General features: G+C 67.7%; 46 protein-coding genes and 1 pseudogene (1 of these 47 running past the window's edge). 6 read left to right on the forward strand and 41 right to left on the reverse strand.

Annotation, left to right across the window (positions count from 1 at the left end; all coding sequences use genetic code 11):
- Positions 1-43: 43 nt before the first annotated feature.
- The 4 genes and pseudogenes from LQD00_RS14570 to LQD00_RS14585 form a co-directional block, all read right to left on the reverse strand.
- Positions 44-334 (reverse strand): annotated as a pseudogene (locus LQD00_RS14570) (molybdenum cofactor biosynthesis protein); the annotation flags it as partial.
- A 91-nt stretch (positions 335-425) separates the two neighbouring features.
- Complete coding sequence (locus LQD00_RS14575) at positions 426-1,877, reverse strand: S1C family serine protease (protein WP_232717908.1); 1,452 nt, start codon at positions 1,875-1,877, stop codon at positions 426-428.
- A 171-nt stretch (positions 1,878-2,048) separates the two neighbouring features.
- Positions 2,049-3,545 (reverse strand): HAMP domain-containing sensor histidine kinase, encoded by a 1,497-nt coding sequence (locus LQD00_RS14580; RefSeq protein ID WP_119031644.1) that lies wholly within the window; start codon positions 3,543-3,545, stop codon positions 2,049-2,051.
- Positions 3,545-4,231 (reverse strand): response regulator transcription factor, encoded by a 687-nt coding sequence (locus LQD00_RS14585; RefSeq protein ID WP_006867746.1) that lies wholly within the window; start codon positions 4,229-4,231, stop codon positions 3,545-3,547. Before LQD00_RS14585 ends, LQD00_RS14580 begins: the two co-directional genes overlap by 1 nt.
- A gap of 255 nt (positions 4,232-4,486) precedes the next feature.
- Between LQD00_RS14585 and LQD00_RS14590 the strand changes: the two genes are divergently transcribed.
- The gene (locus LQD00_RS14590) at positions 4,487-8,590 is read left to right on the forward strand and encodes a bifunctional nitrate reductase/sulfite reductase flavoprotein subunit alpha (RefSeq protein ID WP_232717995.1); all 4,104 of its coding nucleotides are present in this window, start codon (positions 4,487-4,489) and stop codon (positions 8,588-8,590) included.
- Between the two features lie 286 nt (positions 8,591-8,876).
- Positions 8,877-9,236 carry a GIY-YIG nuclease family protein gene (locus tag LQD00_RS14595; protein ID WP_232717909.1) on the forward strand — a complete coding sequence of 120 codons (360 nt, stop codon included), beginning with the start codon at positions 8,877-8,879 and terminating at the stop codon, positions 9,234-9,236.
- A gap of 113 nt (positions 9,237-9,349) precedes the next feature.
- Here LQD00_RS14595 and LQD00_RS14600 read toward each other — a convergent pair whose 3' ends face one another.
- The 6 genes from LQD00_RS14600 to LQD00_RS14625 all read right to left on the reverse strand — a co-directional run bounded on the left by LQD00_RS14600 (position 9,350) and on the right by LQD00_RS14625 (position 15,518).
- The gene (locus tag LQD00_RS14600) at positions 9,350-9,670 is read right to left on the reverse strand and encodes a Rieske (2Fe-2S) protein (protein WP_232717910.1); all 321 of its coding nucleotides are present in this window, start codon (positions 9,668-9,670) and stop codon (positions 9,350-9,352) included.
- Positions 9,667-12,165, reverse strand: coding sequence for a nitrite reductase large subunit NirB (gene nirB, locus LQD00_RS14605; protein WP_232717911.1), 2,499 nt, complete (start codon positions 12,163-12,165; stop codon positions 9,667-9,669). The genes LQD00_RS14600 and nirB overlap by 4 nt, the downstream gene beginning before the upstream one ends.
- Entirely contained in the window at positions 12,165-12,512 is a 348-nt protein-coding gene (locus LQD00_RS14610) for a molybdopterin oxidoreductase (protein ID WP_232717912.1), read from the reverse strand. The genes nirB and LQD00_RS14610 overlap by 1 nt, the downstream gene beginning before the upstream one ends.
- A 110-nt stretch (positions 12,513-12,622) precedes the next feature.
- Complete coding sequence (locus tag LQD00_RS14615; RefSeq protein ID WP_232717913.1) at positions 12,623-12,973, reverse strand: DUF2834 domain-containing protein; 351 nt, start codon at positions 12,971-12,973, stop codon at positions 12,623-12,625.
- A gap of 5 nt (positions 12,974-12,978) precedes the next feature.
- Positions 12,979-14,595, reverse strand: a complete 1,617-nt coding sequence (locus tag LQD00_RS14620; RefSeq protein WP_232717914.1) for an FAD-dependent oxidoreductase — start codon at positions 14,593-14,595, stop codon at positions 12,979-12,981.
- Positions 14,595-15,518, reverse strand: coding sequence for an AurF N-oxygenase family protein (locus LQD00_RS14625; RefSeq protein ID WP_154883103.1), 924 nt, complete (start codon positions 15,516-15,518; stop codon positions 14,595-14,597). Before LQD00_RS14625 ends, LQD00_RS14620 begins: the two co-directional genes overlap by 1 nt.
- A gap of 192 nt (positions 15,519-15,710) precedes the next feature.
- On the opposite strand from LQD00_RS14625, the gene LQD00_RS14630 reads away from it, so the two are divergent.
- A complete protein-coding gene (locus LQD00_RS14630) occupies positions 15,711-16,481 on the forward strand; it encodes an SDR family oxidoreductase (protein WP_006867755.1) in 771 nt (256 codons plus the stop codon).
- Positions 16,482-16,566: 85 nt separating this feature from the next.
- Here LQD00_RS14630 and LQD00_RS14635 read toward each other — a convergent pair whose 3' ends face one another.
- The 5 genes from LQD00_RS14635 to LQD00_RS14655 all read right to left on the reverse strand — a co-directional run bounded on the left by LQD00_RS14635 (position 16,567) and on the right by LQD00_RS14655 (position 20,598).
- On the reverse strand, positions 16,567-17,490 hold the full coding sequence (locus LQD00_RS14635; protein ID WP_232717915.1) for a hypothetical protein: 924 nt from the start codon (positions 17,488-17,490) through the stop codon (positions 16,567-16,569).
- Between the two features lie 122 nt (positions 17,491-17,612).
- Positions 17,613-18,221, reverse strand: coding sequence for a trimeric intracellular cation channel family protein (locus LQD00_RS14640; RefSeq protein ID WP_006867757.1), 609 nt, complete (start codon positions 18,219-18,221; stop codon positions 17,613-17,615).
- Positions 18,222-18,345: 124 nt separating this feature from the next.
- A complete protein-coding gene (rpmF, locus tag LQD00_RS14645) occupies positions 18,346-18,519 on the reverse strand; it encodes a 50S ribosomal protein L32 (RefSeq protein ID WP_005193867.1) in 174 nt (57 codons plus the stop codon).
- 177 nt (positions 18,520-18,696) lie between these two features.
- Positions 18,697-19,698 (reverse strand): DUF4190 domain-containing protein, encoded by a 1,002-nt coding sequence (locus LQD00_RS14650; RefSeq protein WP_232717916.1) that lies wholly within the window; start codon positions 19,696-19,698, stop codon positions 18,697-18,699.
- A gap of 147 nt (positions 19,699-19,845) precedes the next feature.
- Positions 19,846-20,598, reverse strand: coding sequence for a DUF4190 domain-containing protein (locus tag LQD00_RS14655; protein ID WP_232717917.1), 753 nt, complete (start codon positions 20,596-20,598; stop codon positions 19,846-19,848).
- A 62-nt stretch (positions 20,599-20,660) separates the two neighbouring features.
- Between LQD00_RS14655 and LQD00_RS14660 the strand changes: the two genes are divergently transcribed.
- On the forward strand, positions 20,661-21,596 hold the full coding sequence (locus LQD00_RS14660; RefSeq protein WP_232717918.1) for an AEC family transporter: 936 nt from the start codon (positions 20,661-20,663) through the stop codon (positions 21,594-21,596).
- A gap of 25 nt (positions 21,597-21,621) precedes the next feature.
- Here LQD00_RS14660 and LQD00_RS14665 read toward each other — a convergent pair whose 3' ends face one another.
- The 19 genes from LQD00_RS14665 to LQD00_RS14755 form a co-directional block, all read right to left on the reverse strand.
- The gene (locus LQD00_RS14665) at positions 21,622-22,260 is read right to left on the reverse strand and encodes a DUF1707 SHOCT-like domain-containing protein (RefSeq protein WP_232717919.1); all 639 of its coding nucleotides are present in this window, start codon (positions 22,258-22,260) and stop codon (positions 21,622-21,624) included.
- A gap of 69 nt (positions 22,261-22,329) precedes the next feature.
- On the reverse strand, positions 22,330-24,333 hold the full coding sequence (locus tag LQD00_RS14670; RefSeq protein ID WP_232717920.1) for a vWA domain-containing protein: 2,004 nt from the start codon (positions 24,331-24,333) through the stop codon (positions 22,330-22,332).
- 11 nt (positions 24,334-24,344) lie between these two features.
- Positions 24,345-25,790, reverse strand: coding sequence for a sigma 54-interacting transcriptional regulator (locus tag LQD00_RS14675; RefSeq protein ID WP_232717921.1), 1,446 nt, complete (start codon positions 25,788-25,790; stop codon positions 24,345-24,347).
- A 96-nt stretch (positions 25,791-25,886) separates the two neighbouring features.
- A complete protein-coding gene (locus tag LQD00_RS14680; protein WP_232717922.1) occupies positions 25,887-26,474 on the reverse strand; it encodes a maleylpyruvate isomerase N-terminal domain-containing protein in 588 nt (195 codons plus the stop codon).
- 3 nt (positions 26,475-26,477) lie between these two features.
- Positions 26,478-26,972, reverse strand: a complete 495-nt coding sequence (locus tag LQD00_RS14685) for an SRPBCC domain-containing protein (RefSeq protein ID WP_232717923.1) — start codon at positions 26,970-26,972, stop codon at positions 26,478-26,480.
- Positions 26,969-27,352: an ArsR/SmtB family transcription factor gene (locus tag LQD00_RS14690; protein ID WP_232717924.1), complete on the reverse strand. Its 384-nt coding sequence runs from the start codon at positions 27,350-27,352 to the stop codon at positions 26,969-26,971. The genes LQD00_RS14685 and LQD00_RS14690 overlap by 4 nt, the downstream gene beginning before the upstream one ends.
- 165 nt (positions 27,353-27,517) lie before the next feature.
- The gene (locus tag LQD00_RS14695; RefSeq protein WP_232717925.1) at positions 27,518-28,456 is read right to left on the reverse strand and encodes a TauD/TfdA dioxygenase family protein; all 939 of its coding nucleotides are present in this window, start codon (positions 28,454-28,456) and stop codon (positions 27,518-27,520) included.
- Positions 28,457-28,735: 279 nt separating this feature from the next.
- Positions 28,736-29,479, reverse strand: a complete 744-nt coding sequence (locus tag LQD00_RS14700; protein WP_232717996.1) for a sulfite exporter TauE/SafE family protein — start codon at positions 29,477-29,479, stop codon at positions 28,736-28,738.
- A complete protein-coding gene (gene purH, locus LQD00_RS14705) occupies positions 29,466-31,040 on the reverse strand; it encodes a bifunctional phosphoribosylaminoimidazolecarboxamide formyltransferase/IMP cyclohydrolase (protein ID WP_232717926.1) in 1,575 nt (524 codons plus the stop codon). Before purH ends, LQD00_RS14700 begins: the two co-directional genes overlap by 14 nt.
- Positions 31,037-31,660: a phosphoribosylglycinamide formyltransferase gene (purN, locus tag LQD00_RS14710; RefSeq protein WP_232717927.1), complete on the reverse strand. Its 624-nt coding sequence runs from the start codon at positions 31,658-31,660 to the stop codon at positions 31,037-31,039. The genes purH and purN overlap by 4 nt, the downstream gene beginning before the upstream one ends.
- Positions 31,661-31,705: 45 nt before the next feature.
- Entirely contained in the window at positions 31,706-33,283 is a 1,578-nt protein-coding gene (locus LQD00_RS14715) for a cell division protein PerM (protein WP_406567029.1), read from the reverse strand.
- Between the two features lie 161 nt (positions 33,284-33,444).
- Positions 33,445-34,515 carry a DUF5336 domain-containing protein gene (locus LQD00_RS14720; RefSeq protein ID WP_232717929.1) on the reverse strand — a complete coding sequence of 357 codons (1,071 nt, stop codon included), beginning with the start codon at positions 34,513-34,515 and terminating at the stop codon, positions 33,445-33,447.
- Positions 34,516-34,728: 213 nt separating this feature from the next.
- On the reverse strand, positions 34,729-36,696 hold the full coding sequence (locus LQD00_RS14725) for an acetoacetate--CoA ligase (protein ID WP_232717930.1): 1,968 nt from the start codon (positions 36,694-36,696) through the stop codon (positions 34,729-34,731).
- Entirely contained in the window at positions 36,693-38,348 is a 1,656-nt protein-coding gene (locus LQD00_RS14730; RefSeq protein ID WP_232717931.1) for an AMP-binding protein, read from the reverse strand. Before LQD00_RS14730 ends, LQD00_RS14725 begins: the two co-directional genes overlap by 4 nt.
- Before the next feature lie 70 nt (positions 38,349-38,418).
- Complete coding sequence (locus LQD00_RS14735) at positions 38,419-39,336, reverse strand: HpcH/HpaI aldolase/citrate lyase family protein (RefSeq protein WP_232717932.1); 918 nt, start codon at positions 39,334-39,336, stop codon at positions 38,419-38,421.
- A gap of 5 nt (positions 39,337-39,341) precedes the next feature.
- Positions 39,342-39,842 carry a MaoC family dehydratase gene (locus LQD00_RS14740; RefSeq protein ID WP_232717933.1) on the reverse strand — a complete coding sequence of 167 codons (501 nt, stop codon included), beginning with the start codon at positions 39,840-39,842 and terminating at the stop codon, positions 39,342-39,344.
- Positions 39,839-40,984, reverse strand: a complete 1,146-nt coding sequence (locus LQD00_RS14745) for an acyl-CoA dehydrogenase family protein (protein ID WP_232717934.1) — start codon at positions 40,982-40,984, stop codon at positions 39,839-39,841. The genes LQD00_RS14740 and LQD00_RS14745 overlap by 4 nt, the downstream gene beginning before the upstream one ends.
- 99 nt (positions 40,985-41,083) lie before the next feature.
- Entirely contained in the window at positions 41,084-43,141 is a 2,058-nt protein-coding gene (locus tag LQD00_RS14750) for an acetyl/propionyl/methylcrotonyl-CoA carboxylase subunit alpha (protein WP_232717935.1), read from the reverse strand.
- Positions 43,142-43,197: 56 nt separating this feature from the next.
- On the reverse strand, positions 43,198-44,775 hold the full coding sequence (locus tag LQD00_RS14755) for a carboxyl transferase domain-containing protein (protein WP_308195977.1): 1,578 nt from the start codon (positions 44,773-44,775) through the stop codon (positions 43,198-43,200).
- 216 nt (positions 44,776-44,991) lie between these two features.
- On the opposite strand from LQD00_RS14755, the gene LQD00_RS14760 reads away from it, so the two are divergent.
- Complete coding sequence (locus tag LQD00_RS14760; protein ID WP_232717936.1) at positions 44,992-48,555, forward strand: indolepyruvate ferredoxin oxidoreductase family protein; 3,564 nt, start codon at positions 44,992-44,994, stop codon at positions 48,553-48,555.
- 19 nt (positions 48,556-48,574) lie between these two features.
- Here the strand turns inward: LQD00_RS14760 and LQD00_RS14765 are convergent, their stop codons facing one another.
- The 7 genes from LQD00_RS14765 to LQD00_RS14795 all read right to left on the reverse strand — a co-directional run bounded on the left by LQD00_RS14765 (position 48,575) and on the right by LQD00_RS14795 (position 57,572).
- Complete coding sequence (locus LQD00_RS14765; protein ID WP_232717937.1) at positions 48,575-49,429, reverse strand: VOC family protein; 855 nt, start codon at positions 49,427-49,429, stop codon at positions 48,575-48,577.
- Between the two features lie 29 nt (positions 49,430-49,458).
- Positions 49,459-51,423: an oxidoreductase gene (locus LQD00_RS14770; protein WP_232717938.1), complete on the reverse strand. Its 1,965-nt coding sequence runs from the start codon at positions 51,421-51,423 to the stop codon at positions 49,459-49,461.
- Positions 51,424-51,597: 174 nt separating this feature from the next.
- A complete protein-coding gene (locus tag LQD00_RS14775) occupies positions 51,598-52,395 on the reverse strand; it encodes a N5-glutamine methyltransferase family protein (protein WP_232717998.1) in 798 nt (265 codons plus the stop codon).
- 140 nt (positions 52,396-52,535) lie between these two features.
- Positions 52,536-53,771 (reverse strand): acyl-CoA dehydrogenase family protein, encoded by a 1,236-nt coding sequence (locus LQD00_RS14780; RefSeq protein WP_232717939.1) that lies wholly within the window; start codon positions 53,769-53,771, stop codon positions 52,536-52,538.
- On the reverse strand, positions 53,768-55,429 hold the full coding sequence (locus LQD00_RS14785) for a class I adenylate-forming enzyme family protein (RefSeq protein WP_232717940.1): 1,662 nt from the start codon (positions 55,427-55,429) through the stop codon (positions 53,768-53,770). Before LQD00_RS14785 ends, LQD00_RS14780 begins: the two co-directional genes overlap by 4 nt.
- Positions 55,430-55,467: 38 nt before the next feature.
- Complete coding sequence (locus tag LQD00_RS14790) at positions 55,468-56,448, reverse strand: cyclase family protein (RefSeq protein WP_232717941.1); 981 nt, start codon at positions 56,446-56,448, stop codon at positions 55,468-55,470.
- Between the two features lie 284 nt (positions 56,449-56,732).
- Positions 56,733-57,572: a TetR family transcriptional regulator gene (locus LQD00_RS14795; RefSeq protein WP_232717942.1), complete on the reverse strand. Its 840-nt coding sequence runs from the start codon at positions 57,570-57,572 to the stop codon at positions 56,733-56,735.
- 97 nt (positions 57,573-57,669) lie between these two features.
- On the opposite strand from LQD00_RS14795, the gene LQD00_RS14800 reads away from it, so the two are divergent.
- On the forward strand, positions 57,670-57,671 hold a 2-nt sliver of the coding sequence (locus LQD00_RS14800; protein WP_232717943.1) for a class I adenylate-forming enzyme family protein. Its footprint extends 1,633 nt past the window's final position; only 2 of the gene's 1,635 nt are visible here; the start codon is cut by the window's right edge — 2 of its three bases fall inside, at positions 57,670-57,671; the stop codon falls past the right edge of the window.

Consider the following 57,671-nt stretch of genomic DNA (forward strand, 5'->3'; position numbering starts at 1 on the left):
AGATCTACACCCTAGAGTTCGTCGGCAGCGTCTGATGTGTATMCGCGAGGAGTTCACCGACGAGCGGGCCGAGCAGGCGCTGGTCCTCACCGTGTGCGGCCTCGTCGTCGACGACGACGACCAGGGCCCGGCCGATCTCCTCGCCCTGCGGGCGGTGCGCGGCCTGCTCGTGGCGCGCGACGAACTCGCGCGCCGCGGCGTCGGCGGCGACCACATCGGCCGGATCGACCTGACCCCGATCACCCGCGAGTCGGACGTCCAGTGACTGCCCTTCTTCTACGGTGTCGCCGGAGACGGCGGTGCTTCCGGGAACGGTGGATCCGGCATCAGACATGGCAGGCCCTTTCTCTCTCGTCTCGGACCGTCCGATGGACGGTCGTGCGGGGCTGTGTGGTTGTGCTTGGTCGCGGCGGTGGCGCCGCGTGTCACTTCACCTCGAGCGTGCCCAGCTTGACCTGTGCGGTCTTGCTGTTCCCGCCGTCGGTGTAGGTCACCGTGACCGTGTCCCCCGGTGCATGTGACCGGATGGCCGCCACCAGCGCGTCTCCCGACGCGATCGGACGGTCGTCGACCTTGGTGATGACCGCGTTCCTCGGGATACCCGCGCCCGCCGCAGGTCCGCCCGGCGTCACATCGGTGACGACGGCGCCGGGCGCGTCGGAGTCACCACTCGGGCGGACGGAGACACCGATGTTGGCGTGCCTGGCCTTGCCCGTGGACTCGAGCTCCTTGGCCACGCGGATCGCCTGGTCGATGGGAATCGCGAACCCGAGTCCGATGCTGCCACCGGCCTGTTGCTCGCCTCCACCGAGGGTGGCGATGGCGGTGTTGATGCCGATCAGCGCTCCCCTGGCGTTCACCAACGCACCGCCCGAGTTACCGGGGTTGATCGCGGCGTCGGTCTGGATGGCGTCGATCACCGAGGTGGTGTTGGTGCCGGGATCACGGGAGGTCAGGACCGGCCGGTTGAGGGCGCTGATGATGCCCGTGGTGACCGTTCCGGCGAGTCCGAGGGGCGAGCCGATGGCGATGACGTCCTGCCCGACCGCCAGGTTGTTCGAGTTGCCGACCGTGACCGGGGTCAGATCGTTCCGGTCGACCTTGATGACGGCGATGTCGGAGATCGGGTCGGCGCCCAGCACTCGAGCCGATGCGCGCGAACCGTCGGAGAAGTTGACCGCGACCTTGGCGGCGGGGCCGTTGCCGCCGGCGCTCACGACGTGGTTGTTGGTCATGATGACGCCGTCTTCGCTGAGGACGACACCCGATCCCGAGCCCATGGCGCCGGCCGAGGCGACCTCGATGGAGACGACCGACGGGAGCACCCGGGAGGCCACCTCCTGGACCGAACCGGCCGGGGCCTCGACGGGCTTGTTGTTGCCGTTCGCGTTGGGGTCGCCGCCGAGGGGACCACTGCTCGTGCTGATCGACGACCCGTCGGAGCCGTCGGCCAGCGTGTAGCCGATCGCGCCGCCCGCACCGCCGGCGACCAGAGCCACCACCAGGGCGCCCGCGCCGAGTGCGGCCAGGCGTCCGCCGCCACCCTTCTTCGGGCTCTGCGGCGGCAGTTCGCCGCCGGGGCCGCCGGGGCCGCCGAACGCGGGCAGCGCACCCGACTGCGGTCCGAACGCGGCCGGACCGGGCTGCGAGTAGGCGCCCGCGCCGGGACCGCCGTAGGGGCCCTGCGACGGAAGAGGGCTGGTTCCCGGGTTGCCGTACACCGACGTGGGTGCGTTGTTGCCGCCGTAACCGGGCTGGCCGCCCTGCGCGGGGAACGCTCCCGAGGCCGGGCCCTGGTGGGCCTGCTGGCCCGCCTCGTGCTGCCCCGGCCGGCCACCTCCGTACGGACCGCCACCTTGCGAACCGCCAGTCGTCATCTGTGTCTCTTCCTCGTCGTCTGACCGGCACCGTGCCGGCACGCTTCGTTTCCGTGCAGCGCCTTCGGTCAACCCTAGGGGATCGATCAGCAGGTCACACCGGTTAACCACACAGCTGTCGGTGATGTGGACGACGGCCGTCGTGACCCGCCGATGTACGGCGCTTCACCCTTACTGACGAATCACTTGCGGAGATGGTTCCGCGGGAGTTGCCCGACCCGGCAAAGTCATCCGGATGAGTGCGCCGCCGAGCGGCGACGTGTCGGCGACGACCGTCCCCCCGTGACGTTCGACGACCTGCCGCACGATCGCCAGTCCCAGACCGGAACCCGGCATCGACCGCGACTGCGTCGAACGATAGAAGCGTTCGAAGACGAGACCGCGATCCTCCTCGGGGATTCCGGGACCGGAGTCGGCGACGGTCAGTTGCGCGGTGGACATCCCCGTCTGCGTCAGCGCGACGGCCACCGAGGTGCCCGGCGGACTCCACTTCGCCGCGTTGTCCAGCACATTCAGCACCGCGCGGGACAGTCCGTGTTGTTCGCCGAAGATGTACCAGGGCGCCACGTCGAGTTCGAACTCGACGTCGTTGCGGCGGCGTCGAACACGCTCGAGGGCCTGCTCGACGATCTCGGCGAGGTCGACCTCCTCGTAGACCACCTCGGGCGCGTCCTCCCGGGCCAGGTCGACGAGATCGCCCACCAGCGTCGACAATTCCTCGATCTGGGCCATCACGTCGGCACGCAGGTCGACCATGTCCTGTTCGGGCACGGCCGGTGCCCCCGGCCGGCTCGCGGCGATCAGCAGTTCGAGGTTGGTACGCAAGGAGGTCAACGGGGTTCGCAGTTCGTGCCCGGCGTCGGCGACGAGCCGCGCCTGCCGGTCCCGGGATTCGGCGAGCGCCCGGAGCATCGCGTTGAAACTCGCGGTGAGGTTGGCCAATTCGTCGTTGCCGGTCACCGGGATGGGGGTCAGGTCGTTCGTCCGCGCGACCCGTTCGACAGCCCGGTTGAGCCGGGCCACCGGTCTCAACCCCGCCCGTCCGACCGTCGTACCGGCCAGAGCCGCCAAAGCCACTCCGCCGCAACCGACCACGAGCAACACCCACGCCAGGCGTTTGAGCACGCGGTCGGTCTGGATCAGACTCTGCGCCAGGACGAGCGTGTTGCCGTCGTCGAGTTTGCGCGTCAGCACCCGCTGGTTGCGGGTGGTGCGCAGACTCTGCGGATTGGTTCCGGGAACCAGTGGCGCGCGGATGATCTCACGTTCGGGGTCCTCGAACGGGACCTGCCCGATGAGATATGTCTGGCCACTCGGGGTAACCAAGGCGACCGAGATGTTGGTGGAGAACACGGTTCCCGCGACCAGCTGCTCGGGCTGGCTGCGGAGAACACCCGCACGCGCAAGGGCGGCCATGCCGTCGGCACGACTCTCCAACTGCTGGTCGACCTCGTTGTACATCGCCCGGTACACGACGAAGTAGGCAGCCGCGGCCATCAGACTGACCGACACCAGCACGACCGTCGCCGACAAGATGGTGACGCGTGAACGTAGGGACACCGCCCGCGTCAGCGGCATCGGCGCCCGCATCTCCTTCTCCCCGGAAGCTCCGGAGCCGCCGGTGAGGACGCGCGTGAGCTGACCGCGCAGGCGCGAGAACGACGCCACTAGGGTGGGGTCTCCCGGAGCACGTATCCGACGCCGCGCACGGTGTGGATGAGTCGCGACTCCCCGTCGGCCTCGGTCTTCCGACGCAGGTAACCGACGTAGACCTCGAGGGCGTTGCCCGAGGTCGGGAAGTCGTATCCCCACACCTCTTCGAGGATGCGGCTGCGGGACAGCACGCGGCGCGGATTGGCCATCAGCATCTCGAGCAGCGCGAACTCGGTGCGGGTGAGGCTGATCGACCGCTCGCCGCGGGTGACGTCGCGCGTCACCGGATCGAGGGAGAGGTCGGCGAAGGTGAGCGTCTCCGAGTCCGCGTCGTCGTCGGGTGCGGCCCGCCGTAACAGTGCCCGCAGCCGTGCCAGCAGCTCTTCGAGCGCGAACGGCTTGGGCAGGTAGTCGTCGGCGCCGGCGTCGAGCCCCGAGACCCGCTCGGAGACGGAGTCGCGGGCGGTCAGGACCAGGATCGGCAGGTCGTCACCGGCGGAACGGAGTCGGCGGCACACCTCGAGGCCGTCGAGGCGCGGCATCATGACGTCGAGGATGACGACGTCGGGACGATCGGCGAGGATCTTCTCGAGTGCCTCGATGCCGTCGCCCGCGGTCTCGACGCTGTATCCGTTGAAGGTGAGCGACCGTCGCAACGACTCCCGGACCGCCCGGTCGTCGTCTACCACGAGGATGCGCATGGCATACAGTCTTATCCACCTCGGCTGAGATCCGCCTGAGCAACGCCGCAAACGGAACCATCCGGTCTCGGAATTGCTCGCGACCTGCTGTTTCCTCTCCCTTCACACCACCGGCAATCGACTGTGAGATCAAGTTGATAGCCGCGTAACGCCGGCCTTCGGGTTGCGAAACATCCGACTTCGACGCTGGAGAACGTGACCGCCTCCTCCACCACGCGCCCCGTCATGCCCCCATCGGCCATGTCGCGGTCGGTGATGTCGCTGTGCGCCTACTGCGGCGTCGGCTGTGGCATGGAGATGCGGCTCGACGAGTCCGGCGGCCTCACCAAGACCGTCGGGCGCGCCGACCACCCCACGAATTTCGGACGGCTGTGCACCAAGGGGTCGACCACCGCCGACATGCTCGCCTCCGGCGGCCGGCTCGACGCTCCCCTCGTCCGTGACGACCGGGGCGGCCGGTTGCGTCGCGGCGATCTCGACACCGTCATCACCGACACGGCGCGAAGACTGCGGGCCATCGTCGACGAGCACGGCCCCGATGCCGTGGCGCTCTACGTCTCCGGCCAGATGTCCCTCGAGGCGCAGTACCTGTCGAACAAACTGGCCAAGGGTTTCATCGGTACCAACCAGATCGAGTCGAACTCGCGGTTGTGCATGGCCAGCGCCGGCACCGGATACAAGCTGTCGCTGGGTTCCGACGGTCCGCCGGGGTCGTACCAGGACTTCGACCACGCCGACGTCTTCCTGGTCATCGGATCGAACATGGCCGACTGCCACCCCATTCTCTTCCTGCGGATGATGGACCGGGTCAAGGCGGGCGCCAAGCTGATCGTCGTCGACCCGCGACGCACCGCGACCGCGGACAAGGCCGATCTGTTCCTGCAGATCGAGTCCGGCACCGACCTCGCCTTCCTGAACGGTCTGCTGCATCTGCTGATCACCGGCGGGCACACCGACGACGAGTTCATCGCGTCGTTCACCGACGGTTTCGAGCAGATGCCGGAGTTCGCGGCACAGTATCCGCCGGAGGTCGTCGAATCCATCACCGGCATCGCCGCAGACGACCTGCGCGCCGCGGCGACGATGATCGGCGAGGCCGGTAACTGGATGAGCTGCTGGACAATGGGTCTCAACCAGTCGACGCACGGCACCTGGAACACCAATGCGCTCGTGAACCTGCATCTCGCCACGGGTGCCATCTGCCGTCTCGGCAGCGGACCGTTCTCGCTGACCGGCCAACCGAATGCGATGGGCGGCCGCGAGATGGGTTACATGGGACCGGGATTGCCGGGCCAGCGTTCGGTGCTCTCCAAGGCGGACCGCACGTTCGTGGAGACCGCGTGGGGCCTCCCACCCGGCACACTGCGCACCGACGTCGGCGGCGGCACCGTCGACATGTTCCGCAAGATGGCCGCCGGCGACATCAGAGCCTGCTGGATCATCTGCACCAATCCCGTTGCCTCGGTAGGTAATCGCAAGACCGTCATCAAAGGTCTCGAACGCGCCGATCTCGTCATCACCCAGGACGCCTTCGTCGGGACGGAGACCAACCAGTACGCCGACGTCGTGCTACCGGCCGCGCTGTGGTCGGAATCGACCGGGATCATGGTGAATTCGGAGCGCAACCTCACCCTGTTCGAACCCGCACTCGGCGCCCCCGGACAGGCGATCCCGGACTGGGAGATCATCGCGCGCATCGCATCCGAGATGGGGTACGCGGACGCGTTCACCTACTCGAGCGCCGAGGATATCTTCGACGAGATCAAGCAGTTCGCCAATCCGGACACCGGTTACGACCTGCGGGGCGTCACGTACGACGGACTGCGCCGAACCCCGATGCAGTGGCCGTGCCCGCCGTCGTCCGACGGGGCCGACCTTCTCGCCGACGGTTCTCGTAACCCGATCCGATACCTGAACGACGGCCGGAGTCAGACCTTGCACCGCCTCGAGGACGGGACCGTGCCTCGGCTGGCGTTCGCCACACCCACGCGCCGCGCCCAGTTCTTCGCGCGGCCCCACCTCGACGCCGATGAGCTGCCGGATGACGACTATCCGTTCCTGCTCAACACCGGCCGGTTGCCCCACCAGTGGCACACGATGACCAAGACCGGCCGGGTCGCCAAGCTGAACAAACTCAACCCCGAGCCGTTCGTCGAACTTCACCCCGAGGATGCCGAGCGGTTGGGCATCGGGGCGAAGGACAAGGTCGAGGTGGCCTCGCGTCGCGGGCGAGCGGTGTTGCCTGCCAAGATCTCCGACCGGGTACGCCCCGGCAACTGCTTCGTGCCGTTCCACTGGAACGACGTCTTCGGCGAGCACCTCTCCATCAATGCCGTGACGTCGGATGCGGTGGACCCGCTGTCCCAGCAGCCGGAACTCAAGGTGTGCGCCGTGACATTGACCAGGGTCCCCGGGGCACCGGCTGTTGCGTTACCGGACAATCACTCTTCTGAGTTGGCTGTTGCACTGGGTGTTTCGGAGGTCAGCGTGCCGGAGCCGTCCCCGGCGGAGCAGCTGTATCTGGCAGGGCTGGCCGCGGGTGTCTCGGCTCCTGGTGTTTCCGGAACCCCTTCCGGTGTTCCCACGATCCCGGCCGACGCACCGCTGCGCGCGGAGGTCCGACTGTGGGCGTCGGGTCTGCTGGCCGGGATGTACTCGCGCGTCGATGCCGCGACGCCGCCTGCGCTGTCGTCGGAGTCCGATGCTTCGAGCAGCACGATCACCGTGCTGTGGGCGTCCCAGATGGGCAACGCGGAGGAACTGGCCACCGAGACCGCCGAGCGGATGAAGGCGAACGGTCTCCGGGTCGACGCGAAGTCGATGGACGAGGTCGAGGTCGGCGACCTGCGGGGTACCGCACTGTTCGTCACGTCCACCACCGGCGACGGCGATCCGCCGGACAACGGTTCGGCATTCTGGGATGCGCTGAACGGCGCCGAGGCACCGGACCTCTCCGGAGTCGACTACGCGGTGCTCGCCCTCGGCGATTCGAACTACGACGACTTCTGCGGCCACGGACGCAAACTCGACGAACGGATCGGCGAGCTCGGCGGCCGGCGGATCGTCGACCGCGTCGACTGCGAACCCGACTTCGAGGAGACGGCGGGGGGCTGGCTCAACGACGTGATCCGCGCGATCAGCATCGGCAACCGTGCGCCGGTTTCCGGCGTGACCGACGATCGGGTCACCGTGGTCAGCGAGCCCGCAGACTCCGCGGCCGCCCCGTCTGTACGAACCGCGTCCGCCTACTCCCGCAAGAAGCCGCTGGTCACCTCGCTGGTGCGCAATGTGAAGCTGAACGCCGAAGGCTCGCAGAAGGACGTGCGCAACTTCGGGTTCCGGCTGCCCGCGGACACTCTGACCTACCAGGCCGGCGATGCGCTCGGCGTGTGGCCGTTGAACGATCCGACCCTCATCGAGGAGTTCCTCGACCGCACCGGACTCGACGGCGGACGCACGGTGACGGTCGGCGGCGACGACATGCCCCTGCACCAGGCACTGCGCGAACGACTCGAGTTCGCGCGGGTCACCCCCGACCTCGTCCGGTTCATCGGTGAGCGCTCGGGTTCCGCCGACCTGAACGCCCTGGCGACAGCGGGCAACAAGTCGGCGTTCAACGACTGGTCCTGGGGTCGGCAATCGGTGGATGTCCTCGCCGAGCACCCGATCCACGCCGACGTCGACGAATGGCTCCAAGTCCTCAAACCTCTGGCCCCGCGGTCGTACTCGATCTCGTCTAGCCCGCTGGAAAGTCCCGACGAGGTGCAGCTGACCGTGAACGCGGTGCGCTACAACCGATGCGGCATCCAGCGCGGCGGCGTGTGCTCGACCTTCCTCGCCGACCATGCCGTGGACACCGAGGTCGGGGTCTTCGTCACCTCGACCACGCACTTCCGTCCGCCCGCCGATCCCGACACCCCGATGATCATGATCGGCCCGGGCACCGGTATAGCCCCGTTCCGCGGTTTCCTCCGCGAACGGGAGGCGTTGGGCCACAACGGCAAGAACTGGCTGTTCTTCGGCGAACAGTACTCGGCCACCGACTTCTACTATCGCGACGAGCTGACGACGATGCTCGGCGACGGCCTGCTGACCCGCCTCGACGTCGCCTTCTCCCGCGACCAGGACCGCAAGATCTACGTCCAGGACCGTATGGTCGAACACGGCGAAGAGCTCTACCAGTGGCTGCACGACGGCGCCCACGTCTACGTCTGCGGTGACGCCACCCGGATGGCCAAGGACGTCGACGCAACACTGAAAGGCATTGTCGCGCAATACGGCCGTCGCTCCCCCGCCGGCGCCGAGGCGTACGTCAAGGCCCTGGCCGCCGACAAGCGGTACGTGCGGGACGTCTACTAGGCCCCGGCGCGCTGCCTGAGGTGCGAGACCCCCTCGCTGCCTGAGGTGCGAGGAGCGCAAGCGACGAGCCTCGAAGGCCTGGTGAGACGACGTCGTCAGCAGCCAACACTCGCTCAGTGGGTTGAAAGCACGTATTCCCACCGCTCCCTGAGGTGCGAGGAGCGATAGCGACGAGCCACGAAGGGCTCGCAACCCGGAGATGCACAGCGACACCACCGGCGCGACAACCATCCACAGCGTCCGGTTAGCGTGCCGATCGGAACAGTCGGCGCCGCATGATCGCCCCATGGCTTGGGTCTATCTCCTCGAATGCTCGGACGGCTCGTACTACGTGGGCAGCACCCGCGATCTCGCGAAGCGACTCCGCGAACACAACACCACTCAGACCGGGTACACGTCGCAACGACGACCTGTACGCCTGGCCTGGTCCGCGGAACTCGATCTCGCCGACGCCTACCGAATCGAGCGACGGATACACGGCTGGTCCCGCGCGAAGAAGAGGGCGTTGATCAACGGCGAGATCGACTATCTGAAGGTGTTGGCGAAGCGACCTGGTGTGCAGAAACGCCGCGCCCATGGTGGTGCCACTGATCCTGGGGTGACGGCGCGGAGTCGAGGTCGCCAACCCTTCGTGGCTCGTCGCTAGCGCTCCTCACACCTCGGGGAGCGAGATAAGTTCGCTGCTAGCACTCCTCACACCTCAGGGAGCGAGATGAGTTCGCTGCTAACGCTTCCTCCTCCCCCTATGCCTCGAGAGGCTCACAACCAGACGACGATATCCCCGTCGTGTTCCTCGACGCGGTACACCGTCACCGACCCGATCTCCTCCGACGTGCATGCGCCGTCGGCGAAGGTGAAGGCGTACTGGTGGAGCGGGCAGACAATCTTGGCGGCGTCGAACTGACCGTCGGCCAACGGCCCGCCCCGATGCGGGCACACCGCATCGGTGGCGCGTAGCGTGCCGTCCGTCATGCGGAAGACCGCGATCTGTCTGCCATCCACGGCGTAGGCCCGGCTCTCACCGAGTTCGAGGTCGGCGACGGCCCCGATGACAACTCCGGGTTCGGCGATGCTGGTCATCGCACCGGCACCTGCGGCAACGGGAGCAAGGGCAGAGCAGGAGTGAACTGCGCCGGCGACTTCGGTTCAGCGCGGTCGAGCCAGGGGTCGACGTAGGCGGCGACCGCCTCGTCGATGCGCTCCTGCAACCCCGCGACCAGACCGTCACGGTCGTCGACGATGATTGCGCGCAGTTCCTCGATCCCGATGCGCGGTACGAACGCGTACGTCCGCTCGAGCCACTTGCCCTGCTCGCGGTAGTACTGGATGAAGATGCCGCACAACCGGATCACCTCGTCGGGCGAATCCACCGTCGCGAGGAGGTCGCCCTTGCGGATGTGGGCGCCTGCGGCACCGCCGACGTAGATCTCCCACTTGCCGTCGCCGATGGCGACCACACCGAAGTCCTTGCACAGCGCCTCGGCACAGTTACGCGGGCAACCGGTCACGGCGAGTTTGAGCTTTGCCGGCGACTCCAAACCCTGGTAGCGGGTTTCGATGTCGATGCCGAGCCGCGTCGAGTCGCCGAGACCGAAACGGCAGTAGTCGGTTCCGACGCAGGTCTTCACGGTGCGGAAGGACTTGCCGTAGGCGTAACCCGACGGCATGCCGAGGTCCTCCCACACCTTGGGGAGGTCTTCCTTCTTGACGCCGAGGAGGTCGAGTCGCTGCCCGCCGGTCGCCTTGATCATCGGGATCGAATACTTCTCCGCGACGTCGGCGATCTTGCGCAACTGTTCGGGCGAGGTCACCCCACCCTTCATCTGCGGGACCACCGAGAACGTGCCGTCACGCTGGATGTTCGCGTGCACACGGTCGTTGACGAACAATGCACCCGGCTCACGCTTCCAATCCGATCCCCAGATGATCCGCAGCAGGGAGGCGAGCGGCATCTTCGCGGTCGCGTCCTCCCCTGCGGGCGCGAGCTTTTCGAAGACTTCGCTGACCGACCGCAGGTTCTGCCGCCGGATCGCGTCGATGAGTTCGGGTTTGGTGAGCGGGATCGCCGGGACGTACCAGTCGGCCGAGGCGTCAGAAGTCAGCGCATCGCCGGCGGCGAACTCGACGATGTCGGCGACGAGACCCTTGCACGACCCACATCCCTTGCCCGCCCGCGTCTTCGCGCACACCTCGCCGACGCTGGTGCAACCCGACGCCACGCAACTCACGATGTCGCCCTTGGTGACACCGTTGCAGTTGCAGACCTGGACGTCGTCGGCGAGTTCGGCGGCACCGGTCTCCGCACTCGGCGTGCCCATGTCGAACAGCATCGAGATGCGTTCGTCCGGCAACGGCACCTTCTCGTCGAAGGCCTGGGTGAGGAAGTTGGCCTTGGAGATGTCGCCGAGCAGCATCGCGCCGATCAGCTTGTTGTCGCGGACCACCACACTCTTGTAGATGCCGCTGCGCGGCTCGTAGAACTGGACGAACTCGTCGTCGTCGCGCTCCGGGCCCTTGACGCCCATCGCCGCAACGTCGACACCCGCGACCTTGAGTTTCGTGGTCAACCGCGAACCGTGGTACTCGGCTCGGGGATTCGCGCCGGTCAGCACATCGGCCAGCACGACGGCCTGCTCCCACAGCGGGGCGACGAGCCCGTACACCTCACTACGATGTTGGGCGCACTCCCCCACCGCGTAGATGAATGCCTCGTCCTCGCAACGCATCTGATCGTCGACGACGATCCCGCGTTCGACGACGAGCCCGGCCCCGCGCGCGATCTCGACATTCGGCCGGATGCCGGCGGTCACCACGATCATGTCGGCGGGCAGCGAATCCCCGTCGGTGAAGCCGACTCCCGCGACCGTCCCGTCGTCGTTGCGCAACACCGACGTCGTGCGCTTTCCGGTGTGCACGCCGACGCCGAGAGATTCGATCTTGTTGCGCAACACGCGACCACCGCGCTCGTCGAGCTGCTGGTTCATCAGGTGTCCGGGTGAATGCACGACGTCGACGGCCACGCCCTGCGTCTGCAGTCCGTACGCGGCTTCGAGACCGAGTAGGCCACCGCCGATCACGACGGCCCGCATGTGGTCGCGCGAGGTCGCCATCTGCAGCATCCCGTTGGTGTCCTCGATGGTCCGGAACCCGAACACACCCCGGGCGAGCTTGCCGTCGGGTTCACGGAGACCGTCCATGTTCGGGAAGAACGTATGGGAGCCGGTCGCGATGATGAGGACGTCGAAATCGATGGCCCGGCCCGACGCGCACGTCACCGTCTTGGCGAACCGGTCGAGGGATTCGGCGCGGTCGCCGGCGTAGAGGGTGACGCCGTGCTCGCGGTACCAGGCCATCGGGTTCAGCATCAGATCGTCGTCGTCGACCGTCGCCTCACCGGCCAGGACATGGCTGAGCATGATGCGGTTGTAGTTGCCGTACGGTTCGTCGCCGATCATCGTGACGTCGAACTGGTCGCCACCGCCACGGGCGAGGATCTCCTCGACCGTGCGCGCGCCGGCCATACCGTTCCCGACGACCACCAGACGTCGTCGTTGCCGATCCGCGGAGTCCGCCATCAGAAGACGACCATCCCGAAGTCGACCACGACCTCACCGCTCGTGCCCTCGGGGGCCGCGATCACGAGTTCGAGGGTCGTGTCGGGGTCGACGTCCTCGACCACCCGCAACGGCACGTTGACCGACGACCGCGCCCCCATCGGGAACATCCGCATCGGCTCCCCGTCACGCATCAGCGTCACGCAGATCAACTCGTCGGAGCTGTTACCGCCGCGAAAGTACAACGGCTGCGCCGTCATTCCCGACGGCACCACGAACGTCAGCAACGGGTCGATCGGGCCAGACTTGGACAGGCCCGATCCCGCGAACGGGAAGACACCCTGCAGGAAGCGCGGAGTACTCGACATGCCGCCACTATCCGCGTGCCGCGTGAAATGCGACTTGCCAAGGTGTTACGGCAGCGTTGTCTGGTTCTCACGGCCGCTCCGCAACCCCGAGAGCAGCGACGATGTCCGATTCAGCGCCGCATCGCGCGTTCCCGAGCCAGGAAGAAGAACGGGATCGCCGTCGCGATGCCGACCCCGAAGGTGAGGATCACCGACGCGAACCACCACTGCATGATCCGCAGCCGCTTGGCCTCGCCGAACGCCCACAGATGGAAAGCGATCACCACGAACAGCAGGTCGACCATCGCGAAACGGCCCGGCGTCGTCCTCATGATGTCGCCGACGAAGAAGTCCTTCACCGACTCCGGCCCGTTGCGCGCGACGTACGGGATCGCGATCGCGTTCTGTGTGACCAGCGCGGTCACGAACACAGCGAACAGCGAACGCTCGCGCCACTTCTGGTTCATGTCCTCGTCCGCCATCGCCGCTAGCTCCGCCGCCACCCCGCCGCACCAACCATCTCGGCAACCTGGGTGAACTTCACGCGAGGACGACCCTGCTCGACGCCGCGACGACGTTCCCGCCGGTCGATCGCCCGCATGCCGCGGTAGCCGATGACGGTCCGAACCCGTTTGCGCACCAGGGCCGTGAACTCACCCTGGTCGCGCTCGGTGCGCTGCAGACGGTCCGACGCGGCGTCGGCGATGAAGTCTTCGACGGTTTCGGTGGCGCACTTCTTGTTCGCGCCGATCCCGCCGCTCGGTCCGCGCTTTGCCCAGCCCAGCACGTAACCGCCGGGAACGATCTCACCCGACTCGTCGACGAGCCGGCCGTCGACGTTGCGGAAGATGCCGCGCTCGTCGTCGAAGGCCAGCCCGGGGATCGGGGTCGAGCGGTAGCCGATGGAACGCACGACGAGGTCGGCGGCGACGTGGTGCCGGCCCTCGCCGGTCCGGACGGTCACCGCCTGCACCTGCGGATTGCCGACGATCTCTTCCGGGGTGCTGTGGAACAGGAACACGATTCGACGCCGAGACGGGTCGGCGGGTGCGTTCAGCGACGGCACCTGCCCGTCAGACCCGTCGAACACCTCGACCTCGACGCCCGGGATCTCCGCCAGCGCACGGTATTCCGCTGCCGTGTAGGCAGCCGACGCCTGATCGCGACGACCCAACAGGACCACTTCGTGGACGTTCTGTTCGCGGAGGATCTCGAGGGCACGGTCGGCGATGTCGGTGGTGGCCAACAACTCCGGCGGCGACACGAGGATGCGTGCGACGTCGAGCGCGACGTTGCCCGTGCCGACGACGACCGCGCGACCCGTCGCCGGATCGTCGGCGGTTCCCCGACGCAGCGGCGGCCCCGCGTCGACACCGGGCACGCCGTTGTACCAGGCCACCAGGTCGGTGGCCGACGTCGAACCCGGCAGGTCCTCGCCCGGAATACCCAGGCGCCGTGACTCGCTGGCGCCGACGGCGTAGAACACCGCGTCGAAGTGCTCGGCGAGTTCGGCCGGGGTGACCTCGTTCGGGCCGTCGCCGACCGACACGTTGGTCAGCATGGTGACGCGGGGGTCGCGGTAGAGCAGGTCGAAGCCGCGGAGCACACCCTTGGTGCCTGCGTGATCCGGTGCCACACCGGCACGGACGAGCCCACCAGGAGTCGGCAGCTTGTCGATGACGGTGACGGTCGCCTCGGTGCGGTCGAGCAGGGTCCGCAACGCATACCCACCCGACGGCCCGGTGCCGACCAACGCAACCCGCAGTCCGGCAGGCAGTTTCGGGATGTCCGGGTAGGAGACGCCGGACCCCTCGTCGTCGGTCGGCGCGACCCAGCCCGACCGGATGTCGGGGTTGCGCTTGTAGTAGTCGGCGTTGATGTCGATGAACACCTTGTCGCGGGTGCCGAGCTTGTCCGCGGGATAGATCGCGTCGACCGGGCAGGCATCCGCGCAGGCGCCGCAGTCGATGCAGGCCTCGGGGTCGATGTGCAGGATGTCGGAGCTGCCGAAGCCGCGTTCCTCGGGCGTCGGGTGAATGCAGTTCACCGGACACACGGACACGCATGCCGCGTCGCTGCAACATGATTGGGTGATGACGAACATCAGAGCATGTGCGCTTTCCGGTAGTACCGCATGGCGGGCTTGGTGAGCAGGCCGACCTCGTCGAGGAACTCCATGAGGTGAACACAGCTCGAGCGGATCATCGAGTGGAAGTGCGAGTTGTGCCGCATCTCGCGGACGGCACGGTCGGCGTCGAGGCCGGCATCGGCAAATGCCTTGCGCTGCACCAGACTCGTGACGATGTAGTACGCGCCGATGGACACCGCCAGAGCGCTGAACTGGCGTCGTGCCCAGCTCACGCCTTCCAGCGACTCACGCACCTCTTCACGCGCGAACTTCATGTGGCGCGATTCCTCGAGGACGTGGATCTCGTTGACCGTCCGGATGAAGTCGAGTACGCGGTCGTCGCGCATGCAGCCGCGCTGGAAGACGTCCAGAACTTCTTCGGCGACGAGAATCCCGGCGTAGGCGACCTCGTTCTTCGCGGTCTGCATGAAGATCTTGCCAAGGCGGGCGACCTTCTTCGAGGGCCGGTAGGAGGTGCCGACCATCTTCTCCGACGCCTTGGCGAACATCAGCGAGTGCCGGCATTCGTCGGCGACCTCGGTGAGCGCGAACTGGAACTCGGACCCGTGGTAGTCACCGAGGTACTGATCGCGGATGACCATCTCCTGCAGGATCATCTCGAACCAGATGCCGATGTTCATGATCGAGGCGAACTCGTGGCGGGTGACCGAGATCCGCTGCTCCTCGGTCAGTTCGTCCCAGTAGTCGGTGCCGTACAGCGACGACCACTCCGGGCTGCACCCGTACTTGGTCGGGTCCATCGGCTTCGACCAGTCGATCTCGGTCATCGCGTTCCGGGACAGGCGGGCGGCCGACGCCATGAGACGTGCGGAAACCTCCTCGGTGCCCTGGTCACGCATGCTGATGACGTTCTCGGTTCGTTCCATCGCGGCAGTCATGCGAACTCGCCTTCCGGTCGTCGTCGACCATGACAATGATCGATGTAATGACAATGTGTGTTGTCAAGATAGCACCGCAGTGTGACGCAGTAAACGGATCGATGAATATACTGACGAGTAAGTTCGATGCACGACGCGGTTGTCGCAGGTCAGCGCCGTCGATGCCGTCACCGATCAACCATGGGGGTTCGCATGTCATCCATCTTCATCACCGGCGGAGCAGCCGGGATCGGCCTCGCCACCGCCGAGCGGTTCGACCGCGAGGGATGGACGATCGGCGTCTACGACGTCGATGCCGACGCTCTCGCGAAGGTGAAGGCCGACCACCCCGACTGGATCACCGGCACCCTCGACGTCCGCGAACCGGAACAGTGGGCCGACGCTCTCGCCGAGTTCACCTCCCACACCGGCGGCACGCTCGATGTCCTCGACAACAACGCCGGCATCCTGCACGAGGGCAAGATCAACGACATCACACCCGAGCAGATCAAGCGCCAGATCGACATCGACGCACTCGGTGTCGCCCTGGGCGCGCAGGCCGCCTACCCGTATCTGAAGAAGACCCCGGGTGCGCATCTGGTGAACATCGCATCTGCGTCGGCGATCTACGGACAGCCCGGCATCGCCGTCTACTCGGCCACCAAGTTCTTCGTCGGCGGGTTCACCGAGGCCCTCGAACTCGAGTGGGAGCACGACGACATCCGCGCCGTCAGCATCTGGCCGCTGTGGGCCAAGACCGCGCTGGCCACCGGCGGCGCCAAGTCCACCAAGACCCTGGGCATCCGCATCACCCCCGAGCAGGTCGCCGACAAGGTCTGGGAATCCGTGCACCCCACCCGCCAGGACAAGCTGCTGCACCGCACCAGCTACTCCGTCGGCGCCCAGACCCTCTTCCTCGGTAACGCCGCGAAGTTCATCCCGAACTTCCTCAACCGGACCGTCAACAAGTTCATCGCGCAGTAGCCTCCTCCGCAAACCCACCCCTTTTCGCCAAACCCAGCACCCCCGTCGGCGGTGGGTTTGGCGATCGGTGGTGGGTTTGCGGGGTTCAGGCAACGCCGGCCGCGCGAAGCGCCTTGACCAGCGTCGCGTGGAAACGGGCCTCGTCGCGCAGGTCCTTCCACGTCCAACGGACGACCGTATAACCCTGCGCCCGAAGCTTGTCCTCGCGGATCTTCTCGTCGACGACGGTTTGCCAGGCCGCCTTCCCGTCGAACGTTCCGTTGTACTTGACCAAGCCGTCGAACTCGCCGATCACCTTGTCCGCCAGCAGGAAGTCGACGCGTGCGATGAACTCGCCGCGATCGTCGACGATCCGCACTTGCTGTTGCGGAACGGGCAGATCCGAGAAGTCGAGCATCACTGCGCGACTGAGGGATTCGCCGACACTCTCGGACAGTGCGTTTGCATGCGGCAACATCCGGCGCAGCATCTCGACGCCTTTGAAGCGCCGGCATGACTCGAGGATCGCCTGCATCCGTTCGGCGTCGGCCTTCATCCGGAGTGCGGCATCGAGCACGACGAGTGCTTGACGGCTGGTCCCGAGACGCGCGACATCGCAGGCTGTTCGTTCGATCGAGGTGACGGTCACGCCGTCGACGACCTCGACGTCCCCGGGGTCCACCACGCCCTGGTGTCGGATGACGCGCGCACTCAGTTTGCCGACCTTCGGCGACGTCACGTGGACGCGGGTCAGGTCGGGCCACAACAGGGGCAATCGGTGCATCGCGGCCGCCGAGACATGGCTGAAGATGCGATTCGGGTCGCCGGCCTTCGCGGCCGCCACGACCGTGAGCCGATGCTTCTCCACGTCGTCGAGTTGCTCGACTGTCGCGAAGTCGGCCATCGCGCCCGGCCACAGTCGGTGCAGTTCTTTGGATGCGACCTTCCCCCGGAGCACCTTGTCCGAGGTGTGGGTGCCGACGATGCTCGCGCGGCGAGCCAGTCCGAACTGATCGGTGGGAATCTCCATACGTATTCAGACGCACGGCGACTCTGTCTGGACCCACCTTTCCCCAAACCCACCAGAGATGGACAAACCCAGCACCTCAGCGGGTGGTGGGTTTGGCGAAAAGGGGTGGGTTTGCGGCAGGGTCAGTTCCGGGCGGTCGGGAGACGCCAGCCGAACTTCAGGCCGAGCAGGCGCAGGCCGGTGGCCAGGATCGACCCGACCGTCAGCCAGACCCACTGGGGCACGGGGGTGTGATACGAGCCGACCGCAACGATCGTGGCGCCGAGCAGGGCCGGGATCGCGTAGAGGTCGGCGGGCTGGAGGAGCAGTGGGATCTCGTTGGAGATCACGTCACGCAGGACACCTCCGCCGATCGCGGTCATGAGCCCGACGGCGGTCGCGGCGAAGGAACTCACGCCGACGTCGACCGCGATCGACGCACCGGTCGCGGCGAACAGACCCATGCCGAAGGCGTCGAGGACGAGAATCGACTTCCGGAGTTTGGTGAACGCGGGGTGGAAGGCGAAGACGAGCAGGCTGGCGATCGTGGCGGTCAGCGCATTGCCGTAGTTCTCGACCGAAGTGGGCGGGTTGATACCGAGTAGCACGTCACGCAGGACGCCGCCTCCGACACCGGTGAGCACTCCGACGGTGACGATGCCCCACATGTCGAAGTCCTTGCGGACGCCGACCATCGCACCCGAAGCCGCGAACACCGCGATACCCGCGAAGTTCAGGACGTCGAGAAGCACCTTCCACTCCTCTCACGACCCGGGCACCACGACCCCTCCGACCACACACGAATGGCCGCCCCCGGGTTACCGGGGACGGCCGTCCATGTGAAAATCGCGGTGCCGAGGCGGCAACCGGAAAAGGCTAGCGACGATCCAGATCGATGATGCCCGCGCGAGCGGCCTTCACGAGTCGACGCGGAATCCGCACGGGGACGCCGTTGACCTTTTCTTCCTGCAGTGCGGGGTTTTCCGCCTTCCACTGCGAACGACGGCTACGGGTGTTCGCCCGCGACATCCGGCGCTTCGGTACAGCCATGGTTGAGCCCTTCTCCTACGTGGTCTGCGTGGCCGTTGGCAACGCAGAGCGTCACCGATCGACCCGAGTCAGTGCGCCAATCGGCCCCCGCGGGCGCGGCACACAACCCGACCAGACTACCTGGCGAGACCGCCCAGCTCCAAAATGGCGGTCGACGGCCACGGTTCGCAGTCTGCGTCAGATGTATGACCAGGGACTTTCGACGCCGGTGAACAGTACGACCAGCCAGTACGCCACCCACACGACGACGATGAACAAGCCGATGACGATGGCGGTCAGCGCGAGGCCATCGCCGGTCTGCCTGCCGCCCGACGCCGCGATCTGTTTGCGCGCCACGACGCCCAGCACGAGCCCGATCAGACCACCGATGCCGATGCACACGAGACCGAGCAGCGAGGCGACCAGCGCCGCCACCGCGAGAGTGTTGGTCTTCGGGGTCCCGTCGGCCTGACTCTCACCGTAGGGATTGTCGACGGCGTGCTGCTCCCCCGCCGGCGACTGGGCGTGTGGCTGCTGTCCGTATGACTGGTAGCCCGGCGGCGGACCGTACCCGGGCCGACCCTGCGGTCCGGGCCCCGGCTGCCCAGGTGCTCCCGGTTGCCCGTAGCCCGATGGTCCGGGCCCGCCGTACCCGGGCGGCGGCCCTGGCTGCCCGGGACCCGGCGGTCCGTAACCCTGCAGCCCATATCCCGGCGGCGGGCCGTAACCCGGCTGCGGTGGGCCACCCGGTCCAGCAGGTCCACCGGGTCCGGCAGGTCTACCGGGCCCACCCGGCGGCCGCGTCGAGATGATGCGCGTCGAGTCGTACCCCGACGGCGCCGGACCGGACGGTGCGGCGGACGCGGGCGGAGTCTGGCCGGATGCGCCCGCGGTGCTGATGACGCGGGTGACGCCGTCGGCCGGGCTGTGCGACGGCGCGACCTCGGTGCCCTCCGGGCCGGCGCCCGGTGTGGAGGTCAGGGGTGTGGTGGTGCCCGGGGTCGACTGCACCGGCTCGGTGGTCTCCTCCGAACCGGTTTCATCGGACTGGCCGAGGAGCTCCGCCCGCGACACCTTCTGCGTCGGCTCGTACGTGGGCTGATTCGGATCGGGTGCCGAACCCGGCGGCACCTGATCCGACTGGGACTGGGGTGTGGAGGACGGATCCTGCGGATCCCCGCCTCCGGTCGGGTTCGACATCAGATGCCTTTCACAAGCCGTGCGTCGTCGCGGCGCGAGGATCGTTCGTGCGCGGCGCGATGGCTGCGCAGATCACAGAGTAGTGAGAAAACGCCTCGAACTGGGCTGAAGTCGACGATCGCAGGCTCAGATCGGCCCGAAATTCGTTCAGTAGTAGTAGACCGAGTCCATCGAGTTGCCGGCGGCGATCAGGATGATGAAGAGCACGATCCACACGATCGCACCCAGGATTCCCAACCCGCCGGTGATGATCCCGGCCAGTCCCATACCGGTACCGGTCTGGGTTCCGGCCGACTGCTCGACCTCGCGTCGGGCCATGAACCCGAGGACGACGCCTGCGATGCCGAGCGGCAGCGCCAGCGGGAAACAGGCGGCGAGCATCACCAGGGCGACGATGCCGCAGATCAGTGCGCCGATCGCCTTGCCGTTGGTGGAGGTCTGCGGCGCTCCGTAGCCGTACCCGCCGTAAGGCGCAGCGCCATAGGGATTCTGGGCGCCGTACGCGGCCGACCCGTAGGCGGGCGCCTGACCGGCCTGGTACGGGTCGCCGTACTGGCCGTAGTTCGCACCCGGCGGCTGACCGTACGGATTCGCGTTGTACGGGTCCTGGCCCTGGGGCTGACCGTATTGGTTCTGCTCATACGGGTTCTGCCCGTAGGGGTTCTGTTCGTAGGGGTTCTGTCCATACGGATTCTGGCCCTGCGGATCCGACGACTGGCCAGGCTGATAGGTCTGCGCGAACTCGGTCGGCGCATAGTCCGGGGAGCTCTGCGCCTGATCACCCTTGCTGAGGTTCGGACCCGATCCTCCGGGCTGCGATCCTCCCGCGGACCCGGAACCCGGCACCGTCCCCCAGTCGTCCTGGCCCTGGCCCGATCCCTGTCCTGGTGGATATGACACCCGCAAACCCCCTCGTTCGATCCGATAAATCCGTTCCTCACCCTAATGAATAGACTCGAGCGGTGTCTGGCGTCATCTCCGGCTTCACGGTGATCTTCATAGTAGTCGGGGTCGGCTATCTACTGGGTCGGACGCACGTGCTCGGCGATCACGCGCACGAGGTCCTGTCCCGCCTGGTGTTCTTCGTCTTCACTCCGGCACTGCTGTTCCATTCGCTGGTCACCTCGGATCTGTCGGTGATCTTCTCCTCGACGCTGGTCATCGCCGGCGGCAGCGCATTTCTCATCGCAGGCATCTATCTCGTCATCGCCAAGTTGTGGCTACGACGCCCCGTGCCGGAACTGGTCATCGGATCGCTCGCGTCGTCGTATGTCAACAGCGTCAATCTCGGTCTGCCGATTGCGATCTTCGTCCTCGACGACGCGTCGTTCATCGCGCCGCTGCTGATGTTCCAGATCCTCATCCTGTCGCCGATCGCGCTGGTGACGCTCGACCTCACCGCCCTCGAACCCACCGCAGGCCGTTCCCTCATCCGCAATTCGCTGATCGCCCCGATGACCAACCCGATCGTCGTCGGCGGGATCGCCGGACTGATCGTGTCGGTGCTCGGGTTGATGCCGCCGGCGGCCGTGATGTCGCCGCTGAAGATGCTCGGCGACGCGTCGGTGCCGGCGGCGCTGCTGGCCTTCGGTATGTCGCTCACCGGCGTCCAGGTGTTCAAGAAGGGTGAGAGTCCGCGCCGCGACATCGCACTCGCCGCCGTACTGAAGATGGTCGTGATGCCGCTGACCGTGTACGCGATCGCGAAATGGGGGTTCGGTCAGACCGGTCAGGCGCTGTTCGCCCAGGTCGTGATCGCCGCGCTGCCGACGGCCCAGAACGTCCTTGTCTACGCCACCCGCTACCGACGGGGACAGATCATCGCCCGGGACACCGCGCTGATCACCACGCTCGCATCGATCCCGGCGATCGCCGTCATCGCCTTACTGCTCGCCTGAGGACCTGCCGCGCCGGACGGCACCGTCACGCGTCAGGGTGTTCGCGCGGCACGACCTTCACCTCGACGCCGCCCATCAGGGCGAACCCGGTCACGCGCACGACCGGTGCACCCGGGCGGGGAGACTTGTGCGACTTGCCGCCGAAGCCGCCCATGATCCCCAGTCCGCCGACCTCGACGGTCACGCCTTCCGGAACCTTGACCTCCACGCCACCCATGATCACGACGCATTCGATGGTGAGAACGGGTGCGGTGAACTCGACCTCGCGCAGGTCGATCTCGACGCCGCCCATGATCGCCGTGGCGGTGAGGGCGTCGGCGACCACCGCGGTCCCCGACAGCTCGCTGCCCGACATGATCGCCAGCCGATGGCGCACCGCGACGTCGGAGCTCCCGCCGGTCACCCGCGGGCCCGGTGACATCGACGACGCCGGCATCGCCACGCCGAGCTGCGCGACCGGGAGGTCGTCGGTCAGCTCGTCGAGATCACCGAAGGTCTTGGCCATCACCGCTTTTCCCGCGCGCTCCTCGTACTCGACGAGGGAGAGGCTGCCGTGGGCCATGGCTGCGGACAGGATTTCGTGTACCAGTTCCCGATCGGCGTCGGCAGCACGCAGACGCGCCCGTCGATCGTCGGGTACGGGTAGATCGCCGGAGGAGGTCACATCAGGAAACCCTAGTGGCCACACCGCGCCCCGACCACCCTGATTTCCACCCTGAGCCGACCCCGACGATCAGCCGCGTCGACGTCCCTTCCGCGACTTCAGGTAGTCACCGACCACCGCGGCACCGAGACCGTCGACGTCGGGCGCGACGACGCGACCACCGATCCGGCGGGCGATCTGGTCCATGAAGTGCGCCAGGCCGGGGTCTTCGCCGAGGCGGAAGAACGTGACCTGTGCACCGAGCCGGGCCACGTGGTCGAGTTCGCGCACCGTCAACGCGATCGTCTGCGGGTGCGGCGGATAGAAGAAGAACGGCTCGCCGCTGGGGTCGAGGTGGGCGGTGGGTTCGCCGTCGGTGACCACCAGGACCACCGGCTGTGCGTTCGGGAAGCGACGCAGGTGTCGCTGCGCGAGCAGCAGCGCGTGGTGCAGGTTGGTGCCCTGTTCCATACGCGGTTGCAAGCCGGTCAGTTCGGCGATGTCGATGGAGCGCGCGTAGCGGCCGAAGGCGATGAGATGTAGTTCGTCGCTGCGGAACCGGGTGGAGATCAGATGGTTCAACGCGATCGCGGTGCGCTTCATCGGCGTCCAGCGACCCTCCATCTCCATGGAGAACGAGGTGTCGACGAGAAGCACGACCGCCGCCTGGGTGCGGCTCTCGGTCTCGGCGACCTCGACGTCGCGCACGTCGATCCGCACACCTGAGCGCGCCATCTCCGTCGTCGCGAGCGACGGTTCGGTGGTCTCGGAGACGGTGCGCAACACCGCATTCGACACCGTGCGGGTGACGTCCCACGGGTCGGTGTCGCCGAACTCCCACTCCCGGCTGGCCCCGGTGGGTTCACCGAGGAGCCCGGTCTGCCGGGTCTGGCGGTCGCCACGACGCCCCGACAGCTGCTCGGCGATGTCGCGGAAGATCGACTGACCGAGCTGACGCATCGCCTTGGGGCTCAGGCGAAGCTGACCGTCCGCGGTGCGATCGAAGAAGCCCTGTTCCGACAACGCCTTCTCGAGTTCGGCGAGCATCCGTGCGTCGACGGCGGCCTCGTCGCCGAGCTGGCGGGCGAGTGCGTCGAGGTCGATGTCGTCCATCTGGGCGCCGGCGTACTGCTGGGACAGCTGCTCGGACAACGCTTCGAGTTCCGAGATGTCGCGCAGAGCTGCGGCACCTTCCCCGAGTCCCATCGGCTGGTCTCCGGAGAACGACTGCGCGTTGTCCCAGTCGAGCCCCGGTCGCGCCGCGCGCAGCTGCGAATCCATCTGCGCGAGTTGACTCATCAGGTCCGGCGAACCGAAGGCCTGCTGCGCCAGCTGATCGAGCTCGGCCTGCTGCTCCGGGGTCAGCGAGTTGTAGAACTGCTGGGCCGCCGCGGCACGTTGTGCCAGCGAGTCGATGAGTTCCTCGGTGTTGCGCGGGTTCTCCGGGAAGAAATCTCCGTGGGAGTCCATGAACTCGTCGAACTTCTCCGACGTGTCCTCGCCGCGGTTGTGCGCCTCGAGTAGCTCGTTGAGGTCCTTGAGCATGTCCAAGACCCGTTGCCGGTCGGCCTCGGTGGCGCCTTCGAGCGCCTCCTTCATGCCGGCGAACCGCTGGTCGAGCAGCTCGCGGCCGAGGAGGTCCTTGATCTTCTCGTAGTCCTCCCGGGCCTGCGGGCTGCGCCAGTTGTACTCCGACAGCTCTTCGACGGCCTGCGCGGTCGACGGTGGCAGGCTGCCGATCTGCATCTCCGCGAAACGCGCATCGTCGTCGAGGTCGCGGGCGAGTTGCTTGCGCTCTTCCAGGACCGCGCGGTCGAGCAGTTCGCGGATCTCGGCGAACGTGCCGTCGAGGTTTCGCTTCTTCAGCAGTTCCTGCCGGCGTCGGTTGACCTGTTCCCGGAGCTTGTCGAGGCCGCGCATGTTCGGGGTGCCGCGGCGCAGCAACTCCCGGAGGGCACGCTGCGGCGACGCACCGGCCATGACGTCGTCGCCGATCGTCTCCAGCGCCTCGCGCAGATCCACCGGCGGGGCGAGCGGATCGGGCCCGCCGGTGTACCGCTGGTAGCGCGAACGATGGAAGCTCTTGCGCGCCAATGTGTTCTCCCTCAGCCGTAGATGGTCTGGCCGGCCTCGTCGGCTTCCTTGCCGATCCGACGTGCCAGGAACAGACCCTCGAGTGCCAATTCGACGGCACTCGCCCGCTCGCCCTCGATGTCGGCGTCGAGACGCTCGGCGATCGCGTCGAGCACGGCGCCGGTGGTCTCCGGGGACGGGATCGAACCCAGGAAATCGCCGGCCCGGACACGGTCGCCGGTCACGACCGGTTCACCGTTCTCCAGCGCGTCGACGAGCGCTGCCATGTCGATCCCGCCGAGGTGCGCGCGGACGGTGTCGGCAACGGACTTGCGCATGAGGTGCTCGAGGATCTCCAGTTCGCGCCCCTCTTCGCCGGACTCGAACTCGACCTTGCCGCGCAGCACCTCGACCACCGGCTCGAGGTCGACGACGCGCGCGACAGCCTGCTCCTCGCCGGTGACCGCCGCGCGGTGAAGTGCCGCTGCGGCAACGGTTTCGGCGGCTGCGATCGAGAAGCGAGCGGAGACACCCGACCGCTGGTCGATGGACGGGTGGTCGCGGGCGTAGCGGGTGAAGCGTGCCAGGATCTCGGTGATGAACGTCGGGACACTCGCGGTGAGGTCGGCCTCCTGCTCGATGACGGCGACCTCGTCGTCGAGTTCGAGCGGGTAGTGCGTACGGATCTCGGCGCCGAATCGGTCCTTCAGCGGGGTGATGATGCGTCCGCGGTTGGTGTAGTCCTCCGGGTTCGCGCTCGCCATCACGAGCACGTCGAGTGGGAGCCGCAGCGTGTAGCCACGGACCTGGATGTCGCGCTCCTCCATCACGTTGAGCATCGACACCTGGATGCGCTCGGCGAGATCCGGGAGTTCGTTGATCGCGACGATGCCGCGGTGTGCGCGCGGGATGAGGCCGAAGTGGATGGTCTCCGGATCACCCAGACTGCGACCCTCGGCCACCTTCATGGGGTCGATGTCGCCGACGAGGTCGGCCACCGACGTGTCCGGGGTGGCCAGCTTCTCGCTGTACCGCTGCGAACGGTGCCGCCATTCGATGGGCAGATCGTCGAGCAGGTTGGCGGCCTTGCGGATCGACGCCGGGGTGATCGGCTCGTACGGGTGCTCGCCGAGCTCGGAACCGGCGATCACCGGCGTCCACTCGTCGAGGAGTCCGACGAGGGTGCGCAGGATGCGGGTCTTGCCCTGGCCGCGCTCACCGAGCATGACGACGTCGTGGCCGGCGATGAGCGCACGTTCGAGCTGCGGGATGACGGTGGCCTCGAAGCCGACGATCCCCGGCCAGGGGTCGCGGCCCTCGCGGAGAGCGGTCAGCAGGTTGTTGCGGATCTCGTCGCGCACGCTGCGCTGCACGTGGCCGCCGGCACGCAGTTCACCCAGGGTGCGGGGTGACGGGTGGCGGGTTTCGGTCGACTGAGAACCATGGGTGGTGAAGTTGTCCTCTGGCACGTGATCCACGCTACTCCGAGTTGTGATGTGCGTGCGTGCCGTACGGGCTTCGACGAGGCTCAGCCGGCAGGGGAACCGGGGCTCAGCCGGCAGGGGAACCGGGGCTCAGCCGGCGGAGGGACCGGGGCCCGGCGACCAGGCCGGGTCGCGACCGACGAAGCCCATCAGGCGGCTGACGGCGTCGGTGTCGGCCGGCACCTCGACCGCGGGCCCGTACTGCCCCGAGCTCCGCAGCAGCTCGTCGATGGGGATCATCCCGTCGAGCAGCATCCCGGCGTAGCCGGGGTCGAGGTCCGGGGTGACGCCCTGCGACCGGGCGAGATCCCAGGAGTGCATGTACACGTCCGCGGTGTAGAACCGGTCGACCGCGTCGGCGAGGCGGTGCTCCCCTGCCATCGGGTGGCTGAACGTCTCCCCCGCCGACCGGCCGTCGAGCAGACCCTGCACGGCGGCCGCATGCGCCGACCATGCCCCCGCGGGATCGTCCGCGACCGAAGGACCTCCCGGCAACCGCACACCGCCGGCGTCGAGGAACCCGGTGAACCAGTCGACGAGGTGGGCCACGACGTCACGAGCGACCCACCCGCCGACCGGCGTCGGGGCATCCCAGTCGGAGACGCCTGCGATCACGTCGGCGAATCCGGCCGCGACCTCCCGATGCCGGTCGGCGGGGTCGAGTTCGGTCAGCGACACGGTTCAGACCTCGCCGGACTCGAGCAACTTGTCGAGGGCGGCGTACCCCTCGTTGACGCCGACCTCCATCCCCGACGACAACCAGGCGTCGCGGTCGGCGAAGCTGTCGCACAGGGATTGGGCGTGCAGGCGGGTGGTTCCGTCGCCGAGATCCTCGAACCACATCGTCTCCAGCGACACCTGGTCCGGCATCCCCATCCACGTGAAGGTCTGCACGATCTTGTCCTCGCCGATGGTGTGGAAGCAGCCACGGAACTCGTGGTCCTGCCCTTCGTGGGTCGACACGTATCGCCAGGCGCCACCGTCGCGGGCATCCCATTCGACGACCCGGCTGGAGACCGAATCCGGACCGTTCCAGCGGACGAACAGTTCGGGATCGGTGTGGAGCTTGACGAGTTGGGCCGGGGTGCCTCGGAAGTCGCGGGTGATCCGGATGATCGGCACCTCCTTGTCGGCTTCGATCGCGGCCTCGGGGTAGCGGGTTGCGGTGGTGCTCATGACGCCTTTCCTTTCCTGGTTGTCTTCTCGTGCTCGACCTCGGGACGTTCCGCCTCGGGGCCGTCGTTCATCTCCGCGAGCAGTGCGTCGAGGCGCTGGTAGCGCTCCTCCGCCCGCTGTCGGTATCGCTCGATCCACTTGGTCATGAGGTCGAACACCTCTGCTTCCAGATGGACCGGACGTTTCTGGGCCTCCCGGGTTCGGGTGACCAGGCCGGCGTCCTCGAGCACCTTCAGATGCTTGGAGACCGCCTGGATGCTGACGTCGTACGGTTCGGCGAGCTGGGAGACCGTCGCGTCGGACACCGCCAGTCGCGCGACCATGTCGCGTCGGGTGGGGTCAGCGAGTGCGGCGAACACCTTGGACAGCTCGTCTGCCATTCCCCGTCCTCCTCAACCGTTCGGTTGAATACAACGATGCGCCCGTCCGGAACCGTTGTCAACCCCTTGGTTGAATAAGAGGGCAAGAAAAATCCCGCTGCCTGTTCGGCCCGGTCAGCGGGCAGAACAGCAGCGGGATCTCGGGTCAGTGCTCAGGCAGGCGGCTCAGGCAGGTCCGACGGGCGCGTCACCGCGCAGCGTGATGCGGTGCATGACCCGGCGGTTGTCGCCGTAGTCGCGGTTGGCGTAGTGCAAGGTGTTGCGGTTGTCCCACAGCACCAGGTCGCCGAGACGCCAGCGGTGGCGGACGATGTGCTCGGGCTTGGTGATGTGTGCGTAGAGCAGGTCGAGGATGCCACGGCTCTCGGCCTCCGAGACGCCCTCGATGTGCGAGGTGAAGCCCGGGTTGACGAACAGCGACTTGCGGCCGGTCTCCGGATGCACCCGCACCACCGGATGACTCACCGGCACGAGCTCGGTGACTTCTTTGCCGTCCCAGGTGTTTCCGCGTCCGTCGCGACGTTGCTTGAGGTAGTAGCCGAATTCGCGGCTGCCGTCGTGCACGGCCGTCAGCCCGTCGACGAGGCGTCGGATCGGCTCGGACAGCGACTGATACGCGAGTTCGGCGTCGGCCCAGTTGGTGTCACCACCGTTGCGCGGCAGCACGACCGGACGCAGGATAGAACCCATCGGCGGACGCGGCATGAACGTCACGTCGGTGTGCCACACGTCGGCGAATCCGTTGTCGGCGCTGTCGAGTTCGTAGACCTCGTCGGGCACGTCCCCGCTGTCCCACACCGGATGTCCGAAGGTGAGGTCACCCAGCCGGTTTCCGAACTCTATGTGCGACGCGTCGTCGAGATCCTGGTTCCGCAGCACGATGACCTTGTAGTCGATCAACGCCTGACGGATGGCCCGCACCTCGTCGTCCGAGGCCGTCGCGACGTCGAGACCGCGGATCTCGGCACCGAAGGTGGGGCCGAACTCATCGACGTCGAGCTCGACGCCCGAGGAGACGATGCCGGCGGCCGGAGCGGCGGTCCGAGCAGCAAAAGTCCGAACAGCAGTGGCGCGGACGTCAGAAACGGGATGGGAGATGGTCATGAGGGTTCCTTCTCGGGGATGACTGGTGGTGGCGAGGAGCAACAGCCGCCGGCGGGGATCCGTGGTGGGATCCGTCGGACCAGTTCATCGAGTGGACCGTCATCAGATGCATCGACTCCGTTCCGTCCGCCGGCCCGGTACACGACATGCTCGACGAGCAGTCGTGGTGCGGGGAAGACAGGACGAGAACGGACACCCGTACTTTTTAATCTCCCGTCGACCGCTCGGACAGGGTTGCGCCCAGGGTGAGGAAAACACCCCGCGGCGGCGACGCGACGCTCAGCCGACCGCGAGCCACACCGCGAGGCCGAGACCGCACAGTCCGACCACGATCCGCAGCGGACCGGCGGGCAGGCGTTTGACGACCGGTGGTCCGCACCAGCCGCCGAGCAGACAGCCGATGGCCATCGCGAGAGCCGCCCACCAGTCGACGGGCCCGAAGATCATGAAGCCGACCGCGGCGACCGCATTGGCGACGCCGAGGAACAACGACTTCGACAGTGCCGCACGCCAGAGCGGCTCGCTGGTGACCACCAGCATCAGGGCCAGGATCATGATGCCCGCGCCGGCGCCGAAATAGCCGCCGTAGATGCAGATCAGCGTCAGCCCGACGATGAACACCCACGGACGTTCGGCGTGCGAGGTCGCCCACCGCCGCAGGACCGGTTGCACGAGTAGGGCTGTGGCGGCGATGGCCACCAGGAACGGGACCATCGCCTCGAAGGCCTCGGCGGGCGTGAGGAGCAGCAGGACCGCACCGATGGTCCCGCCGATCAGGGCTGCGATCAGCCCGATGACGAGGCGGCGCCGGTCGCCGTCGAGCAGGGCCCTCCCCGACTGGGCGGTGCTGCCCACCCCGACCGCGACGAGTGCGACCGTGTTGGTCACGTTCGCCGCGATCGGGGTGAGACCGACCGCGAGGAGTGCGGGGTAGCTGACGATGGACGCCAGCCCGGTGATGTACCCGATCAGGCCCGCGCCGAAGCCGGCGACGACCAGTAGTGCGAGATCAGTGAGCGAAATGACGTGCCCCGGTGAGGTAGAGCGTCACGCCCGCCTCGTTGGCCGCCTCGATGACCTCGTTGTCACGGATCGACCCGCCCGGCTGCACGACCGCCTTGACGCCCGCCGACAGCAGCACCTGCAGACCGTCCGGGAACGGGAAGAAGGCATCCGACGCACCGACGGACCCGGCCGCGCGATCGCCGGCCCGCTGGACGGCGAGGTGAGCGGAGTCGACACGGTTGACCTGACCCATGCCGACGCCGACCGAGGCGCCGTCGGAGGCCAGGAGGATGGCGTTCGACTTCACCGAACGGCAGGCGCGCCAAGCGAATTCGAGATCCGCGAGGGTCTGGGCGTCAGCCGGCGGGCCGGCGACGAGGTTCCAGTTCTCGGGGTTGTCGCCCTCGGCGTCGATGACGTCGCGCTGCTGGATCAGCAGACCACCCGAGACCGGCTTGGTCTCGACCCCGGTCGCCGACGGCGGTGTCGCGATCAGCACGCGGATGTTCTTCTTACGGGTCAGGACCGAGAGGGCGCCGTCGGCGAAGCCCGGCGCGACGATGACCTCGGTGAAGATCTCGGCAACCTGTTCGGCCATCTCGACTGTGATCTCGCGGTTCGCCGCGATCACGCCGCCGTAGGCGCTGACCGGGTCGCAGGCGTGGGCCTTGCGGTGCGCGTCGGCGATGTCGGCGCCGACCGCGATGCCACATGGGTTGGCGTGCTTGATGATCGCGACCGCCGGGGCCTCGAAGTCGTAGGCGGCGCGCCACGCGGCGTCGGCGTCGGTGTAGTTGTTGTAACTCATCTCCTTGCCGTGCAGCTGCTCGGCGGTGGCGAGGCCACCTTCCCCGGCGTTGCCGACGTAGAGAGCGGCGGCCTGGTGCGGGTTCTCGCCGTAACGCAGCACGGCCGAACGGTTCCAGGTGGCACCGGCCCAGATCGGGAACTGCGAATCGTCCTCGGGCGCGACGACACTCGACATCCACGAGGCGACGGCCACGTCGTAGTCGGCGGTGTGGCGAAACGCCTTGGCGGCCAGCTTCTTCCGGTCGGCGAGGGTGAACCCGCCGGCCGAGATCGCCTCGGTCACCTGTCCGTAGTCATCGGGGCTGGTCACGACGGCCACCGACGGGTGGTTCTTGGCCGCGCCGCGCACCATCGACGGGCCACCGATGTCGATCTGCTCGATGCACTCGTCGGGGGTCGCGCCCGAGGCGACGGTCGCGGTGAACGGGTAGAGGTTCACGACGACGAGATCGAATGCGGCGACACCCAATTCGGCGAGCTGGGCGACGTGGTCGTCCTTGCGGGTGTCGGCGAGGATGCCGGCGTGCACCTTCGGGTGCAGGGTCTTCACGCGGCCGTCGAGGCATTCGGGGAAGCCGGTCAGGGTCGAGACCTCGACGACCGGGACACCGGCGTCGGCGATGGTCTTGGCGGTCGATCCCGTCGAGACGATCTCCACACCGGCGGCCTGGAGTGCGGTCGCGAGATCGGCCAGGCCGCTCTTGTCGTAGACACTCACCAGCGCGCGCCGGATGGGTCGGCGGGCGCTGTCAGCGGGCTGTGTGTTCACGGGATGCGGGCCTTTCGTCCATCGATGACTACTCCACGGGTGACCAGTGCGGTCACCACTTCGGCGAGCAACACGCGCTCGACCGTCTTGATGCGTTCGTGCAAGGTGTCGACGGTGTCGTCGTCGTCGACCGTGACCACCTGCTGCGCCAGGATCGGGCCGGTGTCGACGCCTTCGTCCACGAGATGGACGGTCGCACCGGTGACCTTGACGCCGTAGTCGAGTGCCTCGGGCACACCGTGTGCCCCGGGGAATGCCGGCAGCAGGGCGGGATGGCTGTTGACGATCCGTCCACCGAAGCGTTCGAGGAACGCGGAACCCAGGATCTTCATGAAGCCCGCGGTGACCACCCAGCCGGGATCGACGGCGGCGACCGCCTCGGTGAGCGCGGCGTCCCACGCGGCGCGGTCGGCGTGGTCGGCGACGCGGCAGGTGATCAGCGGGATCTCGTTGCGATGCGCGATCTCCTGGGCCCGGCAGACGCGGTCGACGACGATGGCCGCGACAGTGAACGGGGCATCGTCGGCGGCGGCGCGGGCGAGCAGCGACTCGAGCAGAGAACCGGTACCCGACGCCATCACCACGACGGGTGTTCGTACGGGCGCGGTCTCAGATGTCACGCCTGCGAGCCTAATAGCAGCACGTCGAGCGGGGATCGGCGGGTCTCAGCGCCGACGGCCGGCACCGGGTGTTCCCGGGTAGAGGTCATAGTCGGCGTCGTCGACGAGGTCGCTGTCGTCGAGATCCTCGGCCGGGATCCGGTTGGCCGACGGCGCGGCGTCGTCGGCTGCGGCGGGCTCGAACCCGCCGTCCTCGTAGACGGCGTCCTCGTACTCCGCTTCCTCGTACTCGCCGTCCTCGTACTCGCCGTCGTCACCGTCGGCCTCGTCGTACTCTCCGTCGGCGTCGGTGTACTCGACGTACTCGTCGTCCTCGTCGAGGTCGGCGACGATGACGTATTCGTCTTCGAAGCCGAGGTCGTCGGGGTCGTCGAAGTACTCGTCCCCCACTGCGGCGCGGGCGGCCCGGGTCGACGGTAGGAAGGCGTAGACGATCGCGAGGAGGATGCCGATGACCGCGATCCAGCCGAGCGTGAAGACGCCGGCCGCGGAGACGGTGACCGCGACGTCGCCGAACTCGCCCAGGGTTCCGCCGGCGGCCGCGGTCAGGATCGCCATGGCCGAGGCGGCGACGGCGGCGGCTACGCCGATCGAGCGCACATGGGCGACCGGGTTCAGGTCGCGGCAGCGCCAGCCCACGAAGGCCGCGACGGCGGCGGGGGCGATCAGGCCGAGGAAGCCCCAGCTGCCCGCACCGGTGCCCTCGGGCAGGACCGCGAGGGCGGGTACGGGCGGGACCGCTCCACCGCGGACGGTGAACAGGTCGACGGTCATCGCACCGATCTGCACATCGGAGCCGACGAGGACCGCGGTCGCGCCGATCATCAGGTTCGGCAGATACATCAGGGACAGCAGGCTGAGCCCGAGGAAGCCGTCGAAGTCATAGCCGGTGTCGATCAGCTCGCCGATCTGGGTGTGCCGCATCAGCATGCGCAGGCACACCAGGACCGCGCCGGCCACCACGAGGGCCAGAACGGCAACGAGGCCGTATCGGAAGCCGCGGCGGTCGGCGTAGGACATCCCCCACCGGGCCGCGAAGTCGTGTCGTCGGACCCACGTGACACCGGCCAGCGCGGCTCCGCCGTGGATGCCGATCGTGTAGGCGAAGGCGATCAGCGCATTGGGCGTCTGCACCGGCAGCACCGATCCGCCGTCCATCACGATCGCCAGCGACATCGCGGTGATCAGGAGCGGGCCCACGATCGCCGAACACACCACCGCCCCGACGTCGAACAGGTCGTGTGCCGATCGTTGCCTCGGTCCGCTCCCACCGATCGCGCGGGCCGTGAGACGGGCGGTGCCGATCGCGACGACCAGGGTCGGCAGCAACGGCAGGACACCGATCGTGACCCCGCTGATGGTGACCGGCACCTGGTGGATCGCCAGCCAGCTCGAGGCGATCGCACTGGGCAGGCCGGTGAGTCCGCTGCCCGCGAGCAGCAGCACCGTCAGCATCACGACGATGAGCGTGACCAGGGCGAGCGCGGGAACGGTGAACGCGACCACGGCCAGCTGCCGGGCCGAACCCTCGACGTCGTTGCGCTGGGCACGACGGGATCGTCGCAGCGCACGCAGCTGCGACGCGAGGTTGTCCGCGGTCGAGTCGGGCCTGAAGGTGGGCATCGTCATGAGCGTGGCATGGTCGGCCGCCGGGCCGTCGGAGACGCGCCGCGATGAGACGGAAAGCGTCTCAGGTCACCGCGGACACGCGCTTGAGAACGACAGTGCCCGGAATCGATAGTGCCCCGCCGACGCGTGTCGACGGGGCACTCTCGGTGTCTGGATCAGCTACCGCTACTGGTGGGCGGTTCGGGCTTCTGGAAGACCGTGGTCGAGTGATCGGCGGCCTGGCCGGCCTCGGACTCACTCGCGGAGGCGCCACCCGACTGCGCAGCACCGGACGACGCACCGGAGGCGCCTGCCGAGTACTGCCCCGGGGTGTAACCGCCGTAGCCGGACTCGCCCGGTGCCGACGCCTGGCCGGACTGGGCGCTCGAGTAGCTCTGGCCGGTGCCGGGAGCCTGCGAGTACGCCGACGGGTCGTAGTTCGCCGAGCCCTGCTGGCCATACTGGGACTGACCGGTGCCGTATGCGGAGGACTGTCCGGTCTCCTGCGCGCTCGACTGCTGGGCCGCGGACGATACCTCCGAAGCACCCGACGTCGCCGAACCGGATGCGACGCCCGTGCCGGCGGCCGGGGCAACCTTGATGAAGCCGGAGTCGATGAGCACCCAGGCGACGGCGAGCAGAGCCGACAGCAGCGACAAGATCAGCAGGACGATGGCGCCGGCGCCGTTGTCGTAGTCGGCGCTGACGAGGATGAACAGCGCGATCAGAAATGCCGGGATGTTCAGGGCGGCGACGGTGGCCGCCGGCGACTTGACCCCGGGGATCAGAGCGAACAGCGCCAGGATTCCGCCGGCCGCGGCAAGCGAGTACGGCCCGATGTAGTCGATCTGGAAGACCTTGGCCGACTCGCCGTAGGCCTTGGCTGCGGGAAGGAAGCCGGAGAACAGCACGACGAGACCGAACAGACCGATGACACCGGCCAGGATCGTCGGGGTGATCGCGGGCAGACCCTGGCTCGGCGGTTTCACCGGCTGCTGCTGGCCGTAGCCGTACTGTCCGTAGCCCTGCTGCGGATTCTGGCCGTACTGCTGCTGGCCGTAGCCCTGCTGCTGTCCGTACTGCTGGCCGTAACCCTGCTGCGGATTCTGACCGTACTGCTGTCCGTAGCCCTGCTGGGGGCTCTGCCCGTAACTCTGCTGACCGCTCTGCGGGTACTGCTGGCCGTACTGGCCGTGGGACTGTCCGGACTCGGGCTGTTGCCCGTAGCCCCCCGTTGGATACGTCATTGGCGATCTCCTGGTCGGCTCGTCTGGGTTATCTGGCTCAGGTCGCGCGCCGGTGGTGACGGCATCGGCCGTCACCGCCCCGACGGGCACAACACCCGGCCCACGGTAGTACATGTGACCGGCGGGTCATATGGACCTTTCGACGTCTGCCGTCGACGACACCGCCCACGCTACCGATGTCCGACGATGTCGGGCCGCGGTCGTGCACAGCCGTCACCAGCGATGAGCCCGGCCCTGTTCGGCGTACCAGTCGACGAGCGAGTAGTCGTCGACCGACTTGGGATCGATGTTGACCTCCGACCGGCCGGCCAGAATCGCCGTGACCGGAACCTCGAGTTTCTTCCCGGTGCGCGTGTGCGGGATGCCCGGGGCCTCGATGACCTCATCGGGCACATGGCGTTTCGACAGTCGGTCGCGGACCGCGGCGGCGATCCGCGCGGTGAGGGCGTCGTCGAGTACGGCACCGGGGACGAGGGTGACGAACAGCGGCATCCAGTAGGCGCCGTCGGGTCCGTCCACGCCGAGGACGAAGGCCTCCGCGATCTCGTCGAGCGACTCCACGACCTCGTAGATGTCGGCCGATCCCATGCGGATTCCGTGCCTGTTCAACGTCGCATCGCTGCGGCCGTGGATGACCAAGGAGCCGCGTTCGGTCACGGTGACCCAGTCGCCGTGCCGCCAGACCGACCCGTCGGGATGGGTGGTCGGCCCGTCCCATTCGTGGTCGAAATAGGCGGAGCGGTAACGCGCGCCGTCGGGGTCGTCCCAGAAGTGCACCGGCATCGACGGCATCGGCGCGGTGACGACCAGCTCTCCGACCTCGCCGACGAGCGGCGTACCGTCCGGCGCCCAACTCTCCAGCGCTACACCGAGATAGCGCACCGACAACTCGCCGGGTACCACCGGCACCCCGACCGATCCGCCGGCGAAGGCCGACACGATGTCGGTGCCGCCGCTGATCGACGAGATCGGCAACCCCCGCTTCACGTGGTCGTCGACCCAGGCGAAGAGGTCGGCGGCGAGCGAGGAACCGGTGCTGCCCAGGGCCCGGAGCGCCGACAGGTCGTGGTCGCGGCCCGGTTCCAGCCCGGCCTTGCGCGAGGCCTGGAGCTGCCCGGGCGAGGTGCCGAAGTAGGTGACCTTCTCGTCGGCGACGATCTGCCAGAGCTGGTCGGCATCCGGATAGAGCGGCGAACCGCTGTAGCAGACGATCCGCGCGCCGCAGAGGAGTCCGGCGACCTGGTAGTTCCACATCATCCAGCTGAGCGCGGTCTGCCAGAAGAAGACGTCGTCCGACGACAGGTCACCGTGGAGCGCACCGGCTTTGAGGTGCTCGACGACGACGCCGCCGTGCCCGTGCACGATGCCCTTCGGGCGGCCGGTCGTACCCGAGCTGAACAACACCCAGAGGGGATGGTCGAAGTCCACGAGCACCGGTTCCGCGTCGCCGGCCTCCGCGGTGAGCGCGTCGGCGTAGTCGATCCGCGTCGTGCTGTCCCCCGTCGGGTTGCCCGCGTCGCCGCCGATCGTGATGTGCGCGACGAGGTCCGGCAGCAGGCTCGCGAGTTCGGCACTGTCCGAACGCTTGTCGATGTCCTTGCCGCCGTACCGGTATCCCGCGGCGCTGAACAGGATCTTCGGCCGGAGCTGCCCGAGCCGGCTCGCGGCGCCCTGCGGCGCATAGTCCTGGCCGCAACCCGACCAGATGGCACCGAGGCTGGCGGTGGCGAGGAAGGCGACGACCGCCTCGGGGATGTCGGGCAGGTAGGCCGCGACGACATCGCCGGTTCCGATCCCCTGTGCCCGCAGCGTCGCGGCCAGGGAAGCGACCAGATCGGGGAGTTCCGACCAGGCGATCTCGGTCCGTTCCCCGGCCTCGTCGAGTCCGACGATAGCGGCGCCCGGAAGGTCGGCGTGGCGCAGGATCTGGCTCACGTAGTTCAGCCGGACACCCGGGAACCACTGGGCGCCGGGCATGCTCGGATCGGCGAGAACGGCTGCGTCACCCTCGGCGAGGGGTTCGCCGGCCAGGGCGTCGAGGTCGAAGAACTCCCACAGGGCTCGCCAGAACTGTGCCGGCTGCTCCACCGACCAGGACCACAACCGGTCGTAATCCGCGGCGTCCACGCCGAACCGGTTCTCCACGTGCCGGCTGAACCGCTCGATCGCGGCACCGGTCATCGCAGTTCCTCCAGGATGTGCGTGGCCTCTTCGCGCATCGCGACCTTGCGGACCTTGCCGGTGACGGTCATCGGGAATTCCTTGACCACGTGGACGTATCGGGGGATCTTGTGCCGCGCGATCTTGCCGTCGGCGAAGGCTCGCACGTCCTCGGCCGTGAGATCGGTGGCGTGGTCGCGGAGGCGGATCCACGCCATGAGTTCTTCGCCGTACTTCTCGTCGGGGACGCCGATGACCTGGGCATCGAGGATGTCGGGATGGGTGTAGAGGAATTCCTCGATCTCGCGCGGGTAGATGTTCTCGCCGCCCCGGATCACCATGTCCTTGATCCGGCCGGTGATGCGGACGTAGCCGGCGTCGTCCATCTCGGCGAGGTCGCCGGTGTGCATCCACCCCTCGGAATCGATGGCCTCGGCGGTCTTCTCCGGATCGTTCCAGTAGCCGGTCATCACCGAGTAACCGCGCGTGCACAGCTCGCCGGTCTCGTTGCGGCCGAGCGTCTCCCCCGTGCCGGGAGCGACGATCTTGATCTCGAGATGCGGGCCGACCTGGCCCACGGTGGTGACCCGGAGTTCGAGCGGGTCGTCGACCCTGGTCTGGGTGGACACCGGCGACGTCTCGGTCATGCCATAGCAGATGGAGACCTCGCTCATGTGCATCCGATCGACCACCTGACGCATCACCTGTTCGGGGCACGGCGAGCCGGCCATGATGCCGGTGCGCAGCGAGGACAGGTCGGGAGCGTAACCCTCCGGAGCGGCATCGAGCAGTGCGAGTTCGGCGATGAACATCGTCGGCACGCCGTAGAGACTGGTGCAGCGATGTTCGGCGACCGCGTCGAGCGTGGCCTTCGGATCGAAGGCGGGACCCGGGATCACCATGGCCGCACCGTGACTGGTGGCGGCGAGATTGCCCATCACCATGCCGAAGCAGTGGTAGAACGGCACCGGCAGGCAGATGCGGTCGTCGGCGGTGTAATCGAGAAGCTCACCGACGAGGTAGCCGTTGTTGCCGATGTTGCGATGCGACAGCGTCGCCCCCTTGGGGAAACCCGTTGTACCCGAGGTGTACTGGATGTTGATCGGATCGTCGGCGGACAGCGACGCCGCGATCTCGGCGACCCGCGCCAGTTCCTCGTCGGAGGGGGCCGCGGTCAGCTCGGTCCAGGCCGCGGACTCGAATGTCACCACCTCCCGCAGATCCGGGCAGTGCGGACGCGCCTCCGCCAGCATCGACTCATAGCCGGAGTCCTTGAACCGTTCGGCCGCGAGGACGACGCTCGTGCCGGACTGCTTGAGGGCGTACTCGACCTCGTTCTGCCGGTAAGCGGGGTTGAGGTTGACCAGGATCGCGCCGATCTCGGCGGTGGCGTACTGGACGAGCACCCACTCGAAGCGGTTGGGCGCCCACAGTCCGACCCGATCCCCCTTGGCCACGCCCAGCCGCAGCAGGCCCGCTGCCAGTGCCCGTACGTCGCGGTGGAATTCGGCGTAGGTCCACTGTCTTCCGATGGCGGCGTCGATGAGCGCGACGTGGTCGGCGTACTTCTCGACGGTCCGCGCCAGGGTCGTGCCGATGGTGTCCGTCAGCAGAGCAGGATTCTGCGGCCCGTGGGTGTGTGCGAGGTTCTGGGCGTGAGCGTCGTTGCTCATGAGCGGGCTCCGGTCTCTCGGTGGTGTCGGGGAAACGAGGGGTGTCGGAAGGCGGTTCGGCGCAGCGGGATCAGGCGTCGGCGTCGGCGTCGGGCCGTTCGGTCACGCGGGACAGCACGACCTCCGCCTGCCGGAGCACCGGCCCGTCGATCATCTGACCGTCGAGGCTGAAGACCCCGCCGCCGTGTTCGGCGGAGCCGTCGATGACCTTGTGCGCCCACGCGATCGCCTCCTCGGAGGGCTGGTAGCCGGCGCGGATGTGCTCGACCTGCGACGGGTGGATGCAGGCGGTCGCGGTGTAACCGAGGGCCACCGCATCGCGTACCTCGGCGACGAGGCCGTCGACGTCGTCGATGTCGAGGTGCACCGAGTCCACGGCGAACTTGCCGTGTGCCGCAGCCGCGATGCGGACCATCGACCGGACCCACGCGGCGACGTCACGGTATTCGCCGGGCCGCGGTTCGTCGGGCCCGAACCGGCTCGACGTCCCGCCGAGTCCGGCGACCAGATCCTCGGCGCCCCACATGAGGCCGATGCAGTTCGACGTGGCGGCGATGTCGTTGGCGCGGGTGGCACCCAGCGGCGTCTCGATCAGCGCGATCGTCTGGAACGCGGTGTCCAGGATCGACGCCACGTCCTCCGACTTGGCCTGCATGACGACCCGGTAGTTCGTCTCGGAGACCGCGGCCAGGTCACGCCGGTAGTCGCCGGTACCGGCCGGGTTGATCCGCACGATGGTGCGGTCCGGGTCGATCGGGTTGGCGATCAACGCTTCCCGCGCCGCGGCGCGGTTCTCCGGCGAGACCGCGTCCTCGAGGTCGAGGATCACGACGTCGGCTCGATCGAGGGCCTTCTGGTAGCGCTCGGGCCGGTCTGCGGGGCAGAACAGCAGTGCGGGCCCGGCGGGCAGCCAGGCGTTGGACAACTGGGAATCGCCCAGGCTCGATCCGCTCACGAGCGAATTGTCGGCGGGTCCGTCGAAGAACATCGTCGTCACTCCGTAGGTTTCTTGCGCACCAACGTGGCCCGCGCCGCTCGCGCGACGACCTCGCCGTGCTGATTGCGTCCGATGTGGGTCAAGTTCACCACGCCCTCCCCCGGCCTCGACCGGGATTCGCGTTTACCGGTGCACAGTGTCTCGGCGTAGAGGGTGTCACCGGCGAACAGCGGCGCGGGGAACGCAACCTCGGAGAAACCGAGGTTGGCCACCAGTGTGCCCTGTGTCAGCTGGCTGACCGAGAGGCCCACGATCGTCGACAGCGTGAACATGGAGTTGATCAGGCGCTGACCCCCGAAACCGGGCTGCTGCGCCGACCACGCGGCGTCGAGGTGCAGCGCCTGGGTGTTCATGGTGAGCGTCGTGAACAACACGTTGTCGGCCTCGGTCACGGTGCGTCCGGGTCGGTGCTCGTAGAGGGTGTCCTCGGTGAACTCCTCGAACCACAGGCCGCGCTGGACGACCCGGTTCACGGGTGTCTGGTCGTTGTCGCTCATGCGAAACCCAGCTCCCGGGCGATGAGCATGAGCTGCACCTCTGTGGTGCCCTCGCCGATCTCGAGGATCTTCGAGTCTCGGTAGTGACGGGCGACTGGGTACTCGTTCATGAACCCGTAGCCGCCGTGGATCTGGGTGGCGACGCGCGCGTTGTCCATGGCCGCCTCGCTGGCGACCAACTTGGCGATCGACGCCTCCTTCTTGAAGGGCTTGCCCGCCAGCATCTTCGCCGCCGCGTCGTAGTACGCGGTGCGCGCGACGTGGGCCCGGGACTCCATCCGCGCGATGGCGAAGGACACCGACTGGTACTCGCCGATCGGCTTGCCGAACGACTGGCGCTCCTTGGCGTACTTGACGCTCTCGTCGACGCAGCCCTGCGCCGCACCGGTCGCGAGCGCCGCGATCGCGATGCGGCCCTCGTCGAGGATCGACAGGAAGTTGGCGTAGCCGCGGCCGCGTTCGCCGAGCAGGTTCTCCTTGGGCACGCGCACATCGGTGAGCGTGAGCGGGTGGGTGTCCGAGGCGTTCCACCCGACCTTGTTGTAGGCCGGTTCGGCGGTGAAGCCGGGGGTTCCCGACGGCACGATGATCGTCGAGATCTCCTTCTTGCCGTTCTCCTTGACCCCGGTGACCGCGGTGACGGTGACCAGCGAGGTGATGTCGGTGCCCGAGTTGGTGATGAACTGCTTGCCGCCGTTGATGATCCACGAGTCACCGTCGTCGCGGGCGGTGGTCGCGGTGGCCCCGGCGTCGGAGCCGGCACCCGGCTCGGTCAGGCCGAAACCGGCGAGCGCGGTACCGGCGGTGAGGTCGGGCAGGTACTGCTGCTTCTGCTCCTCGGTGCCGAACCGGTAGATCGGCATCGCACCCAGGCTCACGCCGGCCTCGAGGGTGATGGCGACCGACTGGTCGATCTTGCCGAGCTCCTCGAGTGCGAGGGCCAGCGCGAAGTAGTCGCCGCCCATGCCGCCGTACTCCTCGGGGAACGGCAGCCCGAAGAGCCCCATCTTGCCCATCTGGGCGATGACCTCGTACGGGAAGGTGTGGTCGGCATCGTGTTTCGCGGCCACCGGCGCCACCACGGTCTGCGCGAAGTCGCGCACCGTCTCGATGAGGTCGGTGTACTCCTGCGTGAGTTCCATGAGAGTCCTGTTCACTCTTGTCGTTCGGTTCGATCTGTTCTGTTCCGAGCCCTTCGTGGCTCGTCGCTTGCTGCTCCTCGCACCTCAGGGAGCGAGTGGTCAGGGAGCGGGAACGGACTCCCGGCTCTCCGCGGGGGTGACCACGGCGAGGATCTGTCCGGCATCCACCTTGTCACCCACCTTCACCGTGATGTCGACGGTTCCGTCGACGGGTGCGGTCAGCGCGTGTTCCATCTTCATCGCCTCGACGACCACGACCGCCGCGCCGCTGCTCACCTCGTCGCCCGATGCGGCTCCGACGGCGACCACGGTGCCGGGCATCGGGCTGGCGATCTCGCCGGCCCGATCGTCGGCGGCCTCGTCGAGCAGCGGACGGGCGAGATCGAGGACCCAGGCGCCGGACGGCCCCGACACCCACCAGGATTCGCCGATCAGCGTCGACGACCAGGACTGGCTGATCCCGTCGACGATGAGCCGGTCGGATTCGCGGCCGTCACCCGACTGTGCGGGGAGGTAGACGACATCGGCGGTCCACGACTCGCCCTCGGCCCCGTCGGCACCCTCGGTGACCACGGTCGCACTGCCCGAGATCGACTGCGCATCAGCGTGTTCGACTCGGATCGACACCGCGGAGTGGTATCCGCCGCTCACGAGCCTGGTGATCACCGGGGCGGATTCGCCGACGCGCCAGCCGACCGCCGACGACCAGACGTCACCACGGTCCCGGGTCCCGATGCGGGCGAGACCGACGAGGACCTGCGCCTCCGGGGAGGGCTGCGGCACCGCGTAATCGGCGACCAGACGGTCGAGCAGTTCGGTGTCGAGTTCGGCGTCGACGACGGCCTGCTGTCGGAGCACGAAGCGGCAGAAGTCGATGTTGGTGACGACACCGAGGACGCGGGTGTGCGCCAAAGCCTGATCGAGGCGTTCGAGGGCCTCCTCGCGGTCGCTGCCGTGCGCGATGATCTTGGCGAGCATCGGGTCGTAGTCGCTGCCGACACGCAGGCCCTCGAGCATGGCGGAGTCGACGCGGATGCCGCTGCCCGACGCCGTGTCCGGGTGGACGAGGTGCTCGATGGTGCCACCCGTGGGGAGGAAGCCGCGGGCGGGATCCTCGGCGTACACGCGGGCCTCGATGGCGTGCCCGGTGAGCGTGATGTCGTCCTGGGCGAAGCCGAGGACCTCGCCGCGGGCCACGCGGATCTGCTGCTCCACCAGGTCGATTCCGGTGACCAGTTCGGTGACCGGGTGCTCGACCTGCAGCCGGGTGTTCATCTCCATGAAGAAGAACTCGTCGGGCTTGTGGGCCGAGACGATGAACTCGACGGTGCCCGCACCGGTGTAGCCGACGCTGCGGGCGGCGTCGCAGGCCGCCGCGCCGATCCGGGCACGGGTGTCGGCGTCGAGCAGCGCCGACGGCGCCTCCTCGATGACCTTCTGGTGGCGGCGCTGCAGGGAGCACTCACGTTCACCGAGATGGATGACGTTGCCGTGGGTGTCGGCGAGGACCTGCACCTCGATGTGGCGCGGGGTGTCGACGAAGTGCTCGAGGAACAGGGCGTCGTCGCCGAACGCGGCGCCGGCCTCGCGTCGTGCGCGTTCGAGTGCGGCAGGCAGTTCGGCCGGGTCGGCGACGCGGTGCATACCCTTGCCGCCGCCACCGGCGCTCGGCTTGATGAGGACCGGGAAACCGATGTCGGGGGCGGCCGCGATCAGATCCTCGTCGGTGAGGCCGGGGCGCGAGAGGCCCGGCACCACCGGAACGTCGCGCGCGGTGACCGCGGCGCGGGCGGTGATCTTGTCGCCCATCGTCGCGATGGCCTCGGCCGGCGGACCGATGAAGACGATGCCCGCTTCCGCCAGCGCGGCGGCGAATTTCTGGTTCTCCGAGAGGAATCCGTAGCCGGGGTGGACGGCGTCGGCGCCGGTCTTGCGGGCCGCGTCGACCACGGCGTCGATGTCGAGGTAGCTCTGGGCGGCCGCTGCCGGTCCGATCCGGACCGCGACGTCGGCCTCGCGGACGTGCCGGGCCTGCGCGTCGGCGTCGGAGTAGACGGCGATGCTGCGGATGCCCAGGCGGCGCAGCGTGTCGATCACCCGGCAGGCGATCTCACCACGGTTCGCCACCAGGACGCTGCGAATGGGTCTGGTGCTCACGGTCGGTCCTCTGTCGGTCGTGGGTGAACTCGGGGTGTGCATGTCGGCCTCCGCTCTCACATCCGGAATACGCCGTAGCGCGGGTCGGCCAGCGGCGCGTACCGCGCCGTCTCGAGGGCGAGCCCGAGCAACGTGCGGGTCTGGGCGGGGTCGACGATGCCGTCGTCCCAGAGGCGCGCGGTCGAGTAGTAGGCGTCGGACTGCCGCTCGAACTGTTCGCGGATGGGCGCCTTGAAGGCCTCTTCGTCCTCTGCCGCCCAGGTGTCCCCGGAGCGCTCGATCTGGTTGCGGCGCACCGTGCCCAGTGTGTCGGCGGCCTGCGGGCCACCCATCACCGAGATGCGGGCGTTGGGCCACATCCACAGGAACCGCGGCGAGTAGGCCCGGCCGCACATCGAGTAGTTGCCCGCACCGAACGAGCCGCCGACCATGACGGTGAACTTCGGGACCCGCGCACAGGCCACCGCGTTGACCATCTTGGCGCCGTTCTTCGCGATGCCGCCCTGCTCGTAGGCCTTGCCGACCATGAACCCGGTGATGTTCTGCAGGAAGATCAACGGGATCCGACGCTGGTCGCAGAGCTCGATGAAATGCGCTCCCTTGAGGGCGGATTCGCTGAAGAGAACCCCGTTGTTGGCGATGATCCCGACCGGGTGGCCGTGAATGTGTGCGAAGGCGGTGACCAGCGTCGTGCCGTAGTTGGCCTTGAACTCGGTGTATTCGCCGGCATCGCACATGATCTCGATGACCTCGCGCACGTCGTACGGGGTCCGAGAGTCGGTGGGCACCACGTCGTAGATGTCGGTCTGCGGACGGAGCGGCTCCCGTGAGGGGATGGTCTCCCACTGCGGCGCCTCACGCGGGCCGAGCGTGGCGACGATCTCACGGACCTTGGCGAGTGCCTGCTGGTCGTTGTCGACGAGGTGGTCGGTGACACCGGAGACCGAGGAGTGCATCGCGCCGCCGCCGAGGTCCTCGGCCGAGACGTCCTCGCCGGTCGCGGCTTTCACCAGGGGTGGGCCGGCCAGGAAGATGGTGCCCTGGTTGCGGACGATGACCGTCTCGTCGCTCATGGCCGGAACGTAGGCGCCGCCGGCGGTCGAGGAACCGAGGACGGCGGCGATCTGCGGGATGCCCGCGGCGCTCATGTTCGCCTGGTTGAAGAAGATGCGGCCGAAGTGGTCGCGGTCCGGGAAGACCTCGTCCTGCTGCAGCAGCATCGCGCCACCGGAGTCGACGAGGTAGATGCAGGGCAACCGGTTGGCGGCCGCGATCTCCTGCGCGCGCAGGTGCTTCTTCACCGTGACCGGGTAGTAGGTGCCGCCGGAGACCGTGGCGTCGTTGGCGACGATCATGCATTCCCGGCCGGCCACGCGGCCGACGCCGGCGATGACACCGGCGGCCGGCGCCTTGTCGTCGTACATCCCGAACGCGGCGAGCGGGGCGACCTCGATGAACGGCGAGCCGACATCCAGGAGGCCGTCGACGCGGTCACGCGGCAGCAGCTTGCCGCGCGCGACATGACGCTCACGCGCCTTGGCCCCGCCGCCGGCGGCGACCGTCGTCAGGCGCTGGTGGAGCAGGTCGAGATTCTGCTGGTGCGTGGCCCGGAAGCCGTCGAGCGTGCTGGTCACCGTCGACCCTTCAGTTAGTTGGGATTAACTGAGCGGAATGGTACGCCATCGAGTGGCGGGTGTCACGCCCACAACTCGCACCCCGTCCGCGTGACGCGCGTCACGTCATCTCGTAATGTGGTGTCAGGCCCACCACCCCCGGGCTCTACACAACCGATGCGTCGATCCCCGGCACGACCGGAGAAGACCACCGCACATAGAAGGCCAGGTAACCCCATGACCCTCGCAGACGACCGCGCACGCTTCCAGCAGGTGCCGACCACCAGAACACGCACGTCAGAGCCCCATACGGACGGTTTCTCGCTCGACGATCGCTACGCCCGCGAGTCGGGCACCATCTACCTCTCCGGCATCCAGGCCCTGGTCCGCATGGTCCGCGACCGCGCCCGCGTCGACCGCCGCCAGAACCTGAACACCGCCTCGTTCATCTCCGGCTACGAGGGCTCTCCCCTCGCCGGCTACGACCTCGAACTCGCCCGCCGCCGCACGCTGCTCGCGCCCTACGACATCACCCACCGGCCCGGCCTGAACGAGGAGATCGCCGCGACCTCGGTGATGGGCTCGCAGGTGGCCGCACAGGTCGCCGACCTCGCTCCCACCGTTGACGGCACGCCCCGTGACGGCGTCGTCGGTTACTGGTACGGCAAGGCCCCCGGCCTCGACCGCGCCACCGATGCGATCCGCCACGCCAACCTCGTCGGCACGCATCCGTCCGGTGGCGCCGTCGCGCTGGTCGGCGACGACCCCGGCGCCAAGTCCTCGACGGTGCCGTGCGCGTCGGAGATGGCCCTCGCCGACCTCTACATCCCGATCCTCTACCCCGCCGACTCGCAGGACATCCTCGACCTCGGCGTACACGCGGCGGTCATGAGCCGCGTCAGCGGGCTGTGGACGTCGCTGAAGATCTCGGCGCATGTCGCCGACGGCGCGTCGACCGCCCACGTCGATCCCGACCGGATCATCCCCACCTACGGTGACCTCGGACGCAGCCCCCACGTTCCGAGCGGCCGACTGCTGGGCGCCAATCTGATGGAGCTCGAACAGAATCAGCTCACCACCCGCATCCCCCGTGCGCTGGAGTACGCGCGGCTCAACGGGATCAACAAGATCGTGGTGTCGACCCCCGACGACCGGATCGGCATCGTCGCCGCCGGCAAGACCTACCTCGATCTCCGAGAGGCGTTGCGCCTGCTGAACATCGGCGACGACGACCTGCGCCGCCTGGGCATCCGCATCCTCAAACTCGGGATGGTCTACCCGATCGAGCGGGACATCCTCGACCGCTTCATGTTCGGCACCGCGCGCGGAGACCTCGACGAGGTCATCGTCATCGAGGAGAAGCGCGACTTCATCGAGACGATGATGCGCGACATCCTCTTCCGGCACCCGCGCGCACCGCGGATCGTCGGCAAGGTCCACGAGGACGGGTCGACCCTGTTCTCCCGCTTCGGCGAACTCGACGTCGACGCCGTCACCCGCGGTCTCGCAGATCGCCTCGCACGCCATCACGTCGACGCCGCGCAGGCGTGGATCGACAAGAGGTCGCGGCGTCGAACCCGCATCGAGCTCCCACTCGCCGTGCGCACGCCGTATTTCTGTTCCGGATGCCCGCACAACAGCTCGACCAAGGTCTCCGAGGACACCCTCGTCGGCGCCGGGATCGGTTGTCACGCGATGGTTCTCCTCATGGACCCGCGCCAGGTCGGCGACGTCGCCGGGGTGACGCAGATGGGTGGCGAGGGCGCGCAGTGGATCGGCATGGCGCCGTTCGTCTCCGCCCGGCATTTCGTGCAGAACGTCGGTGACGGCACGTTCATGCACTCGGGTTCGCTGGCGCTACGGGCCGCGGTCGCCTCCGGCGAGAACATCACCTACAAGCTGCTCTACAACGGCACCGTCGCCATGACCGGCGGCCAGGACCCGGTCGGTGAGATGGACCTGCCGCGGTTGACCTCCCTCCTGATCGACGAGGGCGTCAGCAAGATCGTCGTGACCTCCGACGACCCGAAACGTACTCGCGCGCTGGGCCTGCCGAAGAAGGTGGAGGTCCGCCACCGCGACGATCTGCTCGAGGTGCAGACCGAACTCGCCGGGGTCCCCGGGGTGACCGTTCTCGTCCATGATCAGCACTGCGCCGCGGAGAAGCGCCGGAAGCGCAAGCGCGGCACCATGCCCACCCCCACCACACGCGTGATGATCAACGAACGCATCTGTGAGGGCTGCGGCGACTGCGGCGAGAAGTCGAACTGTCTGTCCGTGCACCCGGTGCAGACCGAGTTCGGACGCAAGACACAGATCGACCAGAGTTCGTGCAACCTCGACTACTCGTGCCTGAAGGGCGACTGCCCGTCGTTCGTCACCGTCACCCCGGGCACGAAGCGGGCGAGGGCTCGTGCCACCGACATCCCCGACGCACTGTTGCCGGAACCGGCGCTGCCCGCCGTGCGGGACACGTTCTCGCTGCGGGTGACCGGCATCGGCGGCACCGGTGTGGTGACCGTGTCGCAGGTGCTGGCGACGGCGGCCGTCCTCGACGGCCATGCCGCCCGGACCGTCGACATGACGGGGCTGGCACAGAAGGGCGGTGCCGTCGTCAGCGACATCAAGGTCGCGCCGCACGACGTCGAGCAGGCCGCCAAGGTCGCCTCCGACGATTGCGACCTCTACCTCGTCTGCGACCCCCTGGTCGGCACCGACCCGGTCAACCTGAAGGTTGCGGCACCGGAGAAGACCGTCGCCGTGGTGTCCACGACGCAGGTGCCCACCGGGCTCATGGTCATCGACACCTCGGTGGGCTTCCCGGCGGAGACCGCGATCCACTCGGCCATCGACGCCAAGGTGACCCGCGGCCTCTACCTCGACTCGGGAGCACTGTCGACGGCACTCTTCGGTGACGAACAGTTCGCCAACATGCTGATGGTCGGTGCGGCGTATCAGGCGGGTGCGCTGGCCATCTCGGCCTCGTCGATCGAGCGGGCGATCGAACTGAACGGCGTGGCGGTCGACGCCAACGTGCAGGCCTTCCGACGCGGACGTCAGGCGGTGGCCGACGCCGAAGCCGTGTCCGCGACCATCGCCGCGCTGCACGGCGCCGCGACCACGGAACCGGAGCCGTCCGATCACGCGATGAGCGTGGCGCGTGCGAGCGGTTTCGACCACGAGCTGACACAGACCGTAGCCATCCGCTACGACGAACTGATCGCCTACGCCGACGAGCGTTATGCGCGTGAGTTTTTCGACGTCGTCGAACGGGTGCACCGCGGCGCGGACAACGACGCGTTGACCGATGCGGTCGCGCGCAACCTGTACAAGTTGATGGCCTACAAGGACGAGTACGAGGTCGCCCGTCTGACCCAGGACGCCGGCTTCGCGGCGAGGGTCGCCGATGAGTTCGGCGAGGACGCCGAGGTCGCGATCCGGTTGCATCCGCCGACGCTGCGCCAGATGGGCATGCGGGAGAAGATGACCCTCGGTGCGTGGGCGAACCGTCCGATGAGCGCGCTCGCGAAGATGAAGAGACTGCGCGGGACGCCACTCGACCCGTTCGGTCGCAACGAGATCCGTCGCACCGAACGCGCGCTGATCGTCGAGTACCGGGACACCGTCGACTCGCTGCTGGCCGCGGTGCAACGCGGACGTGTCGGCGACGCCGAGATGCCTGCGCTGGTCGAACTCGCCGGCCTCCCCGACATGGTGCGCGGCTACGAGAGCGTGAAGATGCGCAATGTCGAGAAGTATCGGGCAGAGGTCAGCCGTCTGCGCGGGTCACTCGGGATCTGAGGAAGAACGCCCGCTGCGGTCAGACCGGGCGCACCGACAGGACGGAACGTGCTTCTTCGCGGACGACGCGCTCTTCGGCAGGCAGGGTGAAGAGGGTGAGCTGCTCGCCCTCCGAGGTGCTCATCCGGAGGCAGTTCTGCTCCCACGGGGTCTGGGTGACCTCACCGTCGCGGGACACACCGACGTCGGCGAGCACCTTGGCGAGGGACTCGATCTCGTCGACGTCCCGCACCTCGACGCGCAGCGTGTGATCGCCCGACACCTGGCGCCCGAGCTCGGCGTCGTCGACGAGCTCCCACTGCGCTTCGTCGAACAGCTCCACCGCGGCGGGAACGACGCCGAAGAGGACGCCGCGCTGACCGGCCGGGTGCGTCCAGTCGTCGACGATCTCCATACCGAGGCCGTCGCGGTACACCCGCACCGCCTCGTCGATGTTCTTGACCTTGAGGCAGACCCGGAGCTCGTCGAAGCGTCGCTTGGTCACGACGGGCTCGCTGCGCTCGGTGAGCGCGGGCCGGCTGATCAGGACGTAGATGTGGCCGTCGGGTGCGCGCAGGTGCGACCATGCGGTGCCCCACGAGTCCTCGACCCCGTCGTGGACCTCGCCGATGAACTCGACGCCCTTGGCCTCGAGCTCGGCGCGCGCCTCACGCACGTCGTCGACGATCAGGCCGGCGACGGGGTGATCGAAGAAGGAATGGTCGCTGTCGGTCGGCTTGAACACCTCGAGCGCCGAACCGTCCGGGAGCCCGAACACGACCGCGTTCTCCTGCTCGCGTTCGACTTTCAAACCGAGTGCGTCGGCGGCGAAGTCGCGCATCGCCTGGTAGTTCGACGTCCGCGATCCGACCCAGCTGATCCCGTGGATCTTCATTTTCTTCCCTCTCGTGGTGCTGACAGATTTCACAATGACCGGGCTGCGAAGAACGCCGTGTGCATGGCGTCGAACACGCGCCCCGGTTGGCGTGCCGAGCCGATCACGCGGACCTCGATCCCCGCTGCCTCGAGCTCGTCGGCGAGGTCGGAGTCCGGGCGCTGCCGGCCCAGCGCGAGGACGACGGTGTCGGCCGGAATGGTCTCGGCACCGGCAGTCGTCTCGACGTGCAGACCCTCGTCGTCGATCCCGACGACGGTGTGACCGCACCTGACGGACACCCCGGCGGCGTCGAGGAACAGGGGAAGCCGCTCGACGTCGGTGAAGACCTCGTCCCCGGCGAGCAGACCGTCGTTGGTCTCCAGAATGGTCACCGTGGTGGGATCGCCTGCCGCAGCGGCGGACTCGGAGATCCGAAGCGCGGCCTCGCAGCCCTGCAGTCCCCCGCCCACGACGACCACACGGCCACGCGGGGCATCCGCTGAGCGGATCTGTGCGGCCGTGATGACCGGGACAGTGCCCGCGATGGGGAATCGAGGTGACTCCGCCGGGGCACCCGTGGCCACCACCGCGGCGTCGAAGTGACCGGAGGTGATCGTCTGCGCGTCCGCCGCCCGGGCGACGATCGGGATGTCGCGCCGCGTCACCTCGTGGACCAGGTGCCGGGCCAGCGCCGCGAGATCCTGCTTGACCGTCGATCCCTGTGCGTGATTGAGCAGACCGCCCAGTTCACCGGGTTCGTAGAGCGTCACGCCGTGGCCTCGGTCGTGCAGTACCGCGGCCGCGTGGAGTCCGGCCGGGCCGCCGCCGATCACGGCGACCACCTTGCTCGTCTCGGCCGCGGTCACGGGGAATCGACCTTCTTCGGCGACACTCGGATTCACGCTGCAGCCGACACTTCGTCCCTTGTTCAACCCGCGGTGGAGGCAGCCGTCGTTGCACCGGATGCACGGCGTGATCTCCAGGGCACGACCGAGTTTCGCCTTGCGCGCCCAATCGGGGTCGGCGAGCATCGGTCGTCCGAGCGAGACGAAGTCGGCCGATCCGGACGCGAGGATCTCCTCGGCGGTGTCGGGCGAGACGATCGACCCCGACGCGATCACCGGGATCGACACCGCGGCCTTGATCTTCTCCCAACCCCACCGGTGAGGAGTGCGCACCTGATACCAGGGACTGACTTCCCACTCCATCCCGGCGTGGTGTCCGCCCGAACAATGCAGCACGTCGACGCCGTGCTCCTCGAGACGACGGCACAGCTCGACGGTCTCCTCGATGGGGATACCGTCCGGCTCGTAGTCCGTGACCGACAGCCGGATGCTCAGCGGGAACTCACTCGGGACCTTGGCCCGGATGTCGTCGACGATCCGCAACAACAACCGTGCCCGGTTGTCGAAACTCCCGCCGTACTCATCCTCGCGCCAGTTGGTGTGCGGCGACAGGAAATTGGTGATCAGGTAGCCGTGGCCGGCATGCACCTCGACGATGTCGAAGCGCGCGGCGTGGGCGCGTGCGGCGGCGTCGCCGAACGCGGAGACCACCGCATCGATCTCGTCGACGGTCATCGGGGTCGGCACCACACCGTACTGCCCCTCCACATCCGACCACGACGAGTCGGTGGCAGATTTGATGGGCGCGGTGCCGAGGAACTTCTGTCGGCCGCCGTGGGCGATCTGCAGTCCGATCCGTGCGCCGGTGGCGTGCACCTCGTCGACGACCCAGCCCAGGCCAGGGGTGTGCTCACGGTGGGCGTTGCCGAGCTGGTTGTGGATCGCCTTGCTCGCATCGGAGTCGATGAAGCTGTACTCCATCATGACCAGGCCGATACCGCCCTGACCGAGTCGCTTGTAGTGCTCGACGGTGCGCGCCGAGACGGTTCCGTCCGCGTTCGCGGTCGCCGTGCTCTGGGGCGACTTGAGGATTCGGTTCTCGACCTCCAGCTCACCGATCCGACCAGGAGTGAACAGGTGCGGGTAGTGGGTGGCGGTCGTTGCCAAAGTCGTCTCCAGGTGCTGTGCGTCAGGGCGCGGGACGGCTCCCGCAGATCCGGGTCCACCCCACGTGCAAAGTGGATACACTTTTGTGTACATCGAGTCTGCACGAGGTCGCCGGGGGTGCGCAAGAGAACCGCGAGAATCGTTTACGAACGGGAAACAAAGAGCAGGCTCGCGCTACGACGCTCCGGTCCGGCGCAGCCTGGCGACCACGGTCTGACCGTCGTCGCCGGCCACGGCGTCGAGGTCGAGGGCCCCTCTGCGCTCGTCGCGGGCAGCCACTGCGTCGAACTGCCCGACGTTCATCTCGATCAGCAGTACCCCGTCGCCGGACAGCCACGTCTGGGCGCCCGCGATCAGCGTGTCGACGTGATCGAGACCGTCCACTCCCCCGGTCAGAGCACGCCGGGGCTCGTGGTCGCGGGCTTCCGGGGCGAGCAGATCGAAGGCGTGATCGGGGACGTACGGCGGGACGGCCGCGATCACATCCACTCGGCCACGGAGAGTCCCAGGCACGGCCTCGAAACCGATGCCGTGATGAACCTGCGCGTCGACGGGCAGGTTTCGCCGCGCGTGGACGAGTACGTCGGCGGCGATGTCCGCGGCGTGTACCCGCGCATCGTCGACGGTTGCGGCGACTGCGGAGGCGATCGGTGCCACCCCGCAGAACGCTTCGAGGACAACGGCTTCGCGCCGCCTCTCGGCGGCCTCGACGGCTTCCCGCGCCAGCAGCAGGGACCGCTGCCGCGGCACGAACACCCCCGACCCGACACTGAGCCGAAGGTCTCCGAACTGGACCCACCCCAGGAGGTGCTCGAGTGGTTCACCCGCCATCCGGCGCGCGCAGAGATCGTCGAGTTCGTCGGGGCCGGTGGCGTGGCGACGCAACAACTCGGCCTCGTCCTCGGCGAACACACAGCCCGCACGACGAAGCGCACCCGCCAGCGGGTCGTCGAGAAGCCCGGCCGGCTGCATGTGTACGTCAGGAGATTGCGGCGTCATCCTTCTTGAGACCGTACAAGAACGAAGCGGTCATCAGGAGTGCCACCTGCACAAAAGTTGAGGCAGTTTGCGCCGGTGAGCGGCGCAAACTGCCTCAACTTCTCAACCTGTGGTCACCGCCGCAGCTCCGACTTGGCGATGGTGCGGATGTGCACCTCGTCCGGTCCGTCGAAGATGCGCATCGCACGATGCCAGCCGTACATGGCGGCGAGTGGCACGTCGTCGCTGACGCCGGCGCCACCGTGGACCTGGATCGCCCGGTCGATGACCTCGAGCGCGACCCGCGGCACCGACACCTTGGCGGCCGAGACATACGGCGCGGCAGCCTTGTTGCCGAGTTCGTCGATCGTCTTCGAGGCCAGCTGGCACAGCAGACGAGCCTGGTCGATCGCGATGCGCGACTCGGCGATCTGCTGCTGCACGACGCCCTGCTCGGCCAGCGGCTTGCCGAACGCGACGCGCCCCTTCGACCGTTGAACCATGAGGTGCAGAGCACGTTCGGCAGCGCCGAGCGCACGCATGCAGTGGTGGATTCGGCCGGGGCCGAGGCGCGCCTGCGCCATGGCGAATCCGCCACCTTCCTCACCGAGCAGGTTCTCGACGGGCACCCGGACGTTGTCGTAGACGATCTCGACGTGGCCGTGCTGGTCGTGGCGACCGAACACCGGTACGTCGCGGACCACGGTGACACCCGGGGTGTCGATCGGGACCAGCACCATCGACTGCTGACGATGGGTCGCCGCCTCCGGATCGGTCTTGCCCATCACGATGAGCAGCTTGCAGCGCGGGTCGGCCGCACCGCTGGTCCACCATTTCCGGCCGTTGATGATGTAGGAGTCGCCGTCGCGAGAGATGCTGGTCTCGATGTTCGTCGCATCCGAACTCGCGACGTCCTTCTCGGTCATCGAGAACGCCGACCGGATTCGGCCGTCGAGCAGCGGTTCCAGCCAGGTCTGCTTCTGCTCGTCGGTGCCGAACAGGTGCATCAGCTCCATGTTCCCGGTGTCGGGCGCCGCACCGTTGACGGCTTCGGGCGCCAGATGCAGGCTCCACCCGGTGATCTCGGCCAGACCGGCGTAGTCGAGCTGACTGATCCCGGATTCGGACGGCAGGAACAGATTCCACAGACCGCGCGCGCGGGCCCGTTTCTTCAGCTCCTCGACGACCGCCGGCACGTCGTGATCGTCGGGACCGGCGAAGCCGCGCTCCTCTTCGTAGCGCTGCTCCGCCGGGAAGACGTCGGAGTGCATGAACGCGATGAGTTCCTCGCGCAGCTCCAACGCCTTCGCCGACGGCCGGAGATCCAGCGTCTCGGCCGGGGCGCGGAGGTTCAGATCCGGCTGGATCACTGTGCCACCGTCCGCAGTTCGCGACGCAACAGCTTGCCCGTGGCGGTCTTGGGGATGTCGCCCATCACCACGACCTCGCGCGGGTACTTGTAGGCCGCCATCCGCGTCTTGCAGTGGTCGATCAGTTCCTCCGGCGTCGCCTCGGTCCCCGGACGCAGACTGACGAACGCCTTCACGGTCTCACCGCGGTAGGAGTCGGGCACGCCGACGACCGCGGCCTCACGAACCGAAGGATGCTCGTAGAGAACGTCTTCGACCTCACGTGGCCACACCTTGAAACCGCTGGTGTTGATCTGGTCCTTCTTGCGGTCGACGATGTAGAACCATCCGTCGGCATCCATGTAGCCGACGTCGCCGGTGTGCAGCACGCCGTTCGGGATGCCCTTCGCGGTCGCCTCCGGCTTGTTCCAGTAACCGGCGACCACCTGCGGGCCGGCGGTGACCAGCTCGCCGACCTCGCCCGCGGGCAGGTCGTTGCCCTGCTCGTCGACGATCCGGACGACCGTGTCGTACACCGGGATTCCCACCGAGGTGGCCCCGGTCTCCTCGTCGGACGGAGCCGTCACACCGAACGGCACCGCATGCGACGGAGACGTCGTCTCGGTCAGGCCGTACACGTTGTGGATGTAGTGACCGAACCGCTTCTGGAACTCGGCGATCGTGCTCGGCGGGATCGGCGCCCCACCGGAGTAGATCTTCGACAGGCTCGCCAACGACGCCGGATCGATGTCCGGGACGTTCATCAACGCGATGAACACCGTGATCGAGCCGACCGTGAATGTCGCCTTCTCCCGCGCGATGGTCGCGATGGTGTCCGCCGGGTCCATCCGGTACATCAGGACCAGCGGCGCACCGGTGAGTTCGGCCAATGCGATGTGCGCGATGAGCCCGGTGATGTGGAACAGCGGAGCCACGCCGAGAATCACGTCGTCGTTGTCGACACCGACCCAGTCACGGTATGTCTGCGCATTGAAGACGACGTTGCGGTGGGTGGTCATCGCACCCTTGGGCGGTCCGGTGGTTCCCGACGTGTAGGTCAGGAAGGCGACGCTGTCTGCGGTGAGATCGGCCTTGGGCGGCCGCTGACCGCGGTACTTCGCCAGCATCGTCGCCAGATCGACGGTGTCGGGGCAGTCGATCTTCTCGACGCCGGCCAGGGTTCCGCTGTTCGCGGTCTGGTACTCCAGCTCCGAGGTGGTGATCACCGTTCGCACCGCGGTCTTGTTGTCTCGCAGCGCTTCCTGTGCGACATCGCGGTACAGCGACTGCATCGCGACCAGCACCGTGGCGCCGGAATCGACGAGGATCTCGGCGAGTTCGCGGCTGCGGTACATCGGGTTGGCCGAGACGGCGATGCCGCCGGCCTTCCAGATGCCCAGTTGCGCGATGACGAACTGCGGGATGTTCTGGGCGTAGACCACCGCGCGGTCGCCCGGGGTGAACCCCAGGTCCAGAATGCCGACCGCGAACGCGTCGGTCAGCTTGTCGAGCTCACCGGCCGTGATCGACCCGTCGAAGTAGCGGATCAGGTCGGCATCGGGGGTGCGTTCGGCCGTGGCCGCGAACATGTCCAGCGCGGTGTCGAACTCGATGCTCCGCGGTGCGAGATCCTGCTCGCGGTAGTGGCGGCGCCACACCTTGTCGTCGTAGACACTCATGTCTGACGTTCCTCTTTCGGCGAATGACTCGGGGTGAGTCAGCGGATGACGACGGGGTTCACCGGCGCACCGGTGCCGCTGACGACCTTGAGCGGAGCCGCGACGTACAGGAAGCTCCAGCGGTTGTCGGCGGCACACGCCTCGGCCAGCTCCTCGAGCCAGACGATCTCGGTGAACACGACACCCAGGTTGCGCATGAGCGCGTTGTGAAGCGGAAGCGCCACACCGGATTCCGGGTCGGTGGTGACCTCGTTGGCGATGGTGTCGGTGACCAGGTTCGGGATCTCCCGGTCCTGGAACCACTGCACCAGCTCACGCGAGTAGGTCAGGCCGGGCTCGCAGAAGCCGTCGTAGAACTCTTCCGGGTTGTTCAGCTCGTACCAGTAGGTCAGCCACCCGGTGCGGATGATCAGGATGTCGTGCGGTTCGATGGTGACACCCTGTGCGGCAGCGGCGGCTTCGAGGTCGTTGTGATCGAAGGTCTCACCCTTCTCCAGGTACTTCTTGCCGCGATACCGGGCCATGTCGATCAGCACGCCACGGCCGACGACGCCCTTCTCGGCGATCGGCAGGACCGACGCCTTCTCCAGTGCGTCGACGGTGCTGCGGGCGTCGTAACCGTTGTAGAGCTTGCCGTCGTACCAGACATGGCCGAGTGCGTCGTACTGCGTGGAGCCCTGCAGGAAGATGTTCGCGGTGTCGTCGGCGTAGTGCAGACCACCGGGGAACTGCGGTGCGCCTTCACCGTCCCACGACGACTCGTCGAGGATGTTCTTCCGGTTGATGCCCTCGCGGCCCGGCCACAGCGGATCGCCGGGGCTCTCGGTGCGGCCCATCTCGATCTGGAGGGTGAAGGTCTCCCCCGACTTGATGTGGCCGACACCGCGCAGGACCTCGCTCGCGTCCAGGTAGTTCAGGGCGCCCACCTCGTCGTCGGGACCCCACTTGCCCCAGTTCGACGGGGTGTCGGCTCCCAGCAGATCACCCATGGACGGCGCAGCGGTCTCGATCTCGGTCATCTCATCTCCTTTGATTCGATCCAGAGCGGAACCGACGGTTCCGGGTCGCACCCAGAACGGTGCGGACTGAACATTACGACTGAACTTTGTGAGCGCTCGCTCGGTAAGTTCATTGTGACGAGCATCGCACTCGTTCGCAACGCCGTCAAGAGGCGAAATCGGTGATGTTTCAGGGTTTGTCAGCAGCAGGGCGGAAAGCCCAGTACACGCGGCAAGTTCAGCCGGCCTGAACACGCTTGAACCGGAGGCACAGAACGTGGATCAGCCGACCGGTCCGAGACGGCCTAGCGGTCGGCGTGGTGTCCCACCATGGCGAGCGCCAGATCTGCGTACTCGCGAGCGATCCGACGGCCCTGGGCGGCGTCGGAGTCGTCGGTCCAGGTCGGCACGGCCAGGCACATCGTGACGATCGCCTTGGTCGCCACGGACAGGTCACCCGACCGAAAGGTGCCGAGCTCGGCGGCGCGACGGGCCGTGTCGAGCAGACGCCCCTCGATCTGCGCCATCGACGCCTGCAGATGGGTGCGGTTGGGTTCCTCGAGGCGCCGGAGCTCCGTCGCCAGGACGAGCGCCAGCGCGCGCCGCTCGACGTGGAACAGGGTCAGCGCCTCCACCATGTTGGCGAAAGCGGTCACCGCGTCGACGCCGTCGCCGGCCGCGTCGAGGCGTCGGGCCAGGTCAGCGTGGGCGATGTTGACCAGCGCGACGAGCAGATGCTGCTTGCTCGGGTAGTGGTGATAGATGCCGGCGACACTGATGTCGGCGCCGGCCGCGATGAGGCGCATCGTCGCACCGTGGTAGCCGAGTTCCTCGAAGACGTCGATCGCCGACTCCAGCACCGGGTCCAGTGTCAGCGGGGCGAACACGCGCCAGTCCGTCGGGTCCGTGTCGGCCTCGACCTTCTCCGGTGGCGGCGACTCGAGGAAACGAGCGACGGGTACGTCCAGGCACTGCGCGATCTGACGCAAGCGGTCGACGGTGAGCCCGACCTTGCCGTTCTCGATGGCGCTCATGGTCCCGACGCTCACCCCGATACCGGCAGCCAGCCCACGCAGCGTCACGCCCGCCTGCTTGCGCAACTCGCGCACGGCGGCGCCGCTGTCGGTCACCGGTTGTTCGACCACGCTGAACAGCTTATGGGGAGGCGCCCATTTTTCGTAGACTCATCCTCGTGCTCCACGATCTGTCGCCTCGCTCGCGTCGCCCCGAACGCCCGTACGCAT

This window comes from Gordonia metallireducens, from assembly GCF_021245825.1.
GTDB lineage: Bacteria > Actinomycetota > Actinomycetes > Mycobacteriales > Mycobacteriaceae > Gordonia > Gordonia namibiensis.

Bases quoted from the DNA above. Each gene is read 5' to 3' on its own strand.
- LQD00_RS14790 (WP_232717941.1), bottom strand. From the start codon at position 56,448: ATGACCGAGATCGAGACCGCTGCGCCGTCCATGGGTGATCTGCTGGGA.
- LQD00_RS14760 (WP_232717936.1), top strand. From the start codon at position 44,992: ATGACCCTCGCAGACGACCGCGCACGCTTCCAGCAGGTGCCGACCACC.
- LQD00_RS14600 (WP_232717910.1), bottom strand. From the start codon at position 9,670: ATGACCAGCATCGCCGAACCCGGAGTTGTCATCGGGGCCGTCGCCGAC.
- LQD00_RS14595 (WP_232717909.1), top strand. From the start codon at position 8,877: ATGGCTTGGGTCTATCTCCTCGAATGCTCGGACGGCTCGTACTACGTG.
- nirB (WP_232717911.1), bottom strand. From the start codon at position 12,165: ATGGCGGACTCCGCGGATCGGCAACGACGACGTCTGGTGGTCGTCGGG.
- rpmF (WP_005193867.1), bottom strand. From the start codon at position 18,519: ATGGCTGTACCGAAGCGCCGGATGTCGCGGGCGAACACCCGTAGCCGT.
- LQD00_RS14745 (WP_232717934.1), bottom strand. From the start codon at position 40,984: ATGGAACTCACGCAGGAGTACACCGACCTCATCGAGACGGTGCGCGAC.
- LQD00_RS14690 (WP_232717924.1), bottom strand. From the start codon at position 27,352: ATGGCAGACGAGCTGTCCAAGGTGTTCGCCGCACTCGCTGACCCCACC.
- LQD00_RS14775 (WP_232717998.1), bottom strand. From the start codon at position 52,395: ATGCAGCCGGCCGGGCTTCTCGACGACCCGCTGGCGGGTGCGCTTCGT.
- LQD00_RS14735 (WP_232717932.1), bottom strand. From the start codon at position 39,336: ATGTTCTTCGACGGACCCGCCGACAATTCGCTCGTGAGCGGATCGAGC.
- LQD00_RS14615 (WP_232717913.1), bottom strand. From the start codon at position 12,973: ATGGCGGACGAGGACATGAACCAGAAGTGGCGCGAGCGTTCGCTGTTC.
- LQD00_RS14725 (WP_232717930.1), bottom strand. From the start codon at position 36,696: ATGACCGGTGCCGCGATCGAGCGGTTCAGCCGGCACGTGGAGAACCGG.
- LQD00_RS14715 (WP_406567029.1), bottom strand. From the start codon at position 33,283: ATGCCCACCTTCAGGCCCGACTCGACCGCGGACAACCTCGCGTCGCAG.
- LQD00_RS14720 (WP_232717929.1), bottom strand. From the start codon at position 34,515: ATGACGTATCCAACGGGGGGCTACGGGCAACAGCCCGAGTCCGGACAG.
- LQD00_RS14740 (WP_232717933.1), bottom strand. From the start codon at position 39,842: ATGAGCGACAACGACCAGACACCCGTGAACCGGGTCGTCCAGCGCGGC.
- LQD00_RS14685 (WP_232717923.1), bottom strand. From the start codon at position 26,972: ATGAGCACCACCGCAACCCGCTACCCCGAGGCCGCGATCGAAGCCGAC.
- LQD00_RS14730 (WP_232717931.1), bottom strand. From the start codon at position 38,348: ATGAGCAACGACGCTCACGCCCAGAACCTCGCACACACCCACGGGCCG.
- LQD00_RS14585 (WP_006867746.1), bottom strand. From the start codon at position 4,231: ATGCGCATCCTCGTGGTAGACGACGACCGGGCGGTCCGGGAGTCGTTG.
- LQD00_RS14630 (WP_006867755.1), top strand. From the start codon at position 15,711: ATGTCATCCATCTTCATCACCGGCGGAGCAGCCGGGATCGGCCTCGCC.
- LQD00_RS14635 (WP_232717915.1), bottom strand. From the start codon at position 17,490: ATGGAGATTCCCACCGATCAGTTCGGACTGGCTCGCCGCGCGAGCATC.
- LQD00_RS14765 (WP_232717937.1), bottom strand. From the start codon at position 49,429: ATGAAGATCCACGGGATCAGCTGGGTCGGATCGCGGACGTCGAACTAC.
- LQD00_RS14650 (WP_232717916.1), bottom strand. From the start codon at position 19,698: ATGTCGAACCCGACCGGAGGCGGGGATCCGCAGGATCCGTCCTCCACA.
- LQD00_RS14575 (WP_232717908.1), bottom strand. From the start codon at position 1,877: ATGACGACTGGCGGTTCGCAAGGTGGCGGTCCGTACGGAGGTGGCCGG.
- LQD00_RS14625 (WP_154883103.1), bottom strand. From the start codon at position 15,518: ATGACTGCCGCGATGGAACGAACCGAGAACGTCATCAGCATGCGTGAC.
- LQD00_RS14610 (WP_232717912.1), bottom strand. From the start codon at position 12,512: ATGTCGAGTACTCCGCGCTTCCTGCAGGGTGTCTTCCCGTTCGCGGGA.
- LQD00_RS14590 (WP_232717995.1), top strand. From the start codon at position 4,487: ATGTCGCTGTGCGCCTACTGCGGCGTCGGCTGTGGCATGGAGATGCGG.
- LQD00_RS14695 (WP_232717925.1), bottom strand. From the start codon at position 28,456: ATGACCATCTCCCATCCCGTTTCTGACGTCCGCGCCACTGCTGTTCGG.
- LQD00_RS14785 (WP_232717940.1), bottom strand. From the start codon at position 55,429: ATGAGTGTCTACGACGACAAGGTGTGGCGCCGCCACTACCGCGAGCAG.
- LQD00_RS14620 (WP_232717914.1), bottom strand. From the start codon at position 14,595: ATGTTCGTCATCACCCAATCATGTTGCAGCGACGCGGCATGCGTGTCC.